Below are 57,671 nucleotides of genomic sequence, written 5' to 3' on the forward strand. Positions count from 1 at the left end.
TCAACGCGGTTGAACTGATGGTCGGCACATCGTTGACGTTCGCCACCACTATCGTAAAGCTCTGGTCTGCGGTTAAGCCATCCACATCCGTGGCGCGAAGCAATACCGCATAGCTACCCACGTTAGCGTTAGTTGGGGTACCACTCAGCACGCCCGTAGCCGCATTGAAGCTCAGCCAGCTTGGCAGTGTCACGGCGCTTAACGTGAGACTGTCGCCTACATCGCTGTCTGTCGCCACCAAGGTGTAGCTATAGGCCGCATCTTGGGTTGCACTGGTCAACGCGGTTGAACTGATGGTCGGCACATCGTTGACGTTCGCCACCACTATCGTAAAGCTCTGGTCTGCGGTTAAGCCATCCACATCCGTGGCGCGAAGCAATACCGCATGACTGCCCACGTTAGCATTACTTGGCGTACCACTCAGCGCGCCCGTCGCCGCATTAAAGCTCAGCCAGCTTGGCAAAGTCACGGCGCTTAAGGTCAGACTGTCGCCCACATCGCTGTCCGTCGCCACTAGGGTGTAGCTGTAGGCCGCATCCTGAGTCGCACTGGTGAGTGCGCTTGAACTGATGGTCGGTGCGTCGTTGACGTTAATTACACTCAAATTAAAGGGAGGAAGACTCGCGGACAGCGAACCATCTGACACGCTGATCACAATACCATTAATCACACCCACATCTTGATTAGAAGGCGTGCCAGATAAAGCTCCCGTTGCGCTATTAAAGGTCAACCATGAAATAGTCTGATTAATGCTAAACGTTAGACTATCTCCAGGGGAGTCAGTCGCTACTGGCGCGAAGTTATATAGCGCCCCCTGGTTAACGGTTAACGTTGGTGTGCCATTAATAACTGGTGCGCCATTGGGTTTTACCGTGTTACTCGCCGATGAGGCACTACCTAAACCAGCCGAATTTGTCGCAGCTACAGTAAATGAATAGGAAGTACCGTTGGTTAATCCAGAGATAACAATGGGCGAAGAGCCGCCCGATGCAGTAATGCCGCCAGGAATCGAGACTAAGGTATATCCACTAATGGGCGCGCCACCACTAAATCCTGGAGCGGTAAAACTCACAGAGGCTTGAGCATCACCCGCTGTCGCAGTGCCAATTACAGGAGCCCCAGGAACAACAGCATTCACTGTAAAGGAACGACTAACTTGGGTCGCAGGTAAATAACTGGCGTCACCAGACTGGTCTGCATTAATAGTACAAGTTCCCGCAGTGACGAATGTCACAGCACCAAGGCTTGTGATCGTACAAACACCAGTTGTGGATGAAGTAAAGGTAGGTAATAAACCAGAATCAGAAGTCGCACTAAACATTGGTGACGAACCAAAGTTCTGCGCACCGGGGTTATTGAAAGTAATGATCTGAGTCGCTTTGGGGGTTATCGAGTTGGATGCTGCTGATGCAGGACCAGTTCCTGCTGAGTTATTAGCAGTGACAGTAAAAGTATAAGCCTGCCCGTTAGTTAAACCCGACACTACTATCGGTGAACCTGAACCATTAATTGGTGCAACATCCGCAGGGCTGACTGTTACTGTATAACCTGTAATACTCGTGCCACCAGTATTGACCGGAGCGGTAAAGGCCACACTTGCCTGAGCATTCCCAGCCGTCGCAGTTACACTTGTAGGAACACTAGGCAATGCAGGATTAACTGTAAAGGTTTGGGAAACTTGAGTTGCAGGCAAGTAGGATGAATTACCCACTTGGTCAGCGTTAATGGTACAAGAACCAGCCGTAACGAACGTCAGGGTTCCGCCCGTTGTGATAGTACAAACCCCTGTAGTTGATGAAGTAAAAGTCGTTGTTAACCCTGAGTCGGATGTCGCGACTAAAGTTGGCGAAGAACCAAAACTCTGTGCACCAGGATTCGTAAAAGTAATTGTCTGAGGTGACACAGGAGTAACAGAATTGGACGCCGCGGAAGCAGAACCTGTCCCGACAGAGTTGGTCGCGGTAACGGTAAATGTATAGGACACTCCATTTGTCAAACCAGTAACAGCAATTGGCGAGCTGGTTCCTGATCCAATAAAACCACCGGGATTAGAGGTAACTGTATAACCGGTAACCGCTGCACCGCCATTACTTACAGGAGCGGTAAAGCTAACCGATGCTTGAGTATTCCCTGCGGTTGCAGTACCGATTGTTGGTGCCGTCGGTGTTACCGCATTAACAGCAAACGAACGCGTAACCGTCATAGCGGCATTAGTCGCAGCGTTACCGGATTGATCGGCATCTATAGTACAAGTACCAGCAGTGACAAAGGTAAGCGCGCCACCGGAAGTGATAGTACAAACGCCTGAGGTTGACGACGAGAAACTTACTGTCAGTCCAGAATTAGAAGTCGCCGTCAGCGTTGGTGTAGCACCAAAGTTATAATTGGCAGGTTGCGCAAAAGTAATGATCTGATCAGCTTTCGGAGTTACTGCATTTGAGCTCCCTGATGCCAAGCCAGTTCCAATAGCATTGGTCGCAGTTACAGTGAAGGTATAGGCAGTACCGTTAGTTAATGAGCCAACTGTAATGGTGCAGGCTGCAGGACCAGCACAGTTTCCTGTCGCCCCTCCAGGATTAGCTGTTGCGGTGTAAGTGGTAATATCCGAACCACCATTACTGCCAGGAGCTGTGAAGGTCACGTTTGCTTGACCATCCCCCGCTGTAGCCGTACCTATCGTAGGTGCATTTGGTGCAGTAGGAATTGCGACCGTGTGGGTTGTACCGCTGCTATAGGCTGCAGGACCTGAATTACCTGCGGCATCTGAAATGTTTGTTGAACCGTTCAGATTGAGCTTGATCGAGCCATTCCCACTGATACCACTGACCGTCACTGTCACACTGGAACCAGTACTAGCAGACACACTGGCAATTGTGCCCGTTGCACCGCCAGTTGTTACTAAGCTGAAATCATCGGTGGAAATATTGCTCACCGACTCACTGAAGTTCACCGTGAAATCCACACTGGTATCAGTTGATACTGCTCCACCACTGGGGGCGATACTCGTCACCGAAGGTGTCACCGCGTCAATAACTATCGCTGTATTCGCACCTAAGGAGTTTGCTGCTCCAGGCGATGCAAGAGTTAAAGTCGCATTGTTGCCTGCAGCATCTTTAATTGTACCCCCATTGGGTGCAAGGGAATTTGTTGCCACATAATCCAGATCGCTGGAGATATCTCCCGCTTGTACTGTGTAACTGAATGTGAGCGAACTAGTACCTGTTCCAGTCGAATAGTTCACAGTCCTATTACTTGATCCATTTTCCAGCGTCAGTTGTGGCGTACCGGTCACATTAACTGTTTCACTGAAATTCACCTGGATACTAATCACATCACCAGCTTTATAAGTGCCACTGCTTGTGCTTGACGTGACCGAGGAAACAGTAGGCACCACGCCATCTATGACGATGTTTTTATTGGCCCCTAGAGAGTTGGCAGCACCCGGAGATGGTAATATCAGTGTTGCATTATTGGCCGCAGCATCTTTGATAGAACCGCCGTTGAGCGACAGGGGATTCGTTGCCACATAATCCAAATCGGACGTGGTATCCCCTGCCTGAACCGTATAATTAAAAAGCAGTGCACTTGTCCCTGTACCACTTGAATAATTCACTACCCTATCTGTGGAGCCAGTTTCAAGGGTTAACTGTGGAGTACCTATAACGTTTACAACCTCACTAAAGTTCACCCGAATACCAATAACATCACCCACTTTATAAGTAGCATTTGTGGCACTCGAACTCACTGAATTTACTGTTGGCGGCGTATTATCCGGATCGGGCACGGTAAATGAGACAATACCCGATAAACCAGCACAACTAGAGAGTTTAATAACAAACTTATCGATAGCTATTCCGCTAAAAGCGGACATATTAATATCTGTTCTAAAGTTCGAAGGATCTGGAGGATTGTTAGTCGACGAAGCCACTAATGAGTTACTGTTATAGCCATAGACCTTGTTAGTTGGACAAGTCCCACCACCTATTCGAAGTTGGCTAAGATTAAAAACTCCGTTATTCCCTGTCACAGTAATAGTGTGTGTGGATGGCATTGGATTTGAGTAACCGACTTGCCCGAATTGGCCACAATATAAACGATTAGGAGAGGTCGCAATGGTATAGTGTGTATCTGTAGAAGTGATATTGACTGCGTTGGCAACATATGTGCCAGGACAAAAATTCAAAGGCGTATACTGACCTAAGACCGCAGAAAAATCCTTAAGCGCTTTTTCGGTAAAGGCCAGTTCAGTTTCAATATGACCGCGCTGAATTTCTAAGTTCCAGTCACCATGTTGCCGTGAATCTCCGGTTAAATTGTTTGATGCAGCCACATCCAGATGAGTGTTGTGCTGAACTATATCCAGCAACTCCTCACCAGCAGCATTTGCAGCTAACTCACAACCGTAAAACAACAGGTCACCACCTTCGCGTACTGCACCATTTAAGGCAGCGAAAACCTCCACTTCTTGCTTTATATTCTCAGCAGTGATGCGAGAGTTACCTAGTAATAAGGCCCCCTCTTGTGCATGTGAGACAATGTGAATTGCAGCAAGATCATGATATTTAGAGAGAATAGTCTTTAGTTGACGTACCCCAGATTGGCTCGAATCGATTTCAACAATATCAATCCCGGGTTTAAGGCCACGATAAAAGAGTTGTTTGTCCGGTACGGCAGAATCAATAACCACCAACTCCTTAACGGGGTAGGCACCAATTATATCTAGGTCATTAGCCTTTTCAGGCGCCAATCCGCGTAGCACCTTTGAAGATGCTGCAGTGCTTACTGGAAGTAGGTTTCCTTGAGCCGTAGCCGAAAGATACGAACGTGAATAACCAGAAGAAAGCTGCACGGGCGCGCCATAAAGCCCAAAGGGAAGCAACAGAGAAGACAACCCGGTAAGAATTTTGTTTGCCATAGTACTCTAAGTTCCTTAGTTTTTAACTGGTATTACTGGCGACTTTTTACTGGCAATAATATTGGCTGCAGTGCCAGTAGTATCCAGCCAGAAGTCCATTTCTTGGTACTTCACAAATAAATCTGGTGGCAAAATGCTACGTCGATTTTTAAACTCCACCTTTCTGCCGACGTTATGCAAACCTTTTACACCCAGGTTTTGATCAAATTCATTCTCTGAATAATCGACATTATCGAAATCATGCGCAAACAAAGGCTCGCCAATAAAACGGTAAATTAATTCTAGAGTGCGAGCTGGATGCTGAGTCAGCAGATCGTAATCCACTAATAACAATCGATCTGAATATTCGCCGTAATAAGCCTCTTTTAATGCCGTCCAAGCGGCCCCCACACTCCCACCCGTATTAATAAGAGCTTCGCAGCGGCTATATACGGTTTGGCGAGTAGCTGCGTTAAACATCCGACTGTAGTCAAAAGGGTTTTTACGGTAAATTTTTTCAAAGCTATCCATAATCCATGCAGGATTTCGCACACAACAAATCACTTTAAAATCATCAACTAATTCAACTAACTGATGAAGACGCGCTGTCCATAGACGATTGGTATCAAAAATAACTGCTTGGCTTTTATCGCTGTAGTAGGCATCGATCAATGCTCGACAAATGGCTTTGCGCTTTTGTTCATCAAAAAAGGAATAGCTTTCACTTCCTGCGCCCATTTGCTCCAAGGCACCATTCACAAGTCCCGCAACAGGACTACTCATAGCAGCGTGAAAGAGTGGATTTTGCCTCAATATTCCCGCAAGCAGCGTGGAGCCAGAACGAGGTAAACCCGAAATAAAATGTAATTGAGCCGTCATTCAATCCCTTGCTTTCTGAAATCATTATTTATATAGAAATGTCAAAGCGTACGACTAAGACACCTAACCATAATCTGGGTAAAAATTAACTTATGTGGATAAATAGAGCTCTTACCCACACAATCTAGAGCAGTTATCCAAAGCAGCGTTGAATTCACGGTATAATCATTTCGACTTACCGATTTCAACTCGCGAAACTTAACCAATAATAAACAAAATAGCCACCAAATAAGGATAGTGCAAAACAAATACGAAACATCTGAAAACATATTTTGTCGTTCGGAATATATTCACCACTTTTTGTTGGACAAATAGCAACCACACAGGACATCCCATGTTTGACTGGAAGAAGATTGATACTGTACTGCTCGATATGGATGGCACCCTGCTCGACCTACACTTTGACAACCATTTTTGGTTGAGTCTGGTGCCGCAGGAGCTGAGCAAGCAGCGGGGATTAAGCCAAAGCCAGGCACAACAACTGGTGGAAGAAGCCTACGGCAGAGTCGCGGGCACGTTAGATTGGTATTGCCTCGATTATTGGCAGTCCGAGCTGCAGCTCGACATTATGGGGCTTCACCGCAACTTAGTTGACCGTATTCAGCTGCGCCAAGACAGCATGCCCTTTCTTGATGCCCTCGCCACCGCGGGTAAAAAACGTATCTTAGTCACCAATGCCCACCCTAAGAGTCTTGCGCTTAAGCTGGAGCACACTGAACTGGCAAGCGGCTTAGATGCGATGATTTCGAGCCATGAAACGGGTTATCCCAAGGAGCACCCACAATTTTGGCAAACGCTATTTGAAAAATTCGCCCTAGTGCCAGAGCGCTGCCTGTTTATCGATGATAGCGAGCCTATTTTGAATGCGGCGCGCTTAGCGGGCGTGGGCCATCAGCTCGGGATCAGCAATCCCGATAGCCAAAAGCCCGCTAAGGCCTTCCATGATTTTCCGGCCATTAGCGACTATCGCCTGCTGTTTGCCGATCTAGCGGGTTAATCCTTTAAAACAAAAGGCACCCTAAGGTGCCTTTATCGAATCATTCTCAAGCTTATCTAAGATTAAAGCCCTGGAATACGGCCCTGATAAACCACAGGGAAGTAACCATCGCTGCCACGCTTGCCGAGCATCCCGAGGGATTTACGCATATCTTCTGGCTGTTCGTTGGTTTCTTTAATCTTAGCGGCAACCTTAACCATATTGCCTTCATCTAGCTGTAGCGTGCCAATAATCCCCAACTGGTTTTTACTCTCATCGGTTGTAAGCTGGGCTTTACCCTCAACACAACTCAGCCCCAACTCGATATTACCCAGTGGATAATTGCCGAATTGGTTCTTCACATTGGTTTGATTTAAAAACAACTTGCCCGATAACTGCTCGCACCAAGGTTTACCTTGTTCTAGAGTTTCGACCAGCAGGCTGACTTCACCGTTAATTTCGGTTCTGAAGGGCAGTTTAGCATTGCCAATCAAGAAACTATCTGGCGCCTCAAAACGCAATCCTTGAGCGCTGATACCACCCATAGACCAAGTGATTAACCCTTTGGCACTCACTGGGGTTGCACGGCTGCCCACTTGAAAATCCAGCTTCACTTTACCCAAAAACAACGCCCAAGGGCTCAGCTCCCAGCGTACTTGTTCCAATTGGCGTTGCTGCAGATTTAAGGTTTCGATGCTGCCTGACCAAATACTGCCGCTCACTCCAGAAATCCCCACGTTTGCAGGCAGTGGCGCGAGGCGCACAGCGACACTGGCGGGAAATAACGCCAGCAAAAACACTAAATAAACCAGTACACCTATAATGATTTTTTTTATCAAACTCACAGCTACACCTTAACCTATTGCGCTAGTTGGATACGTCTTACTTTGACATAGCCAGGCGCGTCGGCCTCTGCCAAATCAACACTCTCAAGTGATAGGCCTTTTTTCTGCACTAAGTCACTCAAATAATTGAGTAAGGCATCGAATGGCACATCATCCATCCACACTTGGATTTTATCGCCCTGGGGCTGCATGCGAGTGATCACTAATCCGTAAGTGCCCGCCGTTTGGTTAACGACCGAGCTTAAGCTGCCTGACATTGTCGGCTTAGCGCCGCTTTGTTTTAAGCCAGCGATTTTATTCGCCGTTTGCTTTACATAGGTCAGAGTCTGCTGCTGCGCCGTTAAGTTGCGCAGTGCATTAGCTTCGGCATTGGCAATGGGTGTCCAGATGCCCCAGTAAAACACACCGATCACTAAGAAAACGGCGCCGAAGCCGACGATTTGCTGCTCGCGCGATGCGAGCCCTTGCCACCAAGTCCGCAAATTATCCATCTTATTTGCTCCTCAAGGTTAAGGTGCTGGTGACCTGATCTTCACCGCTATTCATCGTACCGCCATCCATTTGGAAACGACGGCCGACTATCTCTTTAAACTTCTCAATTTGCGCGTAATTCTTGGCCGTGACTTGCATGCGGATTTCATTACGGGCGCTCTCAAATCTTAAGGTGTTTGGTTTCAGCTCGGGCACTTGTTTAAAGGCGTCCTGTAAACCATCGAGCATCGCAAAAAACTCAGCACCACTGCCTTGGCCCTGGAGTGCGCGCAGCTGGCTTTCCATCTGCGAACGTAAATTCACGATGCGTGAATTCCCCGGTACCACTTGTTGGTAAATGGCTTCACTCTGCGCCTTCAGATCGGCAATCTGGCCATTCACCTGATGAATGGTTAAGCCTTTATTCACTAAGGACAAGACAATGGCAACGCCTAACACGATTGCGGCATTTTTCCATTGCAACAGATGCTTACTGTATTCGCGCTTCGGCGTATACACACCCGTGAGTAAGTTGATGGGCGCATGTAAGATACCGCGCGCCAGTACCAACATAGGTAAATCGAGCGGCTGTGGCTTAAGTTCAACGCCGTCCAGTTCCATCTCTGTGTAACTGGCGACCGACACTTCGTCGGCCTGCGCCGTCAGTTGCTGCATCGCGACTGGTAGCCAAGGTAAAGGCAGACTGTGACCAGTCCCTAATCCTGTACGCAGTAATAACTCGTTACCGAAACGCATGGCCGCCCATTGGCATTCCTGCAATGGCAAGGCGAGGCAATCGGGCACGATACGCTTCACTTTTAAACCCGCTTCGGCCAAACAGCTGAGCCAAGTTTGCATTTGCTCATGGGCAACGGCCACCACACTGAGAGCATCGCCATTGCGTGGGCCAACGGTAAAGTGCATCGCATCCACATCATCGGCGATGGTTTCTTCCAGCATAAAAGGCAGGGCTTTTAAGGCTTGGCGTTGGCCTTTTTCGGGCAGATTCACGCTGGTGAGCGTCATGGCGGAGGCTGGCACCAATACATCGATAGGCCGATTTCCCGCGCGCTCGGTTAAGGTTGATAAACCTTGGGCGTTGGCAAGTTCACCAGAGGCGATAATTTCTTGTTCTTGTTCGGACCAAACCAGCCAAGAGCATGCCTGCTCTGCGGTTCTGCCTAAGCGAATAAATAGCCGTTCACTCACAGTTTTTCTCCACCAGCTTCCATCTTAAAAGATTGAGCTTGTTTGATATTATTTTTGTCCACCAAACTGACGGGTGAGCACATCCATTTTGTTACCGCTGCCCTTTTTGAGCACACTCTCCATCCTAAAAATGGCGTTATCGACCTTAGCGCCCGAGGCGAGGAGGAAGTACTGACTGTCCACCACAAAACTGGACTTCATCGCATCTTCCCACTTAATCGACCCCATTGAGGAGGATTCATAAAAATCATCGATCTTGGCAAAACCATCGCCGGGGCGTTGGTTGATAATGCTTTCGGCCTCACCAACCGAAATCTGATTATCCAGCATGGCCGCCAGCAGCGCCGCTTGCTCGACATCTATGGTGTTCACGTTTAACAGTTGTCTGTCATTCCCTGGAATGACGCAAATATAAGGCAATAATTTCAAATAAATATCTTGGGTGTAACCTATCACAGCCCGCAACTCACTCCTGTGATTCATCAGGGTATTCGCGGCGCGATATGGCACATTACGCGCCTCGTATTCGGCGTCTTCGGCGCCATATGGGCTCGCGACTGTGTCCTCGTCGATATAATCCTTTAGGGTTTGAGTTAAATGATCCGCGGTAAAATCATCCATCCCTAAACTCACTAATAAGGCTTTGTATTGCTTTGCCGCTAACGGCAATTTAGGTTGACCGTTTTCCACATCTTTTGTGGTGACGGACAAAGCATTTAAGTTAAAACACGAACGCATATCGGTGATCTTGCCTGCAATCTCACCATATTCCGCCGGAAACACTACGTCGCTCATGGCCCAATATTGTTGTTTGTGTACACGACCTTCCGAATCGTCCAAGTCCTGCTTCAGGATCTTCTTCGCCAACTCTTCGGCGGAAATTGCGTACCAATAGGCCTGATCGTACTGGGCTAAGTTTAAGGTGCGGCGCATCGACAACTGATTTCGGCTAGTAATATTGGTGGCGATAATCACCACCATGGCTACGATCAGCAACACCACAATCAGCGCGACGCCACGTTGTTTAGCAGGATTTCGCCTTATCATGCGCCATCCTTATTTTCAGGGTCACCTTTGCCGGGGTCTTCTTCCCCGTTACCCGAGCCATCGCCATTATTGTCTTGGTCGCCGTTGTCGTCTTTATTGTCATCGGCGTTGTCGTTCTTGTTGTCCTCATCATTGGATTTCTCTGGCGCCGCCGCGCCCAAGGGCAACATAAACTTGCGTTGAATTTTGCCTAAGCCTTCAATCTCAATTTCCATTGCGATGGCTTTGGGTAACTTGGTCGCCTCGACCTTGCGTTCCCATTTGTCCTCCATAAAGAAGGAATACTCGACCGAGAGCACCTTGTCGATAATTACAGTCTTCATTGGCTCGGCGCCAAATTCGGGCTCGGGATACGGAAAGTACCAACGCTCTAATTTTCCTTCTCGTACCACATAGGCAACCGACTGTATGCTGCCACGGGGCAATAAGCCGTCGGGGTTGAGCCAGCCTAAGCGGTAGAACACTAAGGCCTCTGATTCCGAATCTAAAATATCGTTACCCGTTTGGAACACTGTGGTACCACGGCCGCCTTCGAGTAATCTGGGTGTCCGCGCCACCATCTGCCCAAGGTCGCGCTCAATCGCGCCAAAGCCTTGCTGCAGTGCCTTTAAACGCACCGAGAAGTTACGGGTCACTTCATCATTGGTCAGCACAGTGCTGAGTACCGCATTGGCGGCTAAACCTAACATGGCAAAAATCGCAATCGCGATCAGCATTTCCAGCAGGGTAAATCCCTTATGAGCCTTAGTTTGTTTTAAGGACATAACTGCTCACTTGTGCTGCAATACGCTGATAACGCTCATCTTCACTGACACTAATGCGGATCATGCGAAAGTTATCATCCGTGGTTTTCACCACTTCTTTACGCCAGTACCAATCCTTACCCGCGAGTTCTACTTGCCCTTCTTTTTTGCCTAATTCGGGAAATTGCGGATCGAGTCTGGCATCCACCATTTGATTATCCGCCACCCATTGGGCAAGGGTGCGCGACTCCAGAATCGGCATGTTCGCCATCTGTTCACCTAAGCTTTTGGTGATAGAGACGGCGGCGATGGCAAATACCGCCAAGGCCACAATGACTTCGAGTAGGGTCATCCCCTTAGCGTATTTCATCGGGTCGCCCTAGGGTTAAACGGCCAAGGGCATCGCCCACCACTAACACATCGAGTGGCCCATTGTCGGTCTTGGTCATAAAGCTCAGCTCAAAAGCGCTCATTTCACCACTCGGCAACAGCAAAATCTGCGGCTCTGGATGCTTTTTCTTATCTTCCGCAGAAGGCTCGATTAAGGGTTCGTCGAACCACGACTCGTCCTTCTCATCCTCCTGCACTAAGGGTAAACCGTCGAGCACTAGGTTCAACACGACGCCGGGCTCCATTTGTTTTTCAGACAGAATCCTGTCCTTCTCCAATGGATTCCATTTACCATCTTTATAATAAACAAACTGATAGCTGGTCTTTTCCACCACGATACCGATAAATTGACCGCTCAAGACGGTTTCATCCAGCACTAATTCTGTGGCGGCGATAAATTGCTGCGCGTTTTTTTCCAGCGCCTGTTGTGGACCTGAATTGCCAATAGACATAGTCACCGCCGCAGCGGTGAGTCCCATTAACAAAATCACCAGCATCATCTCCATCAAGGTGAAGCCGGCGTGGCGCAGCGTTACCATCTTATTGGAAGTTCTGTAAGTTCCAGTTACCGATATCGTCTTCGGTACCTGGCTGACCATCTGGGCCTGCACTAAAGATATCTAACTTGCTGTTTTCGCCTGGGCTTAACAGTAAGTAGTTATTGCGCCATGGATCCTGTGGTAAACGCTTTACATAACCTTCTTCACGGTAGTTACGTGGCTCGGGTGAAATGGTTGGTTTTTGCACTAAGGCTTCTAAACCTTGTTCAGTCGTTGGATAAACACCGTTATCTAACTTGTACATATCTAAGGCGTTTTCGAGCGCTACTATGTCAGATACCGCTTTCTGTTGGTCGGCTTTATCTTTGTTGCCCATCAGGTTTGGCACTACCATAGACGCCAAAATACCGAGGATAACGATAACCACCATCACTTCGAGTAAGGTAAAACCCTTGTGCTTTTTGTTCATTTGCATCGACTACATCTCCTAAAAAACCTGCGCCATCTCTGAGTCCAAAGAGGCAATAATCCATAAATTTAATAACTAGCCACTAATCAAATTGTTCAGTGCCAAAATAGGTTGCAGAATGGCCATCACGATAAAGAGTACAACCCCCGCCATGCTCACCACCAACATGGGCTCGAACACACCCAGCGCCAGTGTAACATTACTCTCGAATTCCCTATCCTGGTTATCCGCAGCACGCTCAAGCATTTCCTCGAGCTGACCACTCTTCTCCCCTGAGGCGATCATATATAACATCATCGCCGGGAATAGCTTAGTGTTAGTCAACGCTGCGCCTAGGCTAGTTCCTTCCCGTACGCGTGCCGTGGCATCATCCACCGCCGCTCGCACCCGCACATTTTGCAATACTTCGCTGGCAATGCGCATCCCATCTAACAAAGGCACCGAGCTGGCGGATAAAATACTTAAGGTACGCGCAAACCGCGCGGTATTGAGTCCTTTACTGACTCGGCCAATCACCGGCATTTTCAGCAAAAACGTATGGTATTTCATCTTGAAAATCGGTGACTTAAGCAGACGCTGGAACACCACCAGCAGAATACCGATCGCCAAGATAACAAACAGGCCATAGTGTTGGACAAATTCCGAAGCGGCAATTAAGAAGCGAGTCGTCGCGGGTAACTCGGCGCCCATATGCTCAAATTGGCCAACCACTTTTGGCACCACGGCCGCCAACAACACCGACACCACCCCAATGGCCACTATCGTCAGCATAATGGGGTAAATCATCGCCTGTTGCAGTTTCGACTTCAGCTGCTGACGACGTTCGGTGTAATCGGCTAAGCGGTTCAGTACCACTTCTAAGTGACCGGATTTTTCACCCGAGGCCACCATGGCGCGGTACAAGTCATCGAAAATATGCGGAAATTCGGCAAGAGAGTCGGCCAGACTATAACCTTCCACCACGCGGGAGCGCACCGCCATGATCATGCTGGCGAGACGCGCCTTCTCACATTGCTGGCCTACAGCCTTAAGACATTCCTCAATCGGTAAGCCCGCCGCAACTAGTGTCGCGATTTGACGGGTGATCAGCGCTAATTCCGCCACCGAAATCCCGCGTTTAAAGGGCGAGAATCCCGTACCTTTCGCCTTGGCTTCCTTTTCGGTGACCGGCAAAATTTCCAGCGGCATCATACGTTGGTCGCGCAGCTGACTACGGGCATGTCTGGCGGTATCCGCCTCAATCACCCCTTTTAGCTGTTTTCCCTTGGCGTCCAGCGCCTTATATTCAAATGCTGGCATAGCTTACTCCTCGCGGGTCACCCTTAGGACTTCTTCCAGAGTGGTGATACCTGAGAGCACCTTGCTCATGCCATCGTGGCGAATGCTTGGCACCGACTGGCGGATATATTTCTCAATCGCCAGTTCGCCACGTCCACCGTGGATCAGCTCGCGCACATTATCATCGACCAGCAATAACTCATGGATACCCGTACGACCACGGTAGCCACTGCTACCACAGGCCTTACAGCCATTGGCGCGGTAAATATGGCGATGATCGTCCGCCGCCATTCCCAGTAGCTCACGCTCACGGGCATCGGGCACATGTTCCGTCTTACATTTTGGACAGAGAGTACGGATTAAGCGCTGGGCTAATACCCCAAGCAAACTCGATGAGACTAAGAAAGGCTCTACGCCCATGTCCTGCAAACGGGTAATCGCGCCAGAAGCCGTGTTGGTATGTAGAGTTGAAATCACTAAGTGGCCAGTCAAAGATGCCTGCACCGCAATTTGGGCGGTTTCTAGGTCACGGATTTCCCCGATCATCACCACATCCGGGTCTTGACGCAGAATTGCACGCAGACCACGGGCGAAGGTCATGTCCGCCTTAGTGTTCACTTGAGTTTGACCTATACCTTCTAACTCGTATTCGATGGGGTCTTCAACGGTTAAGATATTGGTATCTTTAGAGTTAATCTCGGTAAGACCCGCATACAGCGTGGTACTCTTACCCGAACCCGTAGGGCCTGTCACCAGAATAATGCCGTGTGGACGACGGATGATCTCGTCGAACTGGGCACGGATACTGTCGGTCATCCCCAGTTGTTTTAAGTCCAAATTGCCGGCATTTTTATCTAACAGACGCAGCACCACACGCTCGCCATGGCTCGATGGCATGGTCGATACCCGCACGTCCACCGCACGACCCGCAATCCGCAGCGAAATACGGCCGTCCTGCGGTACACGTTTCTCGGCGATATCGAGGCGCGCCATGACCTTAATCCGCGACACCAACAAAGATGACAGCTTACGATTCGGTTTAAGCACTTCCTTCAACACACCATCGATACGGAAACGCACGACCAACTGCTTCTCGTAGGTTTCGATATGGATATCCGAGGCTTCTTCTTTAATCGCTTCAGATAACAAGGCGTTAATTAGCTTGATAATAGGCGCATCATCATCGCCTTCGAGCAGATCTTCGGTTTGCGGCAGCTCTTCGGCGAGGGTGAATAAATCCATCTCGTTGCCAATATCTTCCATCAGCTGCTGCGCTTCGGAGGAGTTGGCTTGATACGCCTGAGTTAATTTCGCCTCAAACTTGCCCGGTTCGAGCAATACCAGTGGCAAATCCGCGCCCGAGTAGCGGCGCGCTTCGAGCATGGCCGCTAATGGGGTCTTAGCGGTATAAAACAGGTTCAAGGCGCCATCATCGCCATAGGCTAAAATCACCTCATGGCGGTGGGCAAAGGCAAAGGGTAAACGCTCTTTGCTGCTGGAGCGAAATACCTCATCACCTTCGGCTTCAAGCCCTAGTTCGTTAGAAACTAGGCTTAAATCCTCGACTTGGGTTACTTGTATTTCACTCATTGTGTTTTGTCTTTGTTCTTGTTTTCATCCAGCGACTTGAGGGTCGAGTCCGTTTTACGCATATTGGTATCTAACCCTTTGCCTTCTTTATAACGCTCTAAAATCTCATTCACTTCCGGCGGCAGGTATTCAGATTGATTCCATTCTTCCAGAATTGGCACTTGAGTATTTGGCATTAAGTTCACGCCGCGCTCTTGCTGCTCAAGTTGTAATGCTCTGAAATAGTTGTATTTACGGCCTGCGATACCTTCCATAGTCACACCATCACGGATAATGGTAGGCTTGATGAAGATCATCAGGTTCTTTTTGGTCTTCTTACTCGAAGACGACTTGAATAGGTGCCCGAGTACCGGAATGTCACCAAGGAATGGTACTTTCTGCACGCTTTCTTGGACTTCTTCGTTAATCAAACCACCGAGCACCACAATTTGCCCTGAATCGGCCATCACAGTGGTAGTTAAACGGCGAGTCGCGAAGGAAATATCCACACCCGTGTTACCGTTTACGCCCGAGACTTCTTGCTCAATCGCAAGCTTAACCGCGTTGCCTTCGTTGATCTGAGGCACCACTTTTAACTTCACCCCAACCTCTTTACGTTCAACGGTTTGGAATGGGTTGCTGTTGTTTGAGCTAGCGGTAGAACCGGTTAGAATCGGCACTTCGTCACCGACGATAAAGGAGGCTTCTTGGTTATCCAAGGTGGTGATAGAAGGTGTTGCCAGTACGTTCGAGTTGGTATCGGCCGATACAGCTTGTATTAGGGCGCCAAAGTCACCCATGGCCACGCCCCACGCCATACCATTCACTTTACCTAAGGCTTGGGCAAGTAATGTCACATCACCTTTGGTATCAGGGTTGTCTGTACAGGTCTGATTATCCCCAGAACCAGTACAAGTTTGGGAAGCTTTCACATCCTGTGCCTGCCAAATACCGGCACCAATTTCACCAATGGTTGGACCTAAGTTATTGAACTGAGTACCACCACCTGCTTTAGATGCCCATTGCACACCGAAACCGACGTTATCGCCTTCGGCGACTTCCACAATAATGGCTTCGACTAATACTTGGGCGCGACGAATATCGAGTTGGTTGATCACGCTCTCGATAGTGCGCATCTGATCTGGCTCGGCGCTGATCACTAAGGCGTTGGTATCAGTGTGGGCCATAATGTTGATTTCATTACGACGTTTAGCTCCGGCCTGGGCGCTAGGGTCTTTTTCACCCTCAAGCTTTTGCGCAAATCCGGTCAACACCTCAACCAAATCTTCGGCCTTGGCATAACGTAAGTAACGTACCTTGGTATTACCTGTGCTGGCCTGCTCGGCATCGAGGCGGTGGATAAGCTCAACCACGCGTTGGCGGCTCTTTTCATCACCACTGACCACTACGGCGTTAATCCGCTCGTCGGCAACCACCTTAGGCGCTTGTCCTGGGAGCTGCGCCTGGTTAGCCGTCGCGCGGTAAAGGGTATCGATAATACGCACCATTTCACCGGCTGAGGCATATTCGAGTGGCACCACTTGTACCGAGGTATCGCCCTGCTTATCAACACGGCGAACGATTTCAACTAACTTGTTCACTACCGCGGCGCGGCCTGACAGCATCAGTACGTTCGATGGGTCGTAGTTCACTACGTTACCGCCACCGGCGTTATCGTTTAACTGGCGTAATAACGGCGCTAACTGCTTGGCTTCAGTGTTATACAACGCCACGATGCGGGTGACCATTTCATCGCCCAAACCTGGGTCGTTGTCGTTGGCGACACGAATCGCCGCGGTTTTCGCATCTTTGTCTTTAATGACCTTGATGACGTTGTTTTCCATCTCGACGATGGCATAACCGTACACTTGCAGCACGTTGAGGAAGAATTGGTAATACTGCTCATCGTTGAGCAGATCATAACTGCGCACGTTGATCTTGCCGCGAATGGTCGGGTCAACAATGATAGTTTTATTCAGGTTTTTACCAACGATGTTGATAAATTCTTGGATATCAGTGCCTTTAAAGTTGGCCGCATATTGTTCAGACCAAACAAATTGCGAGGTCAGCATAGTGGCGCCAGCCACAACTCCAGCAATCAGTTTGCGTCGAATCCGTTTGTTATTCATTATTTTACTTTCCTCTAACGCGTGTTATTGCGGCAAACTAAACATGATTTCAACCAATTGTCCTTCCCGCTCAACCATGATGGAAACTTCAGTTAATTCAGGTAATTGGCTCATCATTTCTAACGCCTGACTCATCACAGTCAGGTCGTATCCATTAATCGATTTCGCAAGGTCATTGGGTTTAAAGCCCGCTTGCTTAAAAAGATTCACATCTTTACCCGGATTTAAACGGTAACCCACGACGCTTTCGCCCTGTCTGACGGGAGAAATCGCGATGTAATCGGTGATTTTGCTGGGGTCGGCTAAGAGTTCGCTGCGGGATTCGGCCAGCTCTTGGGAAATTTCAGCATTTTTGCGCTGATCCACGCGGCTAACCACCTCGGCTTTTTCACTCTTAGCCTTTTGTAATTGCTGATTCGCCGGGCTTTGGCTGGTGTAAACCAGACCATCGAGCATCAAAGTCTCGTAACGGCCCGCGTTGGTGATGATAATCCGGTCGGCGTAGACTTCTTTTAACGAAGCCGAAGTGCCTTTGATCTTATCGCCTAGGCTATAGGTTTCTTGGCTGCCGCTGGACTCGATAATCGCGAGGCCTTTTTGATCGGCGGTCGAGGCCACCACACCCGTTAATTGAATCGAGAGAGAAGTCTTAGGCGCATCGGTCACAGTCTCAACCACTTCCACTTTCGGTTTATCGGTTTTGGCGTCGGCTCTGCCAAACAGTGCAAGCTGCTGTAATCCCGCCAGATCAACTTGCCCAGCCCCTTTACCTGTCGTGGTGACAGCCGTAGGAGACCAAGCCGTTGGGGATGAAGTGCTAGGTACGAGTTTCCATGTAATTTGCGCGGCTAAGAGTAAACACAGAATAAAACCAAACCAGAAAACAACCTGACTCAATGGCTTATGCGGGATACCTGCAGCTTTAGCGATAACTTTATCTAATAAATCCATATTTATGTGGACCCTCAATACAGGTCTCTGTTCTGATTATAAAAATTAGAATGTTCGCCACATGCTAACCTAGGCCGCATTTGGCAACAACCCCATAACAGTATTGCAATTGGCGAAAATTGGCCATTTATGCTAACTTTGCCCGCCTAAAAAGGGTGTGAAGCGCACCACCCTTTAACATCATCGCAATGCGACTTAGGCATTTTATTACTCAGCATGTGAACTCATCGATCTTTTATCTTGGAGACACTATGACGCAAAGTGTAAGCGACAGTGGCAGCGTTCGACTCGATAAGTGGTTATGGGCCGCACGTTTTTATAAAACCCGTGCCATTGCCAAAGAAATGATCAACGGCGGCAAAGTACATTACAACGGTGCTCGCACCAAATCTAGTAAGAATGCCGAGATAGGTGCCGTCCTTAAGATACGACAGGGATATGACGATAAAGAGATCGTCATAAAAAAATTATCTGAAATGCGCCAAAGTGCATCGATTGCGCAGGAATTGTACGAAGAAACGGCCGCCAGTATAGCCAAGCGTGCGGTAAATGCCGAAGCAAGACGATTGAATATTCTCAATAATCCTGCGCCCGACCATAAACCGGATAAAAAGCAACGACGCCAACTTATCCGATTTAAAGAATGCTAAGAATTACGTAAAAGTTACCTAACAGTGAGATACAAGATGATACAAGATATTTTAAACCGCTACCTGTTCGACAATGCCGATGTGCGTGGTGAACTCGTACAGTTACAAGACAGCTATCAGCAGGTGATTGGCTCACACGCTTATCCACCCGTGTTGCAAATCCTGCTGGGTGAATTGCTGGCGGCGACGTCTCTGTTAACTGCCACCTTAAAATTCAGTGGCGATATCAGCGTGCAGCTGCAGGGCAACGGCCCAGTATCACTGGCGGTGATCAATGGAAATAACCAGCAGCAATTACGCGGTATTGCCCGCTGGGAAGGCGAGTTAGCCGACGATGCTAGCCTCGCCGATCTGTTTGGCCAAGGTTATATGGTTATCACCCTGACGCCAGATGAAGGCGAGCGTTACCAAGGCGTGGTCGCCCTCGACAAACCAACCTTAGCCGCCTGTGTCGAAGACTACTTTAACCAATCAGAGCAATTACCTACTGCACTCTGGTTATTTGCCGACGGTAAGCAAGCTGCGGGTATGTTCCTGCAAGTCTTGCCAAGCCAAGAAGACCACAATGCCGACTTCGAGCATTTGTGTCAGCTGACCGCGACCATCAAGGCTGAAGAGTTATTCACCTTAGATGCGCAGGACGTATTGCACCGCTTATATCACCAAGAAGAAGTGCGTTTGTTCGATCCTATCGAAGTCAGCTTCAAATGCACTTGCTCACGTGAGCGCAGCGCAGCCGCGATCAAAACCATTGATCAAGCCGAAGTTGAAGCCATTCTGGCCGAAGACGGTAAAGTCGAAATGGGTTGTGAATACTGCAATGCCAAATACGTATTCGATGGTATTGATATCGCAGCTATTTATGCCAACGGCACAGCTTCAAATACCCAGCAGTAAGTCAAAATTGACTGTTAAAAGGGCACCTTAGGGTGCCCTTTTTTGTACCGCCTCAATGATCCAGCTCACACTTTACCCGCGGATAGGATACAATCGGCACACTTTGTCCCCTAGCACGCCTCGGGCGATAAATAAAAACAAATCGGCAGACGATCGATAAAAAAATAACCTTACAAATACAAGTCAATGGAGACCTCACTATGGCGGATGGATTAAACCGCGTTCATTACAACCCCTCAACAGCACAACTGGTCGAATTTGCCCTGCTACGCGGCGAAGGTGAATTGACTGCAAACGGCGCACTGGTCGCTAAAACCGGTACCCGCACAGGTCGCTCTCCTGGCGATCGTTTTATCGTAAAAGAAGACAGTTCAGCGGCTGACATCGAATGGGGACCCGTCAACCAAGCATTTGAACCCGGTGCTTTTGAAGGATTATGGGCGCGCGTAGAAGCATTCCTCGCCGATAAAGAGTTGTTTGTATCTGACCTCGAAGTCGGTGCAGATCCAGAACATTACCAGCCAGTGCGCGTGACGACTCAATACGCTTGGCACCAACTGTTCGCCCGCAACCTTTTTATCATCCCAGAAGAATTTAACCGTCAAGACAAGCCTGTATGGCAAATCATCAACGCGCCAGACTTCGTCTGTGTTCCTGAGCGTGATGGTACCAATTCAGATGCGGCGGTGATCTTAAACTTTGCCGAGCGCAAAGTGTTGCTAGCGGGCCTGAAATACGCTGGCGAAATGAAGAAGTCGATGTTCTCTGTACAAAACTTCCTGCTGCCAGCCCAAGGCGTATTGCCAATGCACTGCTCGGCTAACGTAGGTAAAGACGGCGACACTACCCTATTCTTCGGTCTGTCAGGCACGGGTAAAACCACCCTGTCTGCTGATCCAAAACGCTTCCTGATCGGTGACGATGAGCACGGCTGGGCACCGGGCGGCGTATTCAACATCGAAGGCGGTTGCTACGCCAAGTGTATCGACCTGAGCCAAAAGAACGAGCCTGTGATTTGGGATGCGATTCGCTTCGGTACTGTGCTGGAAAACGTGGTAATGGACGAGCACCGCGTGCCTAACTACAAAGACAGCAGCCTGACGGAAAACACCCGTGCGGCTTACCCACTCGAGCATATCGCCCAGCGTAAAGAAGACAACCGTGGCGCCGAGCCACACGCTGTTGTGTTCTTAACCTGCGACGTGTCTGGCGTGTTGCCACCGGTTTCTATCCTGAGCAAAGAGCAAGCGGCTTACCACTTCCTCTCTGGTTACACCGCTAAAGTCGGTTCGACTGAAATCGGTTCAACCTCGGCGATTCAGTCAACCTTCTCTACTTGCTTCGGCGCGCCTTTCTTCCCACGTCCTGCGGGCGTGTATGCAGAGCTGCTGATGAAGCGTATCGAGTCATTCGGTAGCCAAGTGTACTTAGTGAACACTGGCTGGACTGGCGGCCCACACGGTATTGGTAAACGTTTCGACATTCCAACGACGCGCGCGATTGTCGATGCGATTGTCAGCGGTGAACTGAAAAACGTCGAAACCGTACACTTAGAGACGCTGAATCTGGCCGTGCCTGTGGCGGTACCAGGTGTAGACACTAACCTACTCAACCCAGTGAACACTTGGAGCGATAAGGCACTGTACGCCGAATACGCCCAAAAACTGGCCGAAGCCTTCACTAAGAACTTCGCTAAGTACCAAGTGTCTGATGCCATCCGTAACGCGGGCCCAAAGGCATAAGCGTAGCGAATTCATTTAGATAATCTAATCAAACACATTGTTGAGTAAAAAAGCGCGGGTTCAGCGATGAACCCGCGCTTTTTATTTGCCTATGGATTTTATGACTAATACCAATCGTATTAAATATCTGTTCATTCAGCGGGAGTTAAACGGGCTTTAAACAAGGCGAAGGCTTGAAGGCATAGTGGCGCTCTGTCGAAAGCCTTAAACGCACTAAAGTCACTGCGATAGATTTTTTGTGTTTTATTTCTTATCGATTAGTTAAACCAAGCTTAAATTAATGCTGCGTTTTTATAATCATCGATAACAATCATCATTTTTAGGAAGCGGCACCCAAATGGAAAACCATAAACCTGTCACTGGATTCCAGCGATTTCTCAATGGCGTCGAAGTCGTCGGCAATAAACTGCCCGATCCGGCAGTGTTATTTGCGATGTTTCTGGGCTTAGTCTGGCTGATCTCCTGGGGATTATCGGGTGTCAGTTTTGATGAAATCGACCCTCGAACTGGTAACCCCATTCAAGTCGTGAATATGCTCGAAGGCGGTGCACTGACAGCCTTTACCTCGACAATAGTCTCCACCTTTGTGACTTTTCCGCCGCTCGGCGTCGTGTTGGTTGCTATGCTGGGTCTTGGCGTGGCTGAGCATACCGGCTTTATTAATGCCGGGCTGCGCTCGATTTTATCTGTTACCCCCAAGATGTTACTCACTCCGGTATTGATCGCCGTGGGTATCCTGAGCCATGTCGCGGTTGATGCGGGTTATGTACTGGTTATCCCGCTCGGCGCGGTGATCTTCTATGCCGCGGGTCGTCATCCCCTAGCCGGCATTGCCGCCGCTTTTGCTGGCGTATCCGGCGGTTTTTCTGCGACCGTGGGCGTACCATCTAGCCTTGACCCTATGTTAGCGGGCTTAACTCAAGCTGCGGCAAGATTATCCGCCGACCCAGCGGCCGCTACATTAACGATTAACCCACTCAATAATATCTTTTTTACGTCGGCTTCAGCCGTATTAATCATCTTAGTTGGCTGGTTCTTAACGGATAAAGTGATTGAGCCGCGCCTAAAAAACACTGCGGTGAATGGCGATCCCAGCACGCTCCCAACGCTTGATGAGCTCGCGCCCCATGAGCGCCGTGGGCTTAAATTCGCCATGGGCGCCATGTTGTTATGTGCCTTAGGGCTGGTGTTTACCGCCTATGGTGACAACTCTGCCTGGCGTGGTACCGATGGCGCGCTAACCAGTGCCTCGGCTCCCTTAATGCGCTCCATTGTGGCGATTATTTTTGTGTTCTTCCTCGTGCCAGGCATTGTCTATGGCTATGTTGCGGGCACGGCGAATAACCACAGGGCCATTATCCAAGGCATGAGTAAGTCCATGAGCGGCATGGGTTATTACATCGTCATGGCCTTTTTCTGCGCCCAGTTTATTTATGCCTTTGGTCAATCCAATTTAGGTGCATTAATGGCGATTAAAGGCGCGTTGGCGTTGAAAGAATTGGCCCTTCCAATGGGTGTGACTCTGGTGGGGATTGTGTTTCTCACGGCGTTCGTCAATCTATTAGTCGGCTCGGCGTCAGCCAAATGGGCCTTGATTGGTGCCATCATGGTGCCGATGTTAATGGAACTGGGCGTATCGCCCGATCTGACTCAAGCTGCTTACCGCGTGGGCGACTCGTCGACCAATATCATTACCCCACTGATGCCTTATTTTCCGTTGATTGTGGTGTTTTGCCAAAAATACGTTAAGGAATCAGGCATAGGCACCCTAGTGGCACTGATGCTGCCGTTTTCAATCAGTTTTCTCCTGCTTTGGAGCGGTTTCTTATTGGCTTACTGGGCCCTAGGTCTGCCATTAGGAATTGGCAGCTCGCTAACCTTCCCCGCACTATCTTAGCCTTAGCCTGAATATCGCTTGGCTGAGAGCGTCGGCTGAGCGACTACATATAAACAAAAATGGCGCCAACTCGATAAGAGCTGACGCCATTTTTATATCTATTGAATCAAACGATTGGGCTTACTTAGTATCCGATCTCAATACTAACTCGACACGGCGATTCTGCTGCTGCCCCGCCTCATCACTGTTGCTAGCAACGGGAGCATGTTCACCTATGCCTACGGCTTCCAATTGTTGAGTTTGAATACCATGACTCGTGGTCAATAACTTCACAATTGCCGCCGCGCGGCGTTGGGATAGACCTTGGTTATAGGCTTGATTACCTTTGTCATCGGTATGACCCACCACATAAAAGGCACGCTTAGGATTTGCCTTTAAGTAACTGGCAAGCACCTCGACAACGGGCTGCGCCTCGGGCAATAACTTGTCGCTATCGTACTCGAATAACAACCCTTCTAAGGCAACATGCCCCTTAGCTTCAATTTGGTCGGTCAGCGCCTCAAGATTAATCCCCACGCGGTCATCCTTAAGCTCAGTCTCCTCTAACACCCGCAAATCGGTCCATAACCCGCCGATATAACCTATGGTATAAGTGCTCACATGCACATTCCCCTCGGGACGCGTTAAGGTATACCAAGCATAAAACTGGCTGTCTTCATTACCGATATTCACTAGAGAATCGATAGCTCTGATAAACCTGTCCTCCCTACCACAGGCCTTTCCCTGACACTCAAATTGCGACTCGAATCCGAGTTTAGTTAATGCCACCTTATAGTTAGTGAACACCTCGTAACCCGAATATTCCTTTGGTATTGAATAGCCATTTTGAGTCAACTTACCCGCACGCTCCACCAGCACAGGCTTATTGCTTGTATCCATTGAAGACACAAATACTGTGCTCGCAAAGCCTTGGCGTTTAAAGTCTTGGATATAGCTTCCCTTTAAGCGGCTGATAAGCGGATGATCCTCGGCGCCATTCGTATCCTTCTTTTGATTATCTTTAAACTCGATTTGCTTAGGCGCCTGCTGCAAAAATGCAGCATTAACTGTGACTAAATCTAACGGCTCGGGGATCACCTCGAGCGTTGTAATATGAATACCCGCAGAACTCTTCAGATTTGCGGCTTGTATGGCGGTATAAAACTCTTTTTGCTCATTCTTCACTCGAGCAAACAAGTAACCACTTTCAACACCTATAACGCCATCCAACAGGGCAATTTTCTCTTCCAATAAGCGAGAATCACCACAGGCCTCAAGCAGACACTCGAATAGGACTTCGCCACCAAGTTTTTTAATCTGTTCACGGTAATTATCGAGAATATGCGCAGGGCTATATTCGGGCGCTAATTTGTATTTTTGCTGATAGACCTGACCGAAGATAGGCTTAAAACGATAGTCAGACCTTTGTTCACCCGCGCTGATAATAAAGGGATATTCGGCATAATGGCGCGTCAATTCATCCTTTAATTTCGCCGTAGGAAAAGGCGTAAATAATCCCTCATCCGCCGCCATTAACGACAAAGGCAACAGGCTCGTCGAAATAGCCAATAGTCCCGCTAAATAACTCCGCTTAGAAACACGCATCAATATTTACCCTCCATAGAAATACTGCTGTGAAAAGTAACACTAAACGGATTGCGCAATAACAAATATGAAACAAGTTAATACTTTAGCGTGATTGAGGCGATGGGTTGTACAAGCAAAAATAGCTGTCGAAAATGCAGACTGATTTAAAAACAGCCGCATTTTGACCGGAAGGATGCCAAACGTTGTCGTGAAAGGGATTTCACATCAAGCCGCATGTTTTATCACAAGCGGCGTCGATTTTTATCCACTCAGACCGATACTATCGCCCTTCTTAGTCACCTAGGCTCATGCTATTTGGCTTGGCCACGAATAACACTGCAATACGTTGAATACTCGACGTTATCAGATGACTCCACGCTAACTTAGTGCAATGGAAATTGCCGAATTGATGTAAGGACACAAGATGTTTAAACCTAAACTGCTCTCATTGCTGATCGCCACCAGTTTGCTGACGGCATGTTCTGGCTCAGACGATAAAGATGACACCACCACGCCAGAGCCGACGCCACCCACAGAATACGCCCATAAAGTCACAGGTCAGGTCACTTATATCGGCGCTATCGCCGGGGCCAACGTGTGCGTGGATCTCAACCAAGACTTAAGCTGCTCAGAGGGTGAACCGAGTACCACTACGGACACTGACGGTAAGTATCAAATCGATTGGAAAAGCGCGACCGAAAAACCTAACTATTACCTGCTGGCCAATTGGATTGATAACGCGCCTTCATCTGCACGCTCGGCATTGGCGGTGAGCTCCGCCGCTGCTCACACCAACGCCACCACAGGTGGCATGAATATCGTTGCCCTGCCCGATCATGCGGGTCATATCAACGCGCTGACCAATATTGAGTTTTCACGCTATCGCAAGATGATTGAAGCCGACTTAACGCCAGAGCAAGTGATTGAGTTCCGCGCCAAACTCAAAAACTTATACGCCACTGGATTTAAACAAGTCGAAGCCGATTTATTTAGTCTTTCGCCCGAAATCACCCTGCAACCCACATTTCTCGACACCCTGCTGTTACACGATTACCTGCTAAACCTCACCAATGAGCGCACAGTGGAAATTTTGGCGGCTATCGAAGTGTTAATCGCCGCATTTGAAGCCTTCGAGAATTTAATCCTAGGGTACGGCTTTGGCACTGAGGCTTATCTGCAAACCAATCCCGTTGCCGTCACCAATAAGGTAGAGAGCACCTTAGTGTCCTTCGGTTATATGGAAGCGCCGGTTGATGGTAAGGCGATGAACAGCACTGACTGGGATACAGTGTTTAGCAGCATGCTCAATCATACCGACGCATCTCATGTGCTCAATATCGCCACCGTTCGCAACAGCCACTTTGTCAGCTTAGATTATGGTACTGCTGATCAAACTCTTACTGGCGTATTTTCAGGTAACGCTGTGATGATCTTCGACAACACGTCTGGAGATGAGGTCCCTACCGAATGCTGGAATGAGCCAATGAAAAAATGGATCAATGCCTCGCGTAACGACCAAGGGTATGTGCTTAAAGAACCTGTGATTGAAGGTAACAAAATAAAGACCGTTTATGCCGGCACTGAAGTTCCTGTCGAAATGAATTTCCATAAGTATCAAAACACGGCCGCTGACTGGCAGGATTTGCTGGCAAACCTCCCAAGCGACCTTAAGCTGGCGTCACTCAGTTGGCCTTCGCAAATCTATCGCATGGATATAAAACAAACGGCTGATGTGCTTTGCCGCGAAGAAGATCCCATCACCTATGAAACGGGCGTTGAAACCGCGAGCGAGCTTTCCTCTAGCGTGATCGTTGAGCTATTGTGGCCCTTCGCTTACCCCGAGAGTTTCGTTGAGGACTCAACGAATAAATTCACCATTCTCGATAGCTTCGGTCAGCCTGAAAGCCAACATGAATGGAGCATTAGCACCAGCCCGAACGGCGGCAAGCTGCTAACTATCACTGAAATTGTTGAGGATCCGATTGCTAGCCAGATGGTGCAACCGAGCTACTACCTTGTGACCTCAAACTTGCTGACCGAAGTTGAGCTAAACACGGCATTTGATACGACTGACAATAAACAGTTATATCGCTTTACCTACGACCAAAGCTTCAGCAACACCCTGCACAACCACTTTAAGTCGCTAGCAAAGTAAACCTTACTCCCTCCGCGCCCCTAAGTTGATTCCTCTGGGGCGCTTATCTCAACTTAAGTCGCGATGCCTCGCAAAGAGCCCATCAGAGGCTGATAAACGCATCTCGCTCATAGTAAAAGATAATCGCTTCAAGCAGTTCCTGTTCACTGGGCTGAGCAGTTTGCTGCTTAAGATTATCAATCACGTCCTCTATTTGATCCGTGTTTAGCAGGTAACCATAGTCACTGTGGCCTAAGCCATCCTCAAAGGCATCAATTTCGGCATCTGATAGATCCCTCATTAGGGCGTGTTGACGTTTCAGGGTTATTTTTGCAGCAATTTGGCGGGCTTTTATGCAAGGCAAAGTCCGTACAGTGTAGTTATTCTACATAAACGGACGATAACGCGGCAGAAACGCCAGCCAAATGCTGCCCGAAGGGTTCGCCTGGCAAGCCCTTGCTCTTTGTCACTCGTCATTTGAGTAGAATAACTACACATCATTCCTCGTTTCGCGAGCACGTGCTTGCCAGAACGAACAAAATCTAATCTCGAAACGTCAACACGCCCTAACCACTATCGGAAACAATAGCGTGGTCAGCTGTAGGGATTCACCTTCATCAAGATCTTGATAAACCAGCCAATAACTTAATCCGGGTTGTTCGATACACTTTTTTATCCAGCGCTGTAACGACTCGGGCTGACCAAAAAATGAGGTGATATTCATAATGTCCTCGAAATAGCGTTGTCATAGGGAAAACTGAGTGAGTCACTAAGTTGATGGTCATAGAGGCTATTCACCACTCTCAAGATGCATACAAGTAACTGATGGAAGTTCTCGCGACTCAGCCCCAAGAATACGAGAGGATATCTGCGTCCATCAAAGCCAAAATCACAATTCATCAATTCGATGGGCAAAACCCAAACCAAAATTAAATAAACATCATTTTATGATATACATTTTTAAACATTATCAACTTAGGCATGGTGTTATTTAGATTTTGGTTATTTTCAAACCAAGCTTGGTGATGTTTCACAAAACCCGTTACGCCAACTGTGATACCTTAAGCGCCCAAAAAAAGTGTCAGGGCTGAGCTTTTACGCCAAAAGCGAGGGCAGGCCTGTAAATAGATAACTAGTCTTAAGACACAAAATGCCGCGGTAACTGGGGAGTTTCGCAAGAATGAAGAGCAAGAGTTTATTAGGCAACATTGGTGTGCAAGTGGTTATTGCCATGATGATTGGCGCACTGGTTGGTTTTATGATGGGCGAAAGTGCGAGCATCTTCGCACCACTGGGCACCATCTTTATCCATTTAATCAAAATGCTAGTGATCCCACTGGTGCTGGTTTCTATCATCAGCGGCGCCGCCAGCTTAGGCGATAGTCCCTCAGCGGGTAAGATTGGTGTCGGCACCTTCGGTTTCTTTATTGTCACTTCGGGGATTGCCGTTGCCTTAGCATTAGTCATGGGCAATATGTTTACCCCCGGCGCAGGGGTCGACTTTACCGCCCATAGCAGTAGCGGCCTGATGGAAGTCACCGCTGAGCATGGCGCACTGCCTGGGGTAATGGACACCTTTATTGGCATGATCCCAACCAATGTGTTCGAATCGCTGACTGGCGGAAATATTCTTCAAATTCTGGTATTTAGTATATTTTTCGGTATCGCGCTGACCAAGGTCAAAGGCGATGGCGCTAAGCCCATCATGGCGGCGTTAAATACCGTCGTCGACGCCTTTGTGTGGATGATTAACTGTGTGATGGTGATTGCGCCCATTGGGGTATTTGGCTTGATGGCCGATTCCGTCGGCACCTTCGGTTTCGATGCCTTAGAAGTGGTGTTTAAGCTGTTTGCCGTGTTTGTGGCCGCGATTCTGATCTACGGTTTTGTGTTCTTCCCCTTAGTGGTACAGCTGTTTTCTAGGGTATCGGCGCGCCAATTTATTTCGGCGATGAAAAAACCTCAGGTGATGGCACTGTCGACGGCTTCATCCATGGCCACGCTGCCTGTGAATATGGAAACCTGCGAAGAAGATCTTAAGGTTTCTAAGGCCACCACCGCCTTTGTGCTGCCTTTAGGTGCCACCATCAATATGAGCGGCAACGCGATTTACTATGGTTTAGTCGCCATGTTCTTCGCGCAGATGTACAACGTCGATCTGTCGATGACCGCCTATGCCGCGATTATCTTTACCTCTACCTTAGGCGCCATTGGCCAAGCGGGTGTACCCGGTCCATCGTTTTTAGTGGTCGCTGTGCTACTGGCCGCCGGTATTCCGATTGATGGTTTACCGCTGTTATTCGCCCTCGACCGGGTATTTGACATGATCCGCACCGCGCTCAACATCACGGGTGATGCCGCCTGCGCCGTGATTATGGATAAGTACACCACAGAGCCAAACTCGAACTAACTGTGCGAATACATTGATATACCAAGGCTTGAATAGGCTTGCTTATTCAAGCCTTTTTTATGGTTTAAACTTCGAGATACCGCATCTTATCCCACTGATTTTGTATCACTTAATGCAGATTTATGTGATCTTGGCGACGCCTTGGGCTAAGCTCAAACGGCGCCGCCTCGCAATTTGTATTTCTTTATCCGCCAAGCCACTCGAGCACGATGCCTTTCTGCGATAATGGCTTGGCTACTATCAGTCCAAAGGAGTGTTGCATTATGTCCGTTTTTGCCCCTGCAAGCCCTTTTGCCGACTTTATCTATCGTCATTTCCGTGCCATTCACGCCCTTAAACTCGGCCTCGCCCTGCTAATTGCCGTCACCATTAACGCCATTTGGTCGCCGCCGCATTTTATTTGGAGCATGGTGACCATAGTGATCATTATGATGAGTCTGCCGCAGGTGGGCGGCGCGATTGAAAAGTCCCTGCAACGGGCGGTAGGCACTTGTTTAGGTTCGGCTTATGGCGTGATGTTAGTGGCCACTATCGACAGTTATTGGCTGATTATGGGGCTGCTGATCTTAGGGGTGACGCTGATCTGTTTTATCTCGGCGGGGCGCTACAGCTATGCCTATCTGGTGGCGGGATTCACCATTATTATCGTGGTGGGCGATGCGAACCACGACACCTCAGAGGCGCTCTGGCGCACGGCGAATATTCTGCTCGGTTGTGTTATCGCCATTCTGGTGTCGCTGTTTATCTTCCCGATTAAGGCCAAACAGGACTGGCGCAGCCAGCTCGCTAATGCCATCGACAATATGGCCAAGGTACTGACCCAACATCTACAGGCCGCCGCCAACCATGATTTAGATTTTCGCGCCGAACTCGAAGCGGCGATGAAGGCGGTATTAACCCAGAAGAAACTGTTTTTCTCCCTCGAGTGGGAAAGCCAAACCCTGAAAAAACATAAAGTGCTGCTGGCGGAATTAGTCAATAAACAAGTGCGGCTGATCACCCTACTCGAGTTATTACCTTTGAGTCGCTGGCAGGAGGCCGACAAAGAGGCATACCACCAAATCAACAAAGTCGCCGCCGAGCTTACTGCGTATCTTCACAGACTGAGTGAATTTGTTGCGGGTAAAACAGCCACATTGCCCACACTACCAAATGCATTAGAGCAAGAGTTGCAACACAGATTACAACTCAGCTTGGCCGTTCATACGCCAAATTCGGCCCCTTTAGCCAATGAAGTCGCGCAGGGATTTGCCCTCACGGGATACGGCTGGCTTATCTATCAACTCGCCATTGCCGTCGAAGCGCTCTACGCCGATATCGAGATTATCGAAATCGCCTATAGCGGACAAACCGTGTTACATAAAACCGCCAAACCTTCATAGACTGTTACCACGGGGCATGGCAGCGAAAATCACTCAGTCATATCAAGATAAACCCTTGGCAGCCCTTGCACTCGCAGGGGCTTAATGAAAAGATACCGCCCTAATAAAAATTCGATGTGTGGACTGTTTTCATGCGCTTGTTTTCCCCTTCCGTTATCGCCATAGCCTGCTTATCGGCGGGTTCACTATTTACAGCCCAGTTAGCCGTTGCCGCAAATGCCGAAGTCGCGCAGCCTGAAGTGACGACTGGACCTGGCAACGCTGAGGCCGCTAAAACTGACACGGTTGACACCAGTGCCGAAAGCAGCGTTTCGCCCGCAACAGAAGCGGCTCCCGAAGCCGCAGTGACAGCGACACCGACTCGCGCCAATACCTTTGTGAATGACGCCATTCTACCGCCGAGCATCACGTGGCACGGTGCCAGCGAGTCGTTGTTACTCAGCGCCGATAACGAATGGGCGACGCCCTTCGAGCAAAGCAACGGCACCGAAAGCCCAAGCTATGACGACACCATCGCATGGCTCGACCGATTGGCGGCCGAAACCACCAAATTGCAGAAAGTCAGCCTAGGTAAGAGCCCTCAAGGGCGCGACATTTGGATGTATGTCGCCAGCAGTGAAGGCATTAACGAATCGGCACGTCTAAAGCAAAACACTAAGCCGACGATTCTGGTGCAGGCGGGGATCCACGCGGGCGAAATCGACGGTAAAGACGCCGGCATGATGCTGCTGCGGGATATAGTCAAAGGTGATAAAAGTGACCTGCTCGAAAAGGCTAACTTGCTGTTTGTGCCTATGTTTAGCGTCGATGCCCATGAGCGCAGCGGCGAATTTAACCGTGTTAATCAACGTGGCCCAGTCAATATGGGTTGGCGCACCAATGCCAATAACCTCAACCTGAACCGCGACTACGCCAAGGCCGACACCTTAGAAATGCAGCATATGCTGCGGGCGATTAATGTGTGGCAACCGGATCTGTATATCGATGTGCATGTCACCGATGGTATCGACTACCAGTACGACATCACCTTCGGCTACAACCTCGCCCAAGGCTTGAGCCCCGCCAGTTTCCGTTGGCTCGAAAATAGCTACCGCCCAGCGGTAGAAGCTGCGCTAAGCGCCCAGGGGCATATCCCAGGTCCACTGATTTTCGCCGTCGACAATACCGATATCACTAAAGGCATGTCACTGTGGAACCCTAGCCCACGTTTCTCTAATGGTTACGGTGACGCCCGCCATCTGCCGACTATTTTAATTGAGAACCACAGCTTAAAACCCTTTAAGCAGCGCGTACTTGGCACCTATGTGATGCTAGAGCAAACCCTAAAAACCGTCGGCGACCAAGCCACAAAATTAAAGAGTGCGATTCAAGAGGATAAATACCGCGCCTCGCCACTGATCACCTTAACGTGGAAATCGGCGCCACTGGCTAAAGGCTGGGATTTTAAAGGCATAGATTACAAGTTAGAGCAGAGTCCGATTAGCGGCACCGAGGTTGTGCGTTGGACGGGCGAGCCTAAGCTGTACCCGAATTTACCCGTGATTGCCGAAACCGTGCCCGATATTAAAGTCACTCGCCCGAGTGCTTACTATATTCCCGCCCAGTGGACACAAGTGATCGACCGCTTAAATCTACACGGCATTCGGATGACGCGTTTAAGCAAGCCAACAGAGCTTAAACTGCAGCAATACAGCCTGAGCAATCCGGTGTTTAATACCAAGGCGTTCGAAGGAAGACTCACGGTGAAGTCCGACTCGACACTGGCGAAACTGACCACCACCTTGCCTGCGGGCACAGTGAAAATCAGCACAGATCAACCCTTAGGCGATCTGGCGATTTTACTGCTCGAGCCACAATCACCGGACTCGTTACTGCAATGGGGCTTCTTTAACCCTATCTTTACCCGTACCGAATACATTGAGGACTACGCAGTAGAGCCGCTGGCCGCCAAGATGCTTAAGGAAGATCCTAAGCTACAGGCGGAATTTAACAAAGCGCTGGAAAACCCAGAGTTTGCCGCCGATCCAGAGGCACGCTTACGCTGGTTCTATGAGCGCAGCCCTTACTACGATAATCAATATCTTAAGTATCCGGTCTACCGTAGCCGTTAATCCATGCGTTAAAAACGGTAAGGATTAAGCAGGCTTACGCGCACTAATGCTATACACCAAGGGCACCTGTTGCCCTTGGTGTGTTAGCACATAACGGCCATCGGCTTGCGCCTCTAGCCCTGCGAAACAGTTATAGGGGCTAAACGCAAATTCGTGGAAGAACTCCAACACTAAGCCCGCCTGCAACAAGGCATTGATCACCTCAGACAAGCTATGCGACCAGCACATTAAGGTCTGCTGCTCATCGCCGGCATTATCGGTATAGGTCCCTTCCTGCTCTATGTCTGGCTCACCGCGATTAAAATAGCTATACCCATCGAATAGCTGCTGCGCCGGATGAAACTCGGCCATGTAAAACTGTCCGCCGGGCTTTAAACACGCCGCAATGGTCTGCGCCCAAAGCGTTAAATCCGGCAGCCACACAATGGCACCATAGGAGGTAAAGACAATATCTTGCGGCTCAACCTTGCCCGCCACGTTGCAGACATCGCTACAGATAAACTCGGCGGACAACTGCGTCTGCTGCGCCAACTTGCGCGCCTCAGCAATCGCCACCTCGGATAAATCGACCCCAGTCACCTTTGCGCCCATTCGCGCCCACGACAGGGTATCTAAACCAAAATGACATTGCAGATGCAGTAGGCTCTTACCCGCCACCGCAAGCTCATTTAATTCGATTTCCGTTAAGGAGGTGTTGCCACTCAAAAAGCCTTCAACATCATAAAAATCAGAGGTTAAATGCACTCGAGTGCGAGCATCCCAAGCGATTTTATTGGTCGTTAAGTAATCCATATGAATCCTTTCTGGTTATGCTGTTAGCCACGCGGGCTGAATGGACACACGCTAACCGAATAAGTGAGTAATTTCACCACTCTTTGGGAAAAATCACTCATTCAGCGGACATGTCCGCCTACGGCCAAGCGGACACATTTGAAGTATTCAACTGATAATTAAGGAATTTAAAAGTTGGCATAGGATGTGCTATCTCTCGACATAGCACTTATCGCCATAGACTCCGCACTCTGCAGTTTATCGAGTGTCGATAACAAGGAAGAAGAAAATGTCACTACGCCCTTTTATATTCACCCTCGGATTTGTCGCCGCCTTTACCATTGGCGTGTCACTCACTGGCTGCATTATCAATGTGAACGCCGCTGGCATGCCGGATTTAGACCACCAGCAACGTGAACTCAGCCTCGATGCTCAAGACCTGCAAGAGCTCGTCGCCGAAACCGGTGCGGGCAGCCTTGAAATAATCGGCGTCGAAGGCCTAAACCAAATTAAGTTAGTCGCTGATATCTATAGCAATGACGATAGCAAAGTGATTCTTACCCTTGAGAAAAAGGCCAACAAAGCCCAGCTTAAGGCCGACTTTGAATCCCATAGCAGCTTTAGTAATTACTCACCCTATATCGACCTTAAGTTACAAGTCCCCGCAGGATTAGCACTGGACATTGACGATGGTTCGGGTGCGATTTTGATCAACAAGATGACCGCGGATATCAAGGTCAAGGATGGCTCGGGCGAACTGGTTATCCATGGCGGCAATAATGTCAGCATCGACGATGGTTCTGGCGCGATTGAAGTCAGCCAAGTGAACGGCAACCTCGCGATTGTCGATGGCTCTGGCGGCATCCAAGTCAATGATATTAAAGGCAGCATCACCATCGATGACGGCTCTGGCGAAATCAACGTCGCCAATGTGCAAAACACAGTCACCATCAACGATGGCTCAGGCGATATCAACGTGGTGAACACTAAGGGCTTAACCATTCTCTCGGCAGGTTCAGGGGATGTGAGCTTCGATAAAATCGATGGCCCAGTAAGCAAACACTAAGCCCGTTAGACCAACAGCGTTACCGCTCCACCAACTTCCCGGCGTAGAGACTGATGTTGCAGTACCCAACCAAATGTCAGTCTTCTACCCACCCCTTTTGCGTTACCGTTCCATGGACATTCTTATGCACTTTATGCCACTAACCCCTTGTAGTGGCATCTTTTTTTGTGTCTGAGACTTTCTCAGGCTCAATTCAGGTAAGCCTTTGGTAACGTTTTACCTAATTGTTTTCGGAGCAAAATTTGTTGGTATCTCAATAAACTATCGCTGGCTTTTGAAGTAAAGCGATCACTTCACATCGAGATCAAATACCACACTGATAGAAGCTGAAAAAACCATATTCTCCTGCAGATATTGCCCAGTCACTTGAGGTTTGCCCAAACGTGAACCAGTGACCTCTATTCGCTCGATTCTATTATTAGCGCCATAACGGCCAATGCTGTCATCTGTTGAGGAACCAATGCTGTAAATTTTGCCAAGCATCGCCCCAAAAGCACTCGCCAATAAACTTCCTTTCTCTTTTGCGTCAGCGACAGCCAAGGCTCTAGCCTCATTTTTAAGCTCCACTTCTTTCGATGACTTCAGCTCAACGCGGGTGATTTCATCAAGTTGTACACTTAGAGCAAAATCCATAAAAGCGTTTAGTTTCTCTAAGTTATTGAGGGTCACTTTTAAGTTACGGCTTGCTCGATAACCATCAAGCACACGCTTTTCATTGTCCCCGTAGGAGTACTCAGGCGCTGTGGAGATTGAGGATGCTGAAACATTTTTCTTATCGACATTAAATTTACCAAGGCCAGACAAAAACTTGTTAACCCTATCATCGACATCATTTTTAGCTTCAGCACTTGTTGCTTTTAAGCTTTCCACTTCAAGATAGACCACTGCAATATCAGGGCTTGCCGTTATTTGAGCGGTCCCAACCACAGCAATATGACGATTATTCGGCAAGCTATTATTTGAAAGGGCTAAAGTTGGCAAAAATAACAAAACAATCAAAAAAATATATTTCATAAAACCTCCATGTAAGCAGGACTGACAATATACCGTATATGACGTAACAAGCCATAGCATCACCCGCAAAATTTAGTCGTGGGCGACCTGATATACTACGTCTTAGACTTTCTCAAACTCAATTTTGTCCAATAGCGTCGGTAACGGTTCGAGGGGCTAATGGGCGGCATCATGGCTTCTGGCTATCGTATTCCCTAATTGCCTGCCGCAGGCTTTCGCACTGTTACACCAGTGACTCGCCGTGGATACGTCCTTGTAGGCTCTACTAAAACATCCATGTTTTAGAAGGTCACTGGCGCAACAATGCTTGATTTGGTGCAACCATTGATAGCCGAGTAATACCTGATCTAACCTTCATTATTTCGTAGCCGAGATTAATAATGGATGTATCATTACACTCGCGAACATAGCTCACAATCCATTTTGAGGAATACTTAGAATGGGATATCTATCAGTGCAATCAATCTGACGCAGAATAAAAAACGCCTTAGGATAAACTATATGAACATACGTGGGTAACCCAAGGGGAAAGTAGAAGCTAAGTTGTTTTAAGTTACTATTAGGTATATGTTTCATATAATTAAATAGACATTAATTAGGATCAGAAATGCCGTCATGGTTAACAGCAGAAATAGTAATAGCCATCATGTCAATGTTCGTAGCGATACTGGCTTTGGGAACAACAATTTGGCAAGGTAAAGTCACCCAAACTCATAATAAACTTACAGTAAGACCCTATTTATCATGCCATGTATTAGTTTCGACACATCAAGATAGTGCTGGCGTTTACATCAATAATGATGGAATTGGACCAGCTATAATAAAAGCAGTCTCTTTTGAAAAAAACGGTATTGTTTTAAGCCTTGATGACTTCGATTACAAAGAAATATTTCCACAGCTTAATTTTGGTCATTTCCATTTCAATATTATTGGTATACCTGGATCAATTTTACCAGGACAAATGCAGTGGATTTTTTCAACAACTAAACACAAAGAAAATGCAACACTAATAAAAGACATCCTCAGTAGTTTGAAAGGCACTACATTAAAAATTGAATATGAATCTATTTATAAAGAGTCATTTGTTTTTTGTCAGACATTCTTCCCGAATATGTAATTCAGCGCTGAATTGATCGAAGCACCAGCTATTAAAATTTGCTAATTAACAACAGAATCGAGGCATGTACAAGCTAAAGGATACTCCGTGCTTAACGGGATTAAGCACTGACATGGAGGTGACCGTTGGCGGCATGGATGCCGCCGTCGAGCATACAAGGACGTACTTGCTGCGTGTCACTGAAATGACTGTGCTTAATCGTTCCCCACTATCATTCCAAACTCAATCATTGCCAGCTTTTGACTGCGGCTTAACTTTTTAACCGCGATTTCACGCTTGAGTGCATCACTGCGGGTGCCGACTTGCTCTTGATACATCAGGGTTAATGGCCCTTTGCCGCGCAGGTACTTTGCTGCTTTTGGGCTGCTTGATTGATGTTCGTTAAAGCGGCGGGCGACATCTGTGGTGATGCCTGTGTATAAGTGGCCATTGGCGCAGCGGATGAGATATAGATGCCACGTCGAGACTTGTTCTCTCTCTGATGTTGCGCCTTGCTCCGAAGTCACAGCTTGCTCAGCACCTTGCGCTTCTAGCTTGCACGAAAACTGAGCTTTGTTAACAGCTTGCGCTTGGCTAGCCCCTTTGGAGGGGCTAGCCGAGGGAGTTGAATTAGCGGCTTCAATCACTAAATCGGTCACCCGTTGGCGCCTACTTAGTCATGCCGAGCAGGCTTAAGAAGAAGGCATATTCCTGCGCTGTGTCTTGATACTGGCGGTAACGGCCACTCTTACCACCGTGCCCAGCATCCATATTGACGTCGAATAACAACACCTTATCGTCCAGTTTGTACCATTTATTTTGCACTTCACGCAGTTTTGCTACCCATTTCGCAGGCTCGAAATACTGCACCTGTGAATCATGCAAACCTGTGGTGACCAACAGGTGTGGGTACTCGTGGTCGGCAACATTGTCGTAGGGCGAGTAGCTGAGCATATAGTCGAAATAGGTCTTCTCGTTTGGATTACCCCATTCATCGTACTCGTTGGTGGTGAGCGGAATTGACTCATCGAGCATGGTCGTGACCACATCCACAAAGGGCACGTGTGCTGCAATGGCAAAGTACTTTTCAGGCGCCATATTAGCAATCGCGCCCATTAATAACCCACCAGCACTGCCGCCCGAGGCCACCACTTTATTTTTATCGCCATAACCTTGCTCGGTTAAGGCGGTGGTGACATCGATAAAGTCATAAAAGGTATTCTTCTTATTCAGCAACTTACCCGCATCGTACCAAGGGCGACCTAACATTTCGCTGCCGCGCACATGGGCGATGGCATATACAAAGCCGCGGTCGAGCAGACTGATCACCGACGAAGAAAAGTCAGGCTCTACAGTGTAACCATAGGAACCATAACCATATTGGTACAGAGGGTTGGTGCCGTCTTTCTTGAACTTATCCTTACGATACACCAAGGACACCGGCACCTTAGCGCCATCACGGGCGGTGACAAATAAACGTTCGGCGCGATATTGGCTGGCATCGAAGCCACCGAGCACTTGTTCCTGCTTAAGCAGATCGCGTCTATCGGGATTGCTTAAGTGGTACTCATAAATCGCCTCGGGCGTGGTCAGGCTCGAGTAGAAAATCCGCAATTTGTCGCTATCTTGCTGGGCGTTAACATCTAAACCCAGCACATAGGCGGGTTCATCAAAACTTAGCTCAAAGGGCTTTTGACCATTGAATGGCATCACTTTAATGCGCGTCAGGCCATTCTCGCGGGTTTGAATAATCAGGTAATCCTTCAGCACCAGCTCGTCTTCGATGCGCGCATTGGGATTATGGGCAACCACTTCCTGCCATTTGGACTTATCGGCAGCATCCTTAATCGCTACTTTCATCAAACGGAAGTTAGTCGCCTGCCAGTTGGTCAGAATGTAATAGCTGTCGCCCAGTTTAGAAACGCTGTATTCATGGCCTTCTTCCCGCGCGAGCACAGGTTTGAACAGGCTTAGTGGATCGTTAGCATCCAGCACCGACACTTCGCTGGTTGTGGTGCTCTCGTGGAACAGCACAATTTGCGACTCGTCTAAACTCTTGCCGAGGGAGATGTAGTAGGCATCATCTTGCTCCTCATACACCAACACATCGCTCGATTGTGGCGTGCCGAGTTCGTGGCGATATACACGGTAACCCAGCAGGGTTTGCAGATCTTTGGCGATATAAAACACATGGCGATTATCATTGCCCCAAACGATGCGTCCCTCTGTGTTTTCAAGCACATCGGTGATCATGGCGCCGGACTCGATATCTTTAAAATAGATGTGATACACGCGGCGGCTTAACACATCCTCACCGAAGGCCAGCATGGTTTCATCTGGGCTGACGCTGACGCCGCCTAAACCATAAAACTCATGGCCCTTAGCGCGCTCATTCACATCCAGCATCATTTGCTCAACCCCGTCACTGCCTTTGCGGGCGATCAGCGGATATTCGCCGCCCTCTTGGTAGCGGCGGTAATAGCTGTGCTGGTGCCATTGGTAAGGCACGCTCGACTCATCGGCAACGAGGCGCCCAGTCAGTTCGTTAAACAGCCCATCCTGCAATGACTTAAGCGGCTTAAAGTAGGCTTGGGTGTAACGGTTTTCGGCATTCAGATGCGCCAACACCTTAGGATCTTGGCGTTTATCGTCGCGCATCCAGTAGTAATCGTCGGTGCGAGTGACCCCGTGCAAGGTCATCACATGGGGGATTTTTTCCGCAACGGGCGCAGAGACTTGCCCTTTTGGAGTGGAGCAACCGGGTAATAGCATAGCGAGACCTAAAGTAAGCAGCAGAGTGCGCATGTATACGTCCTTGTGACGTTCAAACACCATCGTGGGGCACGACGGCAAGCCAATAAGTTGATGTGCCGGATATGATATACCCAAGCTAGCGCTTGTTGCGAGTTTCCTAAAGATTGCGCTTGCTTTAGGTTCTCAAGGCATTGTGCGCTTGCGCAAACATTGCCCAATTTATGGCGCGATTTTATTGCCATTCCAACTAAATAGGCGCAACATAACCGCGTTTTTAGGCCAAGGCCTAACAACAATTCTCAGGGCGGGGTGAAACTCCCCACCGGCGGTAAATAGTGTCGTGAGCCGTTTTCACTCCCACTAAAGCCCGCGAGCGCCCGAACGCAATTTCGGGGTCAGCAGATCTGGTGACTTAGCTTGTCTCGTGATGGTTAATGCCTATCGAGCGCTACTATTCCAGAGCCGACGGTAATGGACTGTTTGCAAACATAGCAACGGTACTGAGTCCGGATGGAAGAGAATGTAAGACAACATTAGGATGCAGGCGCTTCGTTTCAGCCAATGAGCGAAACCTATCGCCATCTGAATGTTAGCCTCATATTTTGCAATGAGCCGACGTAAGCCATTGAGCTTAAATGGGTCTATTGCTACAGCTCAATCCCTTTGGGGTAACGGCTGTATTTCTGCACGCCCTGATTCTGGAAATTCCCATGTCGTATTTTTGAAGGATATTAACCATGAATCAGTCTTTACTTGCTCCTTTTGGTACAGCTATCGAACGCGTTGAAGCGGGTCTTGAAGCCCTGCGCCAAGGCCAAGGTGTGTTGGTCGTCGACGACGAAGATAGAGAAAACGAAGGCGACTTAATTTTTGCCGCCGAGTCACTCACCAATGCGCAAATGGCCATGCTCATTCGCGAATGCAGCGGTATCGTGTGTTTGTGTTTACCGGATGAAAAGGTCAAAGCCCTTGAGCTGCCACCTATGGTAGAAAACAACTCGAGCCAATATGGCACTGCCTTTACCGTGAGTATCGAAGCTAAAGTGGGTGTCACCACTGGGGTTTCGGCTGCTGACCGTGTCACAACCATTAAAACCGCTATCGCCGACAATGCTAAGCCGAGTGATTTAGCGCGCCCAGGCCATGTGTACCCACTGCGCGCCCAGCCCGGCGGCGTATTAACTCGCCGTGGCCATACCGAAGGCACTATCGATTTAATGCAACTAGCCGGACTCAAGCCTGCGGGCGTGTTATGTGAAGTCACCAATCCCGATGGCACTATGGCGCGTCTGCCAGAAATTATCGCCTTTGGTGCCGAGCACAATATGCCTGTGCTGACGATTGAAGATATCGTTATTTACCGTAAGTCGTTATTAGCCAACGTTGGCTAATGAATCCCCAAAGCGGGATGCTAGTTAAAGGACGTCGGCTCTGCCCACGTCCTTTTTTATTGAGCAAACATCATGCTAAAAAGCGGGAGAATTTGTATCAAATTAAGCTCAATATCACAGACAAACAAAAGATTCGTTTGCTAGGAGAGCAAATACACTAATAAAAATAGTATGTTAGTTATATATAATAAATCTCTGAATTTCGTGAGCTAGATTAGATATCCATAAACTAGGGGTCGCGACCCTCTTGCTTCTATGTTAAATATCCACACCCAGTGCCCGGTCTTTTTTCACTTTTAACACATCAAGGTTATGCCTTGATTTTTTATGTCTCCAACCGGGCAAAAGTAGGAGTAAGTTTACATGCCATCCACGCTACAGCATCTCAGCCTGAAGCAGAAGTTGATTCTGTTTTCACTGCTACCTTTGCTGATGATGAGTATTTTTGTGTTGTCGCGGATGTATGTGCTGGTGAAGGAATATCGCTCCGCCAATCAGAACCATCTGGCTATCCAAGCGACCGCCCAAACCACCGAACTACTCTACCAACTGCATAACGAATACGGCCTCAGTGTCCAGCTTTCTGCCCCCGGTTACCCCCAAGAAGAAACACGCCTGCTACAGCAACAACAGATTACCTCAGACGCCTTAGATACCCTGCTCAATGGCTCAGCCTTAAGCGCTTTAATGTCTGCCTTGGGTCGCAATCAACTCGCCGCCGCGCAGTTGCAGGAGCAGCTCAATACCCTAACACTGTTAAGTCATAGGCTAGCATCGGGTCGCCAAGAGGCGCTCGACCAACATCCTAAGGCCTTTATCGATTTGTATAACCAGTTCAACACGGAATTGGTCAAACTTATCCAGCAATTACAGTTACAAACCAACGATATTGCGCAATCTCGCGCCTACACGGATTTGCTTAACTTATTGATGGTGCAACAACTGGCGGTAAAAGAGCGCAGTGCGATTAATCGAATGCTGCTGTCGCAAACGCTGAACATTAACGACTACCGCGCGATCAGCACTATCATGTATGAATATGGCCAAGCCATAGAGCATGCCAGCAACGCCTCGATTTCTGACCGTCAGTCCTTAATCCGCAAGGTACAGACCTCCCCCGAGAATCTGCGCATCCTCAAGATTAGCCAACAAATAGAGCAACAAATCCGCGTCAGTACCTTAGTGCAAAATATTAATGCCCATTTAGGCTACGGTGGCTTGATTGACAGTTTTCAGGATTACCTCATCAAGGGCGATGCTGCAGCGCTAGAGAAATTTACTAAGGCGCAGGCAATTATCCAGCTGAATCTCGATGAACTTAATCATGAAATCCGCAATATTCCCGAGCTCAAAGCGGCGGTCAGGACGATTGAAGACAGTGTCGATCAATATCAATTCTGTATGTCTAAGCTGCAACAGTTGAAGCAACAGCAACTGTCACTCGAAGAAATCACCGCCCTCGCCCAAGTCAATGATAGCGGCCTGAGCGAGGCCATAGACAAGCTGTTAATGCCACCGCATCCGGTCAGCAGTAAGCATTGGTGGTCGCTCACCAGCGATAGGATTAATAAGCTGCACGCCATCAGCGATGAAATCACCGAAAATATGGCGCACCAGAGTGAAGTACAACAAACTAAGTCACTCAGTTTGCTCGGGTTATATTTATTCTCCGCATTTTTTACCGCTGCAATAACCCTCTGGCTGGGGCGAAAAATCATTCGCAGCTTTATGGTGAAAATCACCAAGATTGCCAATGATATGCAGCGAATGGCCGCCGATCCGCAGCTCAATATCAATATTGATGCTTCCGGCTCCGACGAGTTGGCCCGCATGGCACAGGCGATGAATAGGATGATCAGCGAACGCCAAAAGGCCAACCACGCCCTAAGCCGCGCCGCCGCCGTGTTTAACTATTCCGCCGAAGGCATTATGGTCACGGATGCCGATAACCATATCGAGCTGATTAACCCCGCCTTTAGCCAGATCACTGGCTATAGCCTCGAAGAAGTTAAAGGCCGCAGCCCCTCGATTTTAAGCTCGAATCGCCACCCTCATCATTACTACACCGCCATGTGGGAAGCGCTGCATAAAGAAGGCAAATGGGAAGGTGAGATCTGGAATAAGCGCAAAGATGGCCAAGTGTATCCCGAGTACCTCGCAATTACTGTGGTGCGCAATGAGCAGGGCGAAATAATCCAACATATTGGTTTATTTATGGATATCAGTAAGCGTAAACAATATGAGCAGGATCTCTGGTATCAAGCCAACTTCGACACGCTAACCGGACTGCCCAACCGCAAGCTGTTTAACGAGCGGCTACAGCATGAAATCCAACTCGCCCAACACGACTCCCGCAAGCTAGCGATTCTGCTAATCGACTTAGACCAATTCAAATATATCAATGATGTGCAAGGCCATGCGACAGGCGACCTCTTACTGCAGGATGTGGCCAAACGGTTAGAAAATATTATGGGTAAAAACGATTTTATCGCCCGTATCGGCGGTGATGAGTTTGTGCTTATTTTACCAAGATTAACCAATGAGTTAGCCATCGAGCATATGGCGAGCCGGATTATCGAAACCCTAGCGACTCCCTTTAATTTAAATGAACGGGAAATCCAGATTTCCGCCAGTTTCGGCATTGGCGTCTACCCAGAAGACGGACTCGATGTCAGTTCGCTGACCCGTAATACCGAAATGGCCATGTATCAAGCCAAGGATGCTGGTCGCAACAACTTTAAATACTTTACCTCTGGCATGAACCAGGCCATGTTTGCCCGCATGGAGCTTGAACAGCGCCTGCGCCGCGCCGTGGCTCAGGATGAATTTACCCTTCACTATCAGCCAATTGTGGATATGAAAACGGGTAAAGTGTGTAGTCTTGAGGCACTGATCCGCTGGCAAGACCCAGACTTAGGCCTGATCCCACCGGATCACTTTATTCGTATCGCCGAAGAGACTGGCCTTATCGAACCTATGGGCGAATGGGTACTCAACCAAGCCATGCACGACCTGAGGCAATGGCAACATATGGGGTTCAAACTCAATGTCGCGATCAATGTCTCGAGCCGCCAATGCATTAACACCCGCGGCATAGGTTTCGACCAAGTGCTGCAGGAATGTTTTAATCGTCACCATATCAACCCGAGAAACGTGCATATCGAGATCACCGAGAGCATGCTGATGGGCGATGCCAGCCACTGCCTAAGCACCTTAGAATCGATTCGTCACTTAGGCTCGCAGATTTATATCGATGACTTTGGCACAGGCTATTCATCCTTGAGTTATCTGAAGAAATTCCCGATTTCCGTTATCAAGATTGACCGCAGTTTTGTCGAAAACGCCCTCGATAACAGCTCGAACGCCAATCTGGTCAAGGCCATTGTAATGATGGGGCAAAGCCTTGAAATGGAATTGGTGGCCGAAGGAATCGAAACCGAGGCGCAGTGGAAGTTTCTGCGTGACCTAGGCTGCCACTATGCCCAAGGCTATTTACTCTCTAAACCACTGCCATTCGATGAGATAACCCCATTACTCAGCCAGACATTGCCGAAAATGTTGCACTTAGAGCCGCGTGAGAAGTGTGTAAACAGTTGATAGATTTACCCTATAGCCACAAATTATAGACATTAAAAAAGCAGCCTAGGCTGCTTTTTTATTATCGCGTTGAATATCGCAATGGCTTAAGCCTGTGGTTGGCTTTGGGGGTTCATAATGCTCTCACCGCCCTTTGATGCCAACTTAGCTAAATCTTTATCGATAAAGAACAGAGCTTTACCATCTTCGCCCACTAAACGGATCTTATCGACAATCGACTTAAACAGCTTTTCTTCTTCGTGCTGCTCGGCCACATACCATTGCAGGAAGTTGAAGGTCGAATAATCTTGGTTTGAAAAGGCTGCATGGGCCAAGGCATTGATCTTACTGGTGATCAATTGCTCATGCTCATAGGTCAGCTCGAATAACGCCAGCAGAGAGTCAAACTGTGACTGCGGCGCTTCAATGGCACCCAGTAGAGGTAAGCCGCCAGTTTCGCTCACATAGGTGAACAAACGACGCATATGGCCCATCTCTTCGTCCGCATGTTCGCGCATAAATTTTGCTGCGCCTTCAAAGCCTTGATCTTCACACCATGCACTCATTTGCAGGTATAAATTAGAGGAGAAGAACTCCATATTAATTTGTTCATTCAACTTTTCGATCATGGTTGCAGACAGCATAGTTAATCCTCTTGGGCATTCGAACTGAAATCTTGGCACACATTGTCATGAAGGGCGTCGCCAAAAGCAACAAAATTTACCTTTGTTTATAGAGCTAAGTTAATGATTCATTGATAAAAATGATTTTCATTTGTTCATAGACTCGTATTTAGCAGCATATCCAAGTCATCGCAAAATGACGTCTTGCAAGCGTTTTCTTTAGGCATGACTTAAGCAAAACTGTCTGACAAATCACATAAACCCCTATGCAGATCATAGCCAAGCAAGCACAGCGTGGCATAATAGCCAGCATATTTGCCCAACCTTTTGCCCATAAGGAAGACCCGATGTCCGTGAAAGCCGATCCTTGTTCGCAACCTAGCTTAATGCATCCAGATCAAGCCATTCCCCTTCTGCTTGAGCAGGTTAGCCCAGTGTCAGACACAGAAGTCGTTACCCTTCCCCATGCGCTTGGCCGCGTATTGGCCGAGGATTTGGCCTCTTGCATCGATTTGCCGCCCTTCGATAACTCCTCAATGGACGGCTACGCCTTTCGCTTCGCCGACTTAAACAGTCAGACCAATCAAACCACACTAACCCTGATTGGTAGCTCCTTTGCTGGCCATGGTTTTGAAGGTGAAATCACCCCTCACTCCTGCGTGCGTATTATGACGGGCGCACCAGTGCCAGCGGGTTATGACACAGTGCAAATGCAGGAAGAGACCCAAGCGCAGGGCAATCAAATCCAAATCAATCACCCTAAGGCTAAGGGCGCCAATGTGCGTTGCCGCGGTGAAGAGCTGCTGCAAGGCACTAAAGTCTTGAAGGCGGGCATCGAAATTAAAGCCGCCGAACTCGGCGTATTAGCCACCATTGGCGTGAGTCAGGTGCGGGTTTATCGCCAACTCAAAGTCGCGTTTTTCTCCACTGGTGATGAACTGCGCCCCGTGGGCAGCGACTTAGCACCGGGACAAATTTACGATTCGAACCGTTATTCCATCCAAGGTTTACTCAGCCGCGCCAATGTGGAATGGCTGGATTTAGGCGTGATAGCCGACGACCCAGAGGCCATTCGCCACGCATTTCGTCATGCCGCAAGCCAAGCGGATATGGTATTAACCTCGGGCGGCGTCTCGGTCGGCGAAGCAGATTTTACTAAGCAAATTCTTGATGAAGAAGGCAAAATCACCTTCTGGAAACTCGCCATTAAACCGGGCAAACCCTTTGCCATGGGACGCATAGGCAAGGCGGTATTCTGCGGCTTACCGGGCAATCCCGTCTCTTCCATGGTGACCTTCTACAAGTTGGTGTGGCCCATTCTGAATAAGATGCAGGGCTTAACCCCTAAAGCACCACTGATGCTGTCAGCCACTCTGACAACTCCCGTGCGTAAACAGCCCGGCCGTGTCGAATATCAGCGCGGCATTTTATCCCGCAATGCACAGGGCGAATTGGAAGTGGCCATCACGGGCAGCCAAGGTTCGGGCATGTTGACCTCTATGAGTCTGGCAAATTGTTTCGTACTGCTGGAGCAATTCCAAGGTGACACCCCAGTGGGCACGCAAGTGACGGTTGAACCTTTTAATTCAGTGCTCTGCTAAGGTACGCCTCGATGAATGAACAACTAGAGATCCTCAGCGACGGCGAACTCACCCGCTACAGTCGCCAAATATCCATCAAGGCGATGGATATCGACGGCCAAGAGCGCTTAAAACTCGCCAAAGTCTTGATGATTGGCGCCGGCGGTTTAGGCTGCGCGGCGGGGCAATATCTCACCGTTGCGGGCATTGGCGAGCTGACTCTAGTGGATTTCGATACGGTCGAACTTTCTAATTTGCAGCGCCAAGTGCTGCATCAGGATGCGACTATCGGCCAACCTAAGGTCGAGTCGGCCAAGCAGAGCCTTAACCGACTCAATCCTCACGTTAAAATCAATACCATCAATGCGGTATTGGATGACCATGAGATCGACGCCTTAGTCGCCAGCCACAGTATCGTGGTCGATTGCACCGATAATGTCAGTGTGCGTGAGCAGTTAAATCAGAGCTGTTTTAAGCACAAGATACCACTGGTCTCAGCCGCCGCGATTCGTATGGAAGGCATGGTTACTGTCTTCGACTATCAAGGGCAAACACCTTGTTATCATTGCTTTAGTTCACTTTTTGGCGAACAGCAACTCAGCTGTGTGGAGTCCGGCATTCTCGCCCCCGTGGTCGGCATGGTCGGCTGCTTACAGGCGGTTGAAGCCATTAAAGTGATTGCGGGGATGGGCAAGACACTCGCTGGACGAATATTGATGATCGATGCCATGACCATGGAATTTCGCGAAATGAAACTCCCTAAACAACCCCACTGCAAGATTTGTGGTGAGTGACAGATTAACCTTTACCACTTAGCACGCTTTCTACAATTAAGGATATAAAAATCAATGGATTCTGAAAACAGCGTATTTGACCGCCGCACTACCGATGATACTCTCATAGGTGCGGGTCTTTATAATTTAGTGATTGGCTTAACCCTACTTTGGGGTTTTGCCGTGAACTATATAATGGTCAGCCATATCGACCCCGAAGCGATTGCCAGCGTTAACCCTTGGGTTTTCTTTATCGGTTACTTCGCTTCGTGTTTCTTTGGGATTTACTTATTTCAAAGTTCGAGTAACCCCCTCGTCAGCTTTATCGGCTACAACTTTGTGGTCGTGCCCTTTGGCTTGATCATTAATATGGTCGTTAGCCAGTACGACCCTGAGCTGGTGACCGAGGCGATTCGAATCACGGGTTTAGTCACTATCGCCATGATGTGTTTGGGGACTATGTTCCCAGCCTTCTTCCAGAAAATCGCCGGGGTGCTGACTATCGCATTGTTATTAGTGATAGTCGTTGAACTGATTGAAATATTTATCTTTAAAACCCACCACGGCATTTTGGATTGGATAGTTGTGCTCATTTTCTGCGGCTATATTGGCTACGATTGGGGCCGCGCGAATCAAATCCCGAAAACCGTCGATAATGCCGTCGACAGTGCCGCCGCTTTGTATATGGATATCATCAACCTATTTCTGCGTATTTTGCGGATTTTAGGACGTAAATAAGTCACTCAACGACAAGGAAAACAGCATGAAATTTACCTCACCACTGTTAATCGGCCTGATCATGTGCGGCAGCTTAGTCGGCTGCGGCGAGAAGACTGAGCCGACAACTCAGGCGCCCGCCGCAGTAAAAACCGAAGCTAAAGCAGGGACTAAAGTGCAAATCGCCAACCCAGCCGCCGAATATTGCGTCTCACTGGGCGGCACCTCAGAAATCCAAAAGACTGCTGAAGGAGAACATGGCATTTGTACTTTGCCAAGCGGTGAAAAAATTGATGAGTGGGCGCTATTTCGCCGCGACCATCCACAGGAAAACGCCCAGTAATTGAGGCTAAGTAAAAAAACAGGCGCTCTCGGCGCCTGTTGTTTTATGTCCCGCTGATGACCTGATTACGCCACTGCAAACGTTTAGCCTGCGAATGGAAACTCCATGCGAGCACCCGAGTGACCTTATTGCCCTGCTGCATCTCAATGGTTTTTACTGTATCGACACCTAACTTTTCCAAAGCCTGATAACAGGGCTTTAGATTCTCCTGCTTAGACACTAAGCTGGTAAACCACAAACATTGCTCGGCAAACGCGTGGCTCTCGCGGATCATAGTGGTTAAAAATTGCTTTTCTCCCCCTTGGCACCATAGCTCCGCCGCTTGACCACCAAAGTTTAAGGTCGCGCTGGTCGCTTTAGGCTGCTCACCACGATTAAGTTGCAGATTACGCACCTTGCGCAGCGAGCCTTCACTCGCTTCTTTTAACGAGCCATGAAAGGGAGGATTGCACAGGGTTAACTCGAATCGATCAGAGGCCTGAATGATCCCCTTAAAGACCGCCTTGTCATCCTGCTGCCGCCTTAAGGATAAGTGCCCCTTCAAGCTCGGGTTATTGTCGATAATCCGCTGCACATTGGTGAGCGACTGAGGATTAATATCCGAGGCGACAAACTGCCAGTCATACACTTGATGCCCTAGGATGGCATAAACGCCATTTGCTCCAGTGCCAATATCTAAGGCATGAATCGCCGCAGCGCGCTTAACTTTGCCGCCCTCAAATAACAGATCGGCCAAGTAATGTAGATAGTCGACCCGCCCAGGGATTGGCGGGCACAGCGCGCCCTTGGGAATATCCCAAAACGCCAGCCCATAATGATGTTTCAAGAGCGCCGCATTCAGGTTTTTTACCGCGAAGGGATCGGCAAAATCGATAGATAAGGCGCCATAGGGCGTGGGCTGGACAAAGGTTTTTAGCTTTGGAAAACTCGCCATTAGGGCCGGAAAGTCATAACCATTAATGTGCAAATTACGCGGATGTAAGCGCTTCTGCTCGCCGTGCTTCGCCTTGAGCTTAGTCGCCGTTTTAGGTTTGGTGGTTTGAGGTTTAGCTACTGATTTTGGCGTGCTTGGCTTGCCCCGTTTACCTGCGGATGACATCACGGATTTAGCGGCAGTTTTAATGGCAGGTTTAGGCATAATGACTTATCAACAAGGGCGGGCTAATCCAAGGATCAGCCCTCAACATAGTGGCGGAATTAATCGTAAAGATAAGAGGTAAACAGTAGGTTGACCACTAAGGGCTTACCCGCTTCTTTGGTCAGCAGATTATTCACAGTATCGAAGCACTCGCGGCGGATTTCTTCACGGCCAGTGAGGGACTTAATCTTTTCTTCAGCCTGATTACCCAGCACTTCGATAATCGCGGCGCGCAGCAGCGGATCATGGCGCTCGACGATGACGAGATCATCGGGATTTTTGACCATCAGCTCGACACTGATCTTCACAAACCCCAGTTTTTTGCGGTTTGAAATATAGTTAGTCACGATTTCGGGTTCGAAACCGTAGTAAGCATAATCCCCAGCGGGAGTCGCTTCTTTCTCGTCGGCCGCATATGCACTCAATACAACACTGAATAAGATCAGGCAGGCTGATAATAATTTTTTCATCGCGGTTTACAGCTCCCTAAAAACAATAATGGTCAATGGAAGAAACTTCCCAATCTATCTGGTAGACTGCCGACGTTTGCTTATATTGTAACGAGTATTTAATGAATGTGACCAGCTTAAGCTTCCCCTATGGCGAATCTATTCAATGGTTTTGTGCCGATAACGCCAAAAATCTTCCCTCTTCTCCCCTTAAAGAATGGTTGCTGGCACCGGGAAGCCTGACACAAAAGCTCAAGGGCTGTTGTGATAAGTTCGAAGTCAAAATCCTCGGTGAAGGCCAATGTGCCCCGCTCGAAGGGGAATATCCCAAGCAAAATGCCGTTTGGGTGCGAGAAGTGTTACTCTGCCTCGATTCTGTGCCTTGGGTCTTTGCTAGAACCTTGATCCCACAATCTTTATTATCGACCCGCCAAGCCGATTTTTTAGGCCTAGGTACACGTCCTCTGGGCGAATTATTGTTTAGCCAAGACAGTTTTGTGCCCGGTCGCATCGAAATAGCCCGCTTTACCACCGACAGTCGCCTCGCTCAGCTCGCTCAGAGTTTAGCGCAAAACGTCGAACACGAGCTCTGGGGCAGACGCCGATATTTCCACCATGACGAGGAGGAAATGTTTGTCAGCGAAATGTTCCTCCCGGCCGCGGTGCAAACGATGGCTAGGCTATAGTCCTAACCTCTACGCTAAAACAAAAATGCCTCTATATCAGAGGCATTTTTCGTTAACACATCCGCTTATTGACGCTGGCGTCGCCACGCAAAGCCACCGAGCAGCATCAAACTCAGCCAGCCTAGACTGCCACCACCGCCGCCACTCGATGTTTCAGCAGGTGTCGTTGGTGCTGTCACGGTTACGCTTGAACTGCTGCTTGCGGTAGCGTTTTGAGTATCTTTCACCGTCAGCGTGACAGTGTAAGTGCCCGCGCGAGTGTAAGTGTGGGTTGGCGATGCCGAAGTGCTTGAGGTGCCATCGCCAAAGTTCCATGTGTAACTTAGGCTACCAACGCCACCTACCGAGGTGTTGCTAAAGTTCACCGTGAGCTGGTTGGCAATGACACTAAAACCAGCGGTTAAGGGAGTTAACGCTGGATCGGCATTCGCATTGGCTAAACGGATCACCGCTGTGCTGTTATCGCTGGCTTGAGAGACCACTTGCATCGTCAAACCCAGTTTTTGCAACACCATACCCGATTGAGGTTGTAGCGGTGCACTATAATCGAAACTATCGTCAAACAGGCTCACAGGCTCGAGGTTATTATCGCCGCTGTAAGCCGTTTGTCTTACCGTACTAAAGGCTGCATCGCGGATTTGTACATCGGTCGAGTTGTTGCCAATCATGTTCTGATCCGCATCAATTACCCCAATCAAACCGTGGCCAGGATGATCAGACACATTGTTATCCTGGTAACTAAAATCCTCTAACCACAGGAGTACTCCGGGATCAAAACCTTTACTCTTTAATCCAGCATCGACACCATTATGACTGCGTAACTGGATAAGATAACGGGATGCAGGACCAAGACGAGTGTCGGTAATACGATTGTAACCTGCCAGAGTGGCTTTACCCGCAATCTCAGCATTATCGGCATACAACTCCGTTGCACCTTGCTTGATGCTGATATTGTCGATAGTGATACCCGACTCGGTTGTCGCCTCATCGGTCACATAGGTAAATTCAATCGTCACAGCTTTGCCAGCGTAGGCTGATAAGTCATATTCCAACCCCACCCAAGCATCACTGCCTACTGCGGTCGAAATACTCGATGAGTTACCCGTAATAATATGTCGGGCACGGTTAATCGCGTTGACGGACTTAGTGTAATTACCCGCAATCGCCACACCGTCAACTCTGACCTGCATATAGTCGTAATCGGCTTCAATTTCCCAACTCGCCTGCATCGCAAGAGTGAGTTTCTCACTCGTCGCCGGCAGGTTTGCCGTTAAGCTCATGCTATTACTCAGCATATTTCCTTGGCCCGAATAGTACTGGTAACTCCCTTGATAGGGCGTTTTAAAGGCTATCGGCGCTGCGGGGAGAGGAATCGAGATCTGATTCACTAGGTCTTGATTTGACGCCTGATTCAGTGTCACTTCCATACCAGATCTAGGAATACTGTCTAAGCTGATTTCACGCTCATTCAGCCATTTACCTTTATATTTTGTCTGCAAATAGGAGCGTGCATAGGGGCTAAAACCGCTAGGCTTAGTTCCCGCAAGAGCGCCTGTCCAGCTACCCGAAGACATTAAAGACCAATAACCCACTGGTGAGCCGTCTTGGTTATCGTTTTCTGTAGTGTCATACTCATCGGGCAAACCCAGATCATGGCCAAACTCATGGGTACATACCCCGGTTGCCGCATCGATTGGTTGTATGGTGTAACCAAAGAGTTTTTTGGACGACCCAGGTAGGCTATAACCTTGCGTGCTTTGGTCAACATAATAGCGATGCGACCAAATCGCGTTATCCCCTAATTTGCCGCCCCCAGTCTCTTCCCCAATACTCGAGTGGAAAATCATCACATGGTCAATTATGCCATCGGGCTCATTTAGATTGCCGTTATCATTAAAATCGTATGGGTCTTCAACATCATAGGTGGCGAGTTCCGCCTCCGACATATTAGCAACCGCTTGGCTGACCGCCTCTTTAACCAGCTCAGTCACATTTGCATCGCTTCCCCTGCCAGCATTATTCGCGCCATAGTAATCGGCATTTTGGCTCGCGGTGTACCAACCTTTCACATCGCCCGTGAAGAAGAAAGTCTTGCCCGAAACAGCTTGGTAATATTGATAGGCCGAATCTAAGGTCTGCCCTTGAGGACCATTAAAACCTGTGGTGGAGAAGAGTAAATTTTTATAGTGAGAAGCGGGGTAACTGGAGTAATACATGTCGGTATCACTCGCCGTTAAACCATTGTTGTTATACTTTAAATCAGGAAAATCAATTAGAACGGTTAATACCTTTACCGTTTTGGTCACGTCGGCATCCGCTAACACCCGCTGTGCAGGGGCGCGCATCATCGCCGTCGACTTGGCTTTTTGCAGCCTATCCTGCTCGGCCTCAATCACCATTCTAGGCTCTTTGGGCTGGGCTAGGTTGGCACGGGCAATATAGGCTTCAACGGCCGCTTGCTTAACGCTGTCGCTGGCATCTGCGGAGACTTCTCCCCGCTTGATCAACCAATAGAGGATCCTTTCTTTATTGATGACCCCTGCATCCGCTGGCGTATGATTGGGCGCCGCAATACTTGCGCCACTCAGCAAGGCCAACATCAATCCTAACGCTGTGATACTTCTTGAACTTCGCATTACTCTTCCTTCCGTCACAATGTGCGCTGTAGCTAAGCTATTTTCTAAGGCTAGTGCCTATTTGCTCTATGGCAAGTTTGTTTTTGGCGGCTCGCGATCTTGAATACCATCCCCAATTTCGGGGGATGTAAAAACATATCAGGACTATTTTTGCGTAACAACTTGATACATTCAGGGATGGGATTCTTTTTATGTTTTGTCAGCCGTTATTCAGCAAACGCTCCTCATCGCCCCTTAGGCATAAAAAAACCGCATTAACGGGCGTCAATGCGGTTCTTGCAAAACAAAGCTAGGTTTAGCTGGCGGTTTTCATATAATTTGAAACCCCATCGAGGAACATTTGCACCGATATCATCACCAGTACCATGCCCATTAAGCGCTCAACAGCCGTTAGGCCTTTTTCACCCAACATACGGGTAAAGAGCTTATAGAACATTAGGATAACTGCACTCGCTCCCCACGCAGACACTAGCGCTATCGTCCAGTCCCCCATGCGAGAGCTGTCGGTGTGAGCAAGTAAAATCAGCGCAGCCAGAATCGATGGTCCCGCCATCAATGGAATGGCCATAGGGACGATAAAGGGTTCCTCTCCCGCCGCAAGACCAACCACGCCGCCCGGCTGAGGGAAAATCATTCGAATGGCGATCAGGAATAGGATAATCCCGCCAGCAATACTGACTGACTCGGAACGTAGATTTAAGAAACTGAGGATGGCTTCGCCGGCATACAGGAAGGCCAACATGATCAATAATGCGAAAATCAGTTCGCGGATCAAAACCCTACGACGTTTTTTCGGGTCGATATGCCTTAAAATCGACGCGAAAATCGGTAAATTACCGAGGGGATCCATGATCAAAAACAACATTACCGCAGCAGAAAATATATCCATTTAACGTTATCAACACCCAAGCCAACATGAGCCGATATTGTATAACTTTTTCGCGTTACAGATGTGAAAAATTATCTATAAAATTCCTAATGATGGCCCTAAGCCAGCATGCCATTGTCAATTTCCCCCGCCAAATGCCAAGCCGCACTGAGATAAGGCCCTCGAACGCTGAATGGATTTCTGCGCCTACAATGATAGGTCATTGTCGCTTGAGTAAATTGCCAGTAAGTCGCTGCTCATTTTGATTACAACTGGTATACTATGGCGTTTTTTCAGCAAAATTCGTGGAATCCATGCTCTATCTTCTCGCTAGCTGTATCGCACTCTTAATCGGACCACTGTTTTATCGCTACTTTTCATCGGGCAGCGGCTTACAGAAGGGACTCGATGGCTTTATCTTCGTCTCTTTAGGCGGGCTAGTGCTGATCCATATTTTGCCTGAATTGCTCGAGCATGGCGGCCTATTGGCCATCGTCTTTGTCGTCCTCGGCCTCTGGGGACCGACCGCCAGCGAACGCTTATTCCACCGCTACTCAGAGATCACCCATAATCTCACCCTGTCACTAGGCATTGGTGGTCTTTTACTGCACACCATCACAGATGGCGGCGCTATGGTGCTGGCGCAGCAGGATGGCAATTCCAGCCTATTGGCGCTCGGGGTGATATTGCATCGCCTGCCCGTCGGCCTCGCGATTTGGTGGTTACTCAAGCCTCAAGTCGGAACCCGTTGGGCAAGTCTCGTATTAGTCGCCATGATGTTGCTCACTGGCGTGGGTTATTTCGCGGGCGAGCAATTATTATCCCAGCTAAGTTTAGATAATACCGTTTATTTACAAGCCTTTGTGACAGGCTCAATCCTGCACGTTGTGCTGCATCAACCCCATGGTCAACACGATACCGATAAGCAAGGCCAGTATGAATATCAGGCCGGTATCGGCAGTTTATTGGGGATTGGATTGTTGATGGTGCTGTTACTGATGGATTCTGGCGGCCATGACCATGCTCACCACGATCACAGCACCGAACAGCTAACCACTTGGTTAATGACCATAGCGCCGGTACTTTTACTCAGCTATGCCGCGGCCGCGCTGCGATTCCAGTTAGGCTTAACTCCGCAGGATAACAGCCTCGCTCGCCGTTGGTTCCAACGCTTAGCGGGCCCAGAGGCACTTGTGCTCACCGCTCTACTGCTCGGCCCTTGGCTGGCGCTATTCCAGCTACTCGTGGTGTTTATTATGAGTGCTTATCTGGCCCACGCTCGGGTCGAGATAACCGATCCCCACAGCAAGTTGCCCAACAATGCGCTGCGCTTTGGCTTTGCCCATCTGGTTGATCGCAGTGCCCCTTGGGTGCTCCTCAGCCTAGTGCTAGTCAATCTAATCGGCCATCCTTCGGTACCGTTAAGCAATCCTATGTTGCAGATTGCCGTACTCTTGTTGGTCTTTTTACCTATGCGCTTCTGTAATTTAGGTGCAGCAGTACTGTCGATTGCCCTCGCCTACAGCGGCTGGAGCCCAATTGCCATCATACTGCCTCTGATTGCAGCGCCCGTACTGAACATCGCCCAACTGAAACTCATGAGCTGGCCGCAGCGCGGTGTTTTACTGGCGATAATTGCCGTCGCCCTCGTCGCCGCTATCAGGTTACCTATGTGGTTCTCTTTAATCACCTTGCCTGAGGCAATTAACTTGGCCGCCTTGCTGGTTCTATCAGGCTTATTTGCCGCGAGCTTACTGCGCCTAGGGCCACGTAAGTTCTTACGCCGCTTGATGATGTTAAAACCGGCTAGCCATGGTCATAAGCACGGCCATGATCATGCACACGCGCATACCTCGGTAGCAGAAAGCGCCCATAGTCACAGCCATACACACTCTCATTCACATCAGAGTGGCGGCCACAGCCATAGCGATGCAAATAAGCACCATCACTAGCACTGTTCATTTGATCACAGACAGGCTAAGTTAATCCTACTCCTAGGATTAATTTAGCCTGTTATGTGCATACTCTTTGTCGCCCTTAAAACACATCCCCAGTATCCGCTGATCATTTGCGCCAATCGGGATGAGTTTCACCACAGACCCACAGCACCAGCACAATTTTGGCCACCGGAGCAGAATATGCTCGCGGGCAAAGATTTGCAGGCAGGGGGCACTTGGCTTGGGGTGAATAAACAGGGGCAAATTGCGGGAGTCACCAACCTAAGGGTGGCGCAAAAGTCCCAAGAGCCGATGCGCAGTCGCGGCGAGCTGATCATTAAGGCCTTAAGCTCGGGTTCGCTTATCTGCCCTAACTGGCTTGAGGAACACGCCGAAGATTATCAGCCATTTAATCTCGTGTTTGGCCAAGGTACTAATCTCTATTGCTTTAACAGTCTTAAGCGGAACACGGTGAAACTCACGGCAGGATTCCACGCCATAAGCAATGGCGCGCTCGATGATATCTGGCCGAAAATGGCTAAAGGTCAACGCTCGCTAGAGGCCCTCATCCAACAATCAGGACCGCTTGAGCTGGAGTCGCTCATTCAATTGATGCAGGATGATTCGCGGCCAGAGGATAACGAGCTCCCCGACACTGGCGTCGGACTAGAGTGGGAACGCCGACTCGCGGCAATTTATATTCGTCACCCCGACTATGGCACCCGCTCCACCAGCATTTTACTGCAAAATGCCCAAGGGGAAGTCCAATTTACCGAGGTAAGATACGACGGTAAGGGGCGACGACTAGGGCAGCAGGATTTTCACTTCACCCTGCCGTCACAATTACCTAAAGAGCCGGACTGTCTCGCCCATTTTTAGTGGTTCAGTCCGAACTGTGGTCCATAGTGATCACCCAGCGGTCATCAATTTTTTCCACCAGCAGGGTAAACACCCCCGTGGGCGCATCCTTTTGCCGCTTTAAATCCCAGCGCCCAACGACCATAGCGGCGTAGTTACTGAGCATTTTGATTTCTTTGATGGTGAACTTCAGCTCACCCAGCGCCTCTTTATTCGGATAGTTTTTCTTGTAGGCGGCAAGGGTTTCATCCCAGCC

Annotated in this window: 47 protein-coding genes and 1 riboswitch (1 of these 48 running past the window's edge); of the genes, 20 read left to right on the forward strand and 27 right to left on the reverse strand. The window is 48.8% G+C overall.

The window, feature by feature from the left end; all coding sequences use genetic code 11:
- The coding region (locus M0415_RS19170; protein ID WP_249560513.1) for a DUF4347 domain-containing protein at window positions 1-4,915 on the reverse strand (4,915 nt) is incomplete at its 3' end.
- A gap of 15 nt (window positions 4,916-4,930) precedes the next feature.
- Window positions 4,931-5,773: a sulfotransferase family protein gene (locus M0415_RS19175; protein WP_249552987.1), complete on the reverse strand. Its 843-nt coding sequence runs from the start codon at window positions 5,771-5,773 to the stop codon at window positions 4,931-4,933.
- A gap of 334 nt (window positions 5,774-6,107) precedes the next feature.
- Between M0415_RS19175 and yrfG the strand changes: the two genes are divergently transcribed.
- Window positions 6,108-6,770 carry a GMP/IMP nucleotidase gene (gene yrfG, locus M0415_RS19180; RefSeq protein ID WP_249552985.1) on the forward strand — a complete coding sequence of 221 codons (663 nt, stop codon included), beginning with the start codon at window positions 6,108-6,110 and terminating at the stop codon, window positions 6,768-6,770.
- A gap of 62 nt (window positions 6,771-6,832) precedes the next feature.
- Here the strand turns inward: yrfG and M0415_RS19185 are convergent, their stop codons facing one another.
- The 12 genes from M0415_RS19185 to gspC form a co-directional block, all read right to left on the reverse strand.
- Window positions 6,833-7,594, reverse strand: coding sequence for a type II secretion system protein N (locus tag M0415_RS19185; protein ID WP_249552983.1), 762 nt, complete (start codon window positions 7,592-7,594; stop codon window positions 6,833-6,835).
- 14 nt (window positions 7,595-7,608) lie between these two features.
- Entirely contained in the window at window positions 7,609-8,085 is a 477-nt protein-coding gene (locus M0415_RS19190; RefSeq protein WP_011715431.1) for a type II secretion system protein M, read from the reverse strand.
- 1 nt (window position 8,086) lies between these two features.
- Window positions 8,087-9,274, reverse strand: coding sequence for a type II secretion system protein GspL (gspL, locus tag M0415_RS19195; RefSeq protein WP_023266225.1), 1,188 nt, complete (start codon window positions 9,272-9,274; stop codon window positions 8,087-8,089).
- Window positions 9,275-9,322: 48 nt separating this feature from the next.
- Complete coding sequence (gene gspK, locus M0415_RS19200; protein ID WP_011715430.1) at window positions 9,323-10,321, reverse strand: type II secretion system minor pseudopilin GspK; 999 nt, start codon at window positions 10,319-10,321, stop codon at window positions 9,323-9,325.
- A complete protein-coding gene (gene gspJ, locus M0415_RS19205; protein WP_249552981.1) occupies window positions 10,318-11,085 on the reverse strand; it encodes a type II secretion system minor pseudopilin GspJ in 768 nt (255 codons plus the stop codon). The genes gspK and gspJ overlap by 4 nt, the downstream gene beginning before the upstream one ends.
- Window positions 11,066-11,434: a type II secretion system minor pseudopilin GspI gene (gspI, locus tag M0415_RS19210; RefSeq protein WP_011715428.1), complete on the reverse strand. Its 369-nt coding sequence runs from the start codon at window positions 11,432-11,434 to the stop codon at window positions 11,066-11,068. The genes gspJ and gspI overlap by 20 nt, the downstream gene beginning before the upstream one ends.
- Window positions 11,421-11,993: a type II secretion system minor pseudopilin GspH gene (gspH, locus tag M0415_RS19215; protein WP_249552979.1), complete on the reverse strand. Its 573-nt coding sequence runs from the start codon at window positions 11,991-11,993 to the stop codon at window positions 11,421-11,423. Before gspH ends, gspI begins: the two co-directional genes overlap by 14 nt.
- A 1-nt stretch (window position 11,994) precedes the next feature.
- On the reverse strand, window positions 11,995-12,429 hold the full coding sequence (gspG, locus tag M0415_RS19220; protein ID WP_011715426.1) for a type II secretion system major pseudopilin GspG: 435 nt from the start codon (window positions 12,427-12,429) through the stop codon (window positions 11,995-11,997).
- Between the two features lie 69 nt (window positions 12,430-12,498).
- Window positions 12,499-13,722, reverse strand: a complete 1,224-nt coding sequence (gspF, locus tag M0415_RS19225; RefSeq protein WP_249552977.1) for a type II secretion system inner membrane protein GspF — start codon at window positions 13,720-13,722, stop codon at window positions 12,499-12,501.
- Between the two features lie 3 nt (window positions 13,723-13,725).
- Window positions 13,726-15,291, reverse strand: a complete 1,566-nt coding sequence (gspE, locus tag M0415_RS19230; RefSeq protein WP_086902859.1) for a type II secretion system ATPase GspE — start codon at window positions 15,289-15,291, stop codon at window positions 13,726-13,728.
- Entirely contained in the window at window positions 15,288-17,399 is a 2,112-nt protein-coding gene (gene gspD / locus M0415_RS19235; RefSeq protein ID WP_088213085.1) for a type II secretion system secretin GspD, read from the reverse strand. Before gspD ends, gspE begins: the two co-directional genes overlap by 4 nt.
- A 24-nt stretch (window positions 17,400-17,423) precedes the next feature.
- On the reverse strand, window positions 17,424-18,350 hold the full coding sequence (gene gspC / locus M0415_RS19240) for a type II secretion system protein GspC (RefSeq protein WP_088213084.1): 927 nt from the start codon (window positions 18,348-18,350) through the stop codon (window positions 17,424-17,426).
- 251 nt (window positions 18,351-18,601) lie between these two features.
- Here gspC and hslR point away from each other — a divergent pair, with 251 nt between their 5' ends.
- From hslR to M0415_RS19260, 4 genes are all read left to right on the forward strand, one after another.
- Complete coding sequence (gene hslR, locus M0415_RS19245; RefSeq protein WP_088213082.1) at window positions 18,602-19,000, forward strand: ribosome-associated heat shock protein Hsp15; 399 nt, start codon at window positions 18,602-18,604, stop codon at window positions 18,998-19,000.
- A gap of 36 nt (window positions 19,001-19,036) precedes the next feature.
- Complete coding sequence (gene hslO / locus M0415_RS19250) at window positions 19,037-19,897, forward strand: Hsp33 family molecular chaperone HslO (protein WP_249552975.1); 861 nt, start codon at window positions 19,037-19,039, stop codon at window positions 19,895-19,897.
- 200 nt (window positions 19,898-20,097) lie between these two features.
- Window positions 20,098-21,639: a phosphoenolpyruvate carboxykinase gene (locus M0415_RS19255; protein ID WP_011715419.1), complete on the forward strand. Its 1,542-nt coding sequence runs from the start codon at window positions 20,098-20,100 to the stop codon at window positions 21,637-21,639.
- Window positions 21,640-21,976: 337 nt separating this feature from the next.
- Window positions 21,977-23,536 carry an AbgT family transporter gene (locus tag M0415_RS19260; RefSeq protein WP_220054378.1) on the forward strand — a complete coding sequence of 520 codons (1,560 nt, stop codon included), beginning with the start codon at window positions 21,977-21,979 and terminating at the stop codon, window positions 23,534-23,536.
- A gap of 120 nt (window positions 23,537-23,656) precedes the next feature.
- Here the strand turns inward: M0415_RS19260 and M0415_RS19265 are convergent, their stop codons facing one another.
- Window positions 23,657-25,120 carry an OmpA family protein gene (locus M0415_RS19265; protein ID WP_249552973.1) on the reverse strand — a complete coding sequence of 488 codons (1,464 nt, stop codon included), beginning with the start codon at window positions 25,118-25,120 and terminating at the stop codon, window positions 23,657-23,659.
- Window positions 25,121-25,526: 406 nt separating this feature from the next.
- Between M0415_RS19265 and M0415_RS19270 the strand changes: the two genes are divergently transcribed.
- Window positions 25,527-27,257, forward strand: coding sequence for a hypothetical protein (locus M0415_RS19270; protein WP_249552971.1), 1,731 nt, complete (start codon window positions 25,527-25,529; stop codon window positions 27,255-27,257).
- A gap of 82 nt (window positions 27,258-27,339) precedes the next feature.
- Here M0415_RS19270 and M0415_RS19275 read toward each other — a convergent pair whose 3' ends face one another.
- Both M0415_RS19275 and M0415_RS19280 read right to left on the reverse strand, forming a co-directional pair.
- A complete protein-coding gene (locus M0415_RS19275; protein ID WP_249552969.1) occupies window positions 27,340-27,537 on the reverse strand; it encodes a DUF7716 domain-containing protein in 198 nt (65 codons plus the stop codon).
- A gap of 255 nt (window positions 27,538-27,792) precedes the next feature.
- On the reverse strand, window positions 27,793-27,960 hold the full coding sequence (locus M0415_RS19280) for a hypothetical protein (protein ID WP_249552967.1): 168 nt from the start codon (window positions 27,958-27,960) through the stop codon (window positions 27,793-27,795).
- 456 nt (window positions 27,961-28,416) lie between these two features.
- Here M0415_RS19280 and M0415_RS19285 point away from each other — a divergent pair, with 456 nt between their 5' ends.
- The 3 genes from M0415_RS19285 (at window position 28,417) to M0415_RS19295 (ending at window position 33,139) form a co-directional block, all read left to right on the forward strand.
- Entirely contained in the window at window positions 28,417-29,646 is a 1,230-nt protein-coding gene (locus tag M0415_RS19285; protein WP_249552965.1) for a dicarboxylate/amino acid:cation symporter, read from the forward strand.
- Between the two features lie 263 nt (window positions 29,647-29,909).
- Entirely contained in the window at window positions 29,910-31,028 is a 1,119-nt protein-coding gene (locus M0415_RS19290; protein WP_249552963.1) for an FUSC family protein, read from the forward strand.
- A 131-nt stretch (window positions 31,029-31,159) separates the two neighbouring features.
- Entirely contained in the window at window positions 31,160-33,139 is a 1,980-nt protein-coding gene (locus tag M0415_RS19295; protein ID WP_249552962.1) for a M14 family metallopeptidase, read from the forward strand.
- A 24-nt stretch (window positions 33,140-33,163) separates the two neighbouring features.
- On the opposite strand, the gene M0415_RS19300 is transcribed toward M0415_RS19295, so the two are convergent.
- Window positions 33,164-33,931, reverse strand: coding sequence for a class I SAM-dependent methyltransferase (locus M0415_RS19300; protein WP_249552960.1), 768 nt, complete (start codon window positions 33,929-33,931; stop codon window positions 33,164-33,166).
- Between the two features lie 268 nt (window positions 33,932-34,199).
- Here M0415_RS19300 and M0415_RS19305 point away from each other — a divergent pair, with 268 nt between their 5' ends.
- Window positions 34,200-34,976, forward strand: coding sequence for a DUF4097 family beta strand repeat-containing protein (locus tag M0415_RS19305; protein WP_249552958.1), 777 nt, complete (start codon window positions 34,200-34,202; stop codon window positions 34,974-34,976).
- Window positions 34,977-35,264: 288 nt separating this feature from the next.
- Here the strand turns inward: M0415_RS19305 and M0415_RS19310 are convergent, their stop codons facing one another.
- Window positions 35,265-35,990, reverse strand: a complete 726-nt coding sequence (locus M0415_RS19310) for an SIMPL domain-containing protein (RefSeq protein WP_249552956.1) — start codon at window positions 35,988-35,990, stop codon at window positions 35,265-35,267.
- Window positions 35,991-36,597: 607 nt separating this feature from the next.
- On the opposite strand from M0415_RS19310, the gene M0415_RS19315 reads away from it, so the two are divergent.
- Complete coding sequence (locus M0415_RS19315) at window positions 36,598-37,107, forward strand: hypothetical protein (RefSeq protein WP_249552954.1); 510 nt, start codon at window positions 36,598-36,600, stop codon at window positions 37,105-37,107.
- 194 nt (window positions 37,108-37,301) lie between these two features.
- Here the strand turns inward: M0415_RS19315 and M0415_RS19320 are convergent, their stop codons facing one another.
- Window positions 37,302-37,745, reverse strand: coding sequence for a GIY-YIG nuclease family protein (locus M0415_RS19320; protein ID WP_249552951.1), 444 nt, complete (start codon window positions 37,743-37,745; stop codon window positions 37,302-37,304).
- Between the two features lie 10 nt (window positions 37,746-37,755).
- Window positions 37,756-39,891, reverse strand: coding sequence for a S9 family peptidase (locus M0415_RS19325; protein ID WP_249552949.1), 2,136 nt, complete (start codon window positions 39,889-39,891; stop codon window positions 37,756-37,758).
- 240 nt (window positions 39,892-40,131) lie between these two features.
- A riboswitch (FMN riboswitch) is annotated at window positions 40,132-40,366 on the forward strand.
- 211 nt (window positions 40,367-40,577) lie between these two features.
- On the opposite strand from M0415_RS19325, the gene ribB reads away from it, so the two are divergent.
- Both ribB and M0415_RS19335 read left to right on the forward strand, forming a co-directional pair.
- Window positions 40,578-41,231: a 3,4-dihydroxy-2-butanone-4-phosphate synthase gene (gene ribB, locus M0415_RS19330; RefSeq protein ID WP_011715406.1), complete on the forward strand. Its 654-nt coding sequence runs from the start codon at window positions 40,578-40,580 to the stop codon at window positions 41,229-41,231.
- Between the two features lie 363 nt (window positions 41,232-41,594).
- Window positions 41,595-44,828: an EAL domain-containing protein gene (locus tag M0415_RS19335; protein WP_249552947.1), complete on the forward strand. Its 3,234-nt coding sequence runs from the start codon at window positions 41,595-41,597 to the stop codon at window positions 44,826-44,828.
- 86 nt (window positions 44,829-44,914) lie between these two features.
- Here the strand turns inward: M0415_RS19335 and ftnA are convergent, their stop codons facing one another.
- Window positions 44,915-45,451: a non-heme ferritin gene (ftnA, locus tag M0415_RS19340; protein ID WP_011620966.1), complete on the reverse strand. Its 537-nt coding sequence runs from the start codon at window positions 45,449-45,451 to the stop codon at window positions 44,915-44,917.
- Between the two features lie 326 nt (window positions 45,452-45,777).
- Here ftnA and moeA point away from each other — a divergent pair, with 326 nt between their 5' ends.
- The 4 genes from moeA to M0415_RS19360 are packed head-to-tail and all read left to right on the forward strand — an operon-like array spanning window position 45,778 to window position 48,843.
- Window positions 45,778-47,031 (forward strand): molybdopterin molybdotransferase MoeA, encoded by a 1,254-nt coding sequence (gene moeA, locus M0415_RS19345; RefSeq protein WP_220054366.1) that lies wholly within the window; start codon window positions 45,778-45,780, stop codon window positions 47,029-47,031.
- Between the two features lie 11 nt (window positions 47,032-47,042).
- Window positions 47,043-47,804, forward strand: coding sequence for a molybdopterin-synthase adenylyltransferase MoeB (moeB, locus tag M0415_RS19350; RefSeq protein WP_249552945.1), 762 nt, complete (start codon window positions 47,043-47,045; stop codon window positions 47,802-47,804).
- A 54-nt stretch (window positions 47,805-47,858) separates the two neighbouring features.
- On the forward strand, window positions 47,859-48,521 hold the full coding sequence (locus tag M0415_RS19355) for a Bax inhibitor-1 family protein (protein WP_249552942.1): 663 nt from the start codon (window positions 47,859-47,861) through the stop codon (window positions 48,519-48,521).
- A 25-nt stretch (window positions 48,522-48,546) separates the two neighbouring features.
- On the forward strand, window positions 48,547-48,843 hold the full coding sequence (locus tag M0415_RS19360) for a putative hemolysin (protein ID WP_249552941.1): 297 nt from the start codon (window positions 48,547-48,549) through the stop codon (window positions 48,841-48,843).
- Between the two features lie 43 nt (window positions 48,844-48,886).
- Here the strand turns inward: M0415_RS19360 and rlmF are convergent, their stop codons facing one another.
- Window positions 48,887-49,981 (reverse strand): 23S rRNA (adenine(1618)-N(6))-methyltransferase RlmF, encoded by a 1,095-nt coding sequence (rlmF, locus tag M0415_RS19365; protein WP_249552940.1) that lies wholly within the window; start codon window positions 49,979-49,981, stop codon window positions 48,887-48,889.
- Window positions 49,982-50,040: 59 nt separating this feature from the next.
- Window positions 50,041-50,451 carry a flagellar basal body-associated protein FliL gene (locus M0415_RS19370; RefSeq protein WP_011715399.1) on the reverse strand — a complete coding sequence of 137 codons (411 nt, stop codon included), beginning with the start codon at window positions 50,449-50,451 and terminating at the stop codon, window positions 50,041-50,043.
- A 101-nt stretch (window positions 50,452-50,552) separates the two neighbouring features.
- On the opposite strand from M0415_RS19370, the gene M0415_RS19375 reads away from it, so the two are divergent.
- Window positions 50,553-51,116 carry a chorismate--pyruvate lyase family protein gene (locus M0415_RS19375; protein WP_249552938.1) on the forward strand — a complete coding sequence of 188 codons (564 nt, stop codon included), beginning with the start codon at window positions 50,553-50,555 and terminating at the stop codon, window positions 51,114-51,116.
- 65 nt (window positions 51,117-51,181) lie between these two features.
- Here the strand turns inward: M0415_RS19375 and M0415_RS19380 are convergent, their stop codons facing one another.
- Complete coding sequence (locus M0415_RS19380; RefSeq protein WP_249552936.1) at window positions 51,182-53,752, reverse strand: immune inhibitor A domain-containing protein; 2,571 nt, start codon at window positions 53,750-53,752, stop codon at window positions 51,182-51,184.
- A 295-nt stretch (window positions 53,753-54,047) separates the two neighbouring features.
- On the reverse strand, window positions 54,048-54,641 hold the full coding sequence (locus tag M0415_RS19385) for a YhgN family NAAT transporter (RefSeq protein ID WP_011715396.1): 594 nt from the start codon (window positions 54,639-54,641) through the stop codon (window positions 54,048-54,050).
- A 293-nt stretch (window positions 54,642-54,934) separates the two neighbouring features.
- Here M0415_RS19385 and M0415_RS19390 point away from each other — a divergent pair, with 293 nt between their 5' ends.
- Together M0415_RS19390 and M0415_RS19395 are read left to right on the forward strand one after the other, a co-directional pair.
- Window positions 54,935-56,572 (forward strand): ZIP family metal transporter, encoded by a 1,638-nt coding sequence (locus tag M0415_RS19390; RefSeq protein ID WP_249552933.1) that lies wholly within the window; start codon window positions 54,935-54,937, stop codon window positions 56,570-56,572.
- A gap of 63 nt (window positions 56,573-56,635) precedes the next feature.
- Window positions 56,636-57,436 carry an NRDE family protein gene (locus tag M0415_RS19395; RefSeq protein WP_249552931.1) on the forward strand — a complete coding sequence of 267 codons (801 nt, stop codon included), beginning with the start codon at window positions 56,636-56,638 and terminating at the stop codon, window positions 57,434-57,436.
- Window positions 57,437-57,440: 4 nt separating this feature from the next.
- On the opposite strand, the gene M0415_RS19400 is transcribed toward M0415_RS19395, so the two are convergent.
- A protein-coding gene (locus M0415_RS19400; protein ID WP_086902886.1) for a YybH family protein crosses the window boundary here: on the reverse strand, window positions 57,441-57,671 show its 3' portion. The gene runs 219 nt beyond the window's last position; 231 of the gene's 450 nt are visible here — the last part of the coding sequence; its start codon lies off the right edge, out of view — the gene reads right to left on this strand; its stop codon occupies window positions 57,441-57,443.

The sequence above is a fragment of the Shewanella sp. 10B genome, from assembly GCF_023475885.1.
Taxonomy (GTDB): Bacteria; Pseudomonadota; Gammaproteobacteria; order Enterobacterales; family Shewanellaceae; genus Shewanella; species Shewanella mangrovisoli.

What these genes read in the sequence shown, in the direction of transcription:
- M0415_RS19380 (WP_249552936.1), bottom strand. Translation starts at nt 53,752, where the DNA reads ATGCGAAGTTCAAGAAGTATCACAGCGTTAGGATTGATGTTGGCCTTG.
- M0415_RS19390 (WP_249552933.1), top strand. Translation starts at nt 54,935, where the DNA reads ATGCTCTATCTTCTCGCTAGCTGTATCGCACTCTTAATCGGACCACTG.
- M0415_RS19305 (WP_249552958.1), top strand. Translation starts at nt 34,200, where the DNA reads ATGTCACTACGCCCTTTTATATTCACCCTCGGATTTGTCGCCGCCTTT.
- ftnA (WP_011620966.1), bottom strand. Translation starts at nt 45,451, where the DNA reads ATGCTGTCTGCAACCATGATCGAAAAGTTGAATGAACAAATTAATATG.
- M0415_RS19310 (WP_249552956.1), bottom strand. Translation starts at nt 35,990, where the DNA reads ATGAAATATATTTTTTTGATTGTTTTGTTATTTTTGCCAACTTTAGCC.
- gspI (WP_011715428.1), bottom strand. Translation starts at nt 11,434, where the DNA reads ATGAAATACGCTAAGGGGATGACCCTACTCGAAGTCATTGTGGCCTTG.
- M0415_RS19255 (WP_011715419.1), top strand. Translation starts at nt 20,098, where the DNA reads ATGGCGGATGGATTAAACCGCGTTCATTACAACCCCTCAACAGCACAA.
- M0415_RS19360 (WP_249552941.1), top strand. Translation starts at nt 48,547, where the DNA reads ATGAAATTTACCTCACCACTGTTAATCGGCCTGATCATGTGCGGCAGC.
- M0415_RS19190 (WP_011715431.1), bottom strand. Translation starts at nt 8,085, where the DNA reads ATGGATAATTTGCGGACTTGGTGGCAAGGGCTCGCATCGCGCGAGCAG.
- M0415_RS19325 (WP_249552949.1), bottom strand. Translation starts at nt 39,891, where the DNA reads ATGCGCACTCTGCTGCTTACTTTAGGTCTCGCTATGCTATTACCCGGT.
- gspE (WP_086902859.1), bottom strand. Translation starts at nt 15,291, where the DNA reads ATGAGTGAAATACAAGTAACCCAAGTCGAGGATTTAAGCCTAGTTTCT.
- gspK (WP_011715430.1), bottom strand. Translation starts at nt 10,321, where the DNA reads ATGATAAGGCGAAATCCTGCTAAACAACGTGGCGTCGCGCTGATTGTG.
- gspF (WP_249552977.1), bottom strand. Translation starts at nt 13,722, where the DNA reads ATGCCAGCATTTGAATATAAGGCGCTGGACGCCAAGGGAAAACAGCTA.
- M0415_RS19265 (WP_249552973.1), bottom strand. Translation starts at nt 25,120, where the DNA reads ATGCGTGTTTCTAAGCGGAGTTATTTAGCGGGACTATTGGCTATTTCG.
- M0415_RS19280 (WP_249552967.1), bottom strand. Translation starts at nt 27,960, where the DNA reads ATGAATATCACCTCATTTTTTGGTCAGCCCGAGTCGTTACAGCGCTGG.
- ribB (WP_011715406.1), top strand. Translation starts at nt 40,578, where the DNA reads ATGAATCAGTCTTTACTTGCTCCTTTTGGTACAGCTATCGAACGCGTT.
- M0415_RS19290 (WP_249552963.1), top strand. Translation starts at nt 29,910, where the DNA reads ATGTCCGTTTTTGCCCCTGCAAGCCCTTTTGCCGACTTTATCTATCGT.
- M0415_RS19175 (WP_249552987.1), bottom strand. Translation starts at nt 5,773, where the DNA reads ATGACGGCTCAATTACATTTTATTTCGGGTTTACCTCGTTCTGGCTCC.
- moeB (WP_249552945.1), top strand. Translation starts at nt 47,043, where the DNA reads ATGAATGAACAACTAGAGATCCTCAGCGACGGCGAACTCACCCGCTAC.
- gspC (WP_088213084.1), bottom strand. Translation starts at nt 18,350, where the DNA reads ATGGATTTATTAGATAAAGTTATCGCTAAAGCTGCAGGTATCCCGCAT.
- M0415_RS19315 (WP_249552954.1), top strand. Translation starts at nt 36,598, where the DNA reads ATGCCGTCATGGTTAACAGCAGAAATAGTAATAGCCATCATGTCAATG.
- gspG (WP_011715426.1), bottom strand. Translation starts at nt 12,429, where the DNA reads ATGCAAATGAACAAAAAGCACAAGGGTTTTACCTTACTCGAAGTGATG.
- M0415_RS19385 (WP_011715396.1), bottom strand. Translation starts at nt 54,641, where the DNA reads ATGGATATATTTTCTGCTGCGGTAATGTTGTTTTTGATCATGGATCCC.
- M0415_RS19295 (WP_249552962.1), top strand. Translation starts at nt 31,160, where the DNA reads ATGCGCTTGTTTTCCCCTTCCGTTATCGCCATAGCCTGCTTATCGGCG.
- moeA (WP_220054366.1), top strand. Translation starts at nt 45,778, where the DNA reads ATGTCCGTGAAAGCCGATCCTTGTTCGCAACCTAGCTTAATGCATCCA.
- M0415_RS19285 (WP_249552965.1), top strand. Translation starts at nt 28,417, where the DNA reads ATGAAGAGCAAGAGTTTATTAGGCAACATTGGTGTGCAAGTGGTTATT.
- M0415_RS19260 (WP_220054378.1), top strand. Translation starts at nt 21,977, where the DNA reads ATGGAAAACCATAAACCTGTCACTGGATTCCAGCGATTTCTCAATGGC.
- gspD (WP_088213085.1), bottom strand. Translation starts at nt 17,399, where the DNA reads ATGAATAACAAACGGATTCGACGCAAACTGATTGCTGGAGTTGTGGCT.
- M0415_RS19335 (WP_249552947.1), top strand. Translation starts at nt 41,595, where the DNA reads ATGCCATCCACGCTACAGCATCTCAGCCTGAAGCAGAAGTTGATTCTG.
- rlmF (WP_249552940.1), bottom strand. Translation starts at nt 49,981, where the DNA reads ATGCCTAAACCTGCCATTAAAACTGCCGCTAAATCCGTGATGTCATCC.
- M0415_RS19300 (WP_249552960.1), bottom strand. Translation starts at nt 33,931, where the DNA reads ATGGATTACTTAACGACCAATAAAATCGCTTGGGATGCTCGCACTCGA.
- M0415_RS19270 (WP_249552971.1), top strand. Translation starts at nt 25,527, where the DNA reads ATGTTTAAACCTAAACTGCTCTCATTGCTGATCGCCACCAGTTTGCTG.
- M0415_RS19355 (WP_249552942.1), top strand. Translation starts at nt 47,859, where the DNA reads ATGGATTCTGAAAACAGCGTATTTGACCGCCGCACTACCGATGATACT.
- hslR (WP_088213082.1), top strand. Translation starts at nt 18,602, where the DNA reads ATGACGCAAAGTGTAAGCGACAGTGGCAGCGTTCGACTCGATAAGTGG.
- M0415_RS19370 (WP_011715399.1), bottom strand. Translation starts at nt 50,451, where the DNA reads ATGAAAAAATTATTATCAGCCTGCCTGATCTTATTCAGTGTTGTATTG.
- yrfG (WP_249552985.1), top strand. Translation starts at nt 6,108, where the DNA reads ATGTTTGACTGGAAGAAGATTGATACTGTACTGCTCGATATGGATGGC.
- M0415_RS19395 (WP_249552931.1), top strand. Translation starts at nt 56,636, where the DNA reads ATGTGCATACTCTTTGTCGCCCTTAAAACACATCCCCAGTATCCGCTG.
- M0415_RS19275 (WP_249552969.1), bottom strand. Translation starts at nt 27,537, where the DNA reads ATGAGGGATCTATCAGATGCCGAAATTGATGCCTTTGAGGATGGCTTA.
- M0415_RS19375 (WP_249552938.1), top strand. Translation starts at nt 50,553, where the DNA reads ATGAATGTGACCAGCTTAAGCTTCCCCTATGGCGAATCTATTCAATGG.
- gspH (WP_249552979.1), bottom strand. Translation starts at nt 11,993, where the DNA reads ATGGTAACGCTGCGCCACGCCGGCTTCACCTTGATGGAGATGATGCTG.
- hslO (WP_249552975.1), top strand. Translation starts at nt 19,037, where the DNA reads ATGATACAAGATATTTTAAACCGCTACCTGTTCGACAATGCCGATGTG.
- gspJ (WP_249552981.1), bottom strand. Translation starts at nt 11,085, where the DNA reads ATGTCCTTAAAACAAACTAAGGCTCATAAGGGATTTACCCTGCTGGAA.